The following is a 55,311-nucleotide window of genomic DNA, read 5'->3' as shown; positions in this document are numbered from 1 at the left end:
TCACGGCGCCATGATGGACGATGCTCTGATCATTGTCGGTGCCGGCCATGCAGGTGGCCGGGCGGCGCTGACCTTGCGCGAAGAAGGCTACAGCGGGCGCCTGATCCTGATCGGCGATGAACCGCACTTGCCCTACGAACGGCCGCCGCTGTCCAAGGGCGTGTTGCAGGGCACGGCAGATTTGGCAGGCTGCAGCCTGTGCGATAGCGCGCGATTGGCCGAGTTGAACATCGAGCATCTCTCGCGTAACCCCGTGACGCTGCTGGAACCGTTGCAACAGCGCCTGCAACTGGCCGACGGTCGATGGCTGGCGTATGCCGGGCTGCTCTTGGCCACCGGAGGCCGCGCGCGGCGCTTGCCCCAAGGCCCGGCGGGCGTGCTGTATTTGCGCACCCATGACGAGGCACTGGCCCTGCGCGCCGCCTTGCGCCCGGGCACCCGGCTGGTGATTGTCGGTGGCGGGTTTATCGGGTTGGAAGTCGCGGCGTCGGCGCGCAGCCTTGGCTGTGAGGTCACGGTGCTTGAAGCCGGGCCCCGGCTGGCGGGTCGCGTGTTGTCGCCGATCATATCCGAGGCATTGTTGAATCTGCATCGCCGGCAGGGCGTGGAGGTGCGTTTGAATGTGGCACTGGCATCCCTTCAGGCCGACGCCGTTGTGCTGGCTGACGGAGAACGGCTGCCGTGTGACCAGGTGGTGGTCGGCATTGGCATGCAGCCTAACCTCGAACTGGCCGCTGCGGCGGGGCTGGACGTGGGGCAGGGCATTCGCGTGGATGCGTATTTGCGCACCAGTGCGCCGAGTGTCTATGCGGCAGGTGATGTGTGCGAGTTTCGTCGGGACGGCGTGTATCAACGCCAGGAAACCTGGCGCAACGCCGAGGCCCAGGGGCGGCATGCGGCGTTGAATCTGCTGGGGCGCGAACTGCCGTTCGAGGCGGTCCCGGGTTTTTGGTCGGATCAGTACGACTGGTGTGTGAGGACAGTGGGCGTGATCACTGCGCTGATGGTCAGTCGCCCGCTCCCCGGCGGCGCTTTGCTGTTGTTCTATCTCGACGCCGATCACCGCCTTCAAGGCGCGTGCGGCTGGGCGCCCGGCAACAGCGTGGCCAAGGACATCGCGTTGTGCGAGCGCTTGATCAGCGCCGCAATCCCGTTAAGCGAAGCCAGCCTGGCCGACCCTGACTGCTCCCTCAAACACTTGCTGCGAGGCTGATATGCGCGAATTCCTGGTGTTCCAATCGCTCTGGGCCATGCAAACCGAACCGGGTCCCCTTGAAGCCCAGCTGGACCGCATCAAGGCCGCCGGTTTTGACGGCATCACCGACCATTACTGGAAACCCGCCGACGTCGCGCGCCTGCACGCTGCCGCCACGGCGAGGGGCTTGCAGATTGAAGGCCAGTTGTTCCCGCAATCGGTGGATGACCTGGCGGCGGCACTGGACGTGATCAGCCGTTATGGCTGTCACCACCTCACGTTGCAGGCCGACGTGCGACCGCGCTCCCAATCGCAAGCAGCCACACTCGTCGAAGGCTGGCAGCGCCTGGCCGAACAGGTGGACTTCCCGGTGCTGCTGGAAACCCACCGTTACCGCCTCACCAACGACCTGCTGTTCACCCTCGACCTGCTCGCGCAACTGCCGGACTTGAAGCTGCTGGCCGACCTCTCGCATTACGTCGTTGGCCGCGAGTTGCCCGAGCCTGGCGCCTGCGAGGATGACGCGCAGATACACGAAATCCTGCGTCACAGCTGGGGCTTTCACGGCCGCGTGGCCACCAGCGAGCAGGTGCAGGTCTCACTGGACTTCCCCCAGCACCAGGCCTGGGTGGAGCGCTTCACCGGCTGGTGGCGCTACGGGATCGAACACTGGCTGGCGCGCCCTGACGCGCCGCACAGCCTGTCCTTCACCTGCGAACTGGGCCCGCCGCCCTATGCAATCACCGGCGCCGATGGCCGCGAAATCAGCGACCGCTGGGCCGAGGCGTTAAAGATGCAGGCGTTGATGCGTGAGGTGTGGCGCAGCTGTCAGAAGTGATCCGCTAGTGTGGGATCAGAGGCTGCCGCATATCCTTGTGGCGAGCGGGCTTGCCCCGCGTTGGGCTGCGTAGCAGCCCCAGTAAAGAAGAATGCGGTGTGTCAGGCATTTCGAAGAGGCTGGTTTCAGGGCTGCTTCGCAGCCCAACGCGGGGCAAGCCCGCTCGCCACAACAGCCCCGCCTACTGGGGCTTGAGCGTGGTGCCGGATCAGCTCAACAGGCCCGTGCTGACCGCCACGATCAGGAAGATCCCCAGCAGCGCGCGGTAGATCACGAAGGGCCAGGTGGAGAAACGTTCCAGGAACTTCATCAGGCCCCAGATCGCAAAGAACGCCGAAATGCTCGCGACCACCAGGCCGAAGATCAAGTGCGGCCAGGCGTGGGCGGGCATGTCGACGTGCAACAGCATCCATAGCTCCTTCAGGCCGGCGAGTGCGATGGCCGGCAAGCCGAGCAGGAAGGAAAAGCGCGCGGCTTCTTCACGCTTGAAGTTCAGAAACAGCGCAGCGGTCAATGTCGAGCCCGAACGCGACACGCCCGGGATCAACGCGCCGATTTGCGCGATGCCGACGATCAACGCGTCACGCAGGCGCATTTCGCCCATTTCACGGGTGTGCCGGGCGCGCACTTCGGCCACTGCCAGCAACACCGCCATCACCACGCAGGAGATGCCGATCACCATCAGGCCGCGCAACGGCGAGTTGCAGGCATTCAAGGTCGAAGACAGGGCCAGGCCTGCAATACCAATCGGGATAGTCGCCAGCACAATCGCCACCGCCAGCTTGAACCACCGGTCGTTGTAGTCACCGCGACGCACCGCACTGATGCTGCCGGTGGTGACCTGGCGCACATCGCGCCAGAAATAACTGACCACCGCCGCCAGCGCCGCCAACTGCATCGCCGCGGAAAACGCCGAGCCCGGGTCCTGCCAGCCGAGCAGGGCGGGCACCACGCGCATGTGCGCCGTGGACGACACCGGCAGCAACTCGGTAATGCCCTGGATCACGCCCAGGATGAAGATCTGCAGATAATCCAGGGAGGCAAAGCCTACATCCAGGCCGGCGGAACAGACGTTGGTCAAAATAAGTGTCCTTGAGCAATAGGGGGGAGCTGAGAAAGTTTATTCTAAATGTTTCAGGATTTTGGGTGGGACAGGACAAATCCGCAATCGGTTCAGCAAACAGAAAGGTTATGCAATGTATTGGCCTGCGCCGGGGTTTTGTGAACAATGGCGCCCTGCGTTTTTTGACCGAGAGCCCCATGCCTGAAACCACCGTCGAACTGATCCAGACCGGCCCCGAAGAAGCTGAGTTGATCCGCAACCTTTACCAGTACTACGCCTATGAGTCCTCGGACTGGGAGCAGGAAGATGTCGAGGCGGATGGCCGCTTCTACATTCATGACGAACATCTGGCCCGTTACTGGCAAGACCCGCAGTGGAGCGCCAACTTATTGCTGGTGGATGGGTACATTGCCGGGTTCCTGCTGATCGAAAGCAGCGAACTGCCCGGCATCGATGCGCTGGAACTGGCTGATCTGTTTATCCTTAAACGCTACCGTCGCAAGGGCATTGGCCGCGCCATCGCCACCCAGGTGCTGTGCAGCGCTGAGGCCAACTGGATGGTGCGTTTCTTTGACCAGGACGAGGTGTCCCAGGCGTTCTGGCGCACGGTGCTGGACAACCTGCCGCGCCCGGTGCAGACCCTGGAACTGGACGATGACCCGCACTTGGTGAATTACCTGATTACGCGGGCGGCGCTGCATTAAACGCCTGCTGCATCGCCTGCGGCGGCTGCCCGAATGCCCGCAGAAAGGCTTGGCGCATGCGCTCGCGGTCGCCGAAGCCTGTTTCGCGGGCCACCACTTCAACCGGGTGGCGGCTGGTTTCCATCATCGCCCGTGCCGCCTCCACCCGCAGTGACTCGATGGCCTTGGCCGGGGTTTGTCCGGTTTCTTCACGAAACACCCGGCTGAACTGGCGCGGGCTGAGTCTGGCGACATCGGCCAGGGCTTCCACCGACAGGTCGTGGGTAAGGTTCTCACGGGCGTAGGCGAGCGCAAGTTGCACACGGTCCGACTTGGGGTCGAGTTCCAGCAACGCCGACAGCTGCGATTGCTCACTGCCGCGGCGCTGGGCGATGACCAATTTGCGCGCGATACGCCGCGCGAGGTCGCCGCCCAAGTCGCTCTCCACCATGGCCAGCGCCAGGTCCACACCGGCGCTCATGCCGGCACAGGTCCAGATCTGGCCGTCGACCACGAACAGCTTGTCTTCTTCCAGATGAATCGCCGGGTAGCGCTTGCGAAACGCTGGCGCGTGAATCCAGTGGGTGGTCGTGCGCTTGCCTTCGAGCAGCCCGGCCTCGGCCAGCACGAAAATGCCCATGCACAACGAGGCCACGCGCCGCGATTGCGCGGCGCCAGCCTTGACCAGCTCCAGCAGGCTGGCCTCGGGCAGGCGAAAATCCATATAGCCGCTGACGATCAAGGTGTCATAGCCCTGCGCTCGAATGGGCGTGGTGTTCACCGAGAACCCCTGTGAAGTCGAGACCGCGCCGCCGTTCTGCGACACCAGGTGAAATTCGTAGGCCGGCTCGCCCCGCAGCAGGTTCGCGCACTCGAACACCGACCCTGTGCTGAGGCTCAGGCACTCGAAATTGGGGTAAACCAGCAGCGCAACGCTGTGCATCGTGTTTCTCCAGGGGCGTTCAGTGGGGCGATTGTCGGCGTGTGCCGGGTAAACGGCAACCGGCGGTGCGCCGTGTCCGGAATCCTTGCGGATATGACATTGTTGAGGATTGGCCCGACGCCTAACATCCCCTCAACGAACTAGACGACTGGTCTAATCGGACGGGGTAAGCGATGAACGATTCAACTAAAGGTGCGCGGCAGACCATTCTGGAAACGGCGCAAGTGATTGTCGGCCGTAAGGGTTTTTCTGCGGTGGGCTTGAACGAAATACTGCAAGCCGCTGATGTACCCAAGGGTTCGTTTTATCACTACTTCAACTCCAAGGATGCGTTCGGCGTGGTCTTGCTCGACAACTACTTCGATCACTACCTGCTGGGCGTGCAGCAACTCTTTCGCCAGCCGGGTGTGTCCTGGCATGCCAAGTTGATGGGGTACTGGCACCTCTGGATCGACAACCAGACCGGCTGCACCGATGCGGGCAAATGCCTTGCCGTCAAACTGGGTGCCGAGGTGTCAGACCTTTCGGAGCCGATGCGTCTGGCCTTGCAACGCGGCACTGCGCGCACCATTGCACTGCTGGCCGAGGCCTTGCGCCAAGGGGTTGAAGAGGGCTCGGTGATAACTGCGCACTTCCCCGAAAACCTGGCTCAGCGCCTGTATGCGTTGTGGCTGGGGACCAGCGTGATGAACAAGATTACCCGTACAACCGCGCCTTTTGACGAGGCGCTGCTGCTGACCCGACAGCTGCTGGGCGGCCCTGAACACACTGACATCCACATCGATCGAGGCACTGGAAAATGAAAGTATTAATGGTACTGACCTCTCACGACCGGCTTGGCGACACCGGCCGCAAGACCGGCTTCTGGCTCGAAGAATTTGCGGCACCTTACTACGCATTCAAGGACGCCGGCGCCGACGTGGTGCTGGCATCCCCGGCCGGCGGCCAGCCGCCGCTGGACCCGGTCAGCGACCTGCCGGACTTCCAGACCGAACAGACCCACCGCTTCGCCGCCGACCCGGCTGCGCAGCAGGCCCTGGCTACCACGGTAAAACTGGAAACCGTTAACGCCGCCGATTTCGACACTGTTTTCTACCCAGGTGGCCACGGGCCGCTGTGGGACTTGGCCGAGTCGGCGACCTCGATTGCCCTGATCGAAGCCTTCGAACGTGCCGGCAAGCCCATCGGCTTTGTCTGCCACGCACCGGGCGCGCTGCGTCACGTCAAGGCGGTCAACGGTGAGCCGTTGATCAAGGGCCGACGCGTGACGGGCTTCTCCAACTCGGAAGAGGCAGCGGTCGAACTGACTGATGTGGTGCCGTTCCTGATTGAGGATGAGTTCAAGAAACTCGGCGGCAAGTATGAGAAGGGCGCCGATTGGCAATCCTTTGTCATTGAAGATGGTTTGCTGGTCACCGGGCAAAACCCTGGAAGTTCCAGCGACGTCGCAAAAGCACTGCTGAAACTCACCGCCTAAGTTACTTAACCCTTTTAATTCATTGGCGGCTCTCAAGAGCCGCTGATGTTTCTGCTCGCCCGGAATTTGGAAAACCTTACATGGCTAACAGTATTCTCAGTACCCCCGTAACACTGGGTCATCACACGTTAAACAACCGTGTTGTGTTGCCGCCGTTGACCCGTCAACGCAGCGCACAGCCTGGCGATATCGCCACAGGCTTGATGGCCGAGTATTACCGCCAGCGTGCCAGTGCCGGGTTTATGGTCAGCGAAGGCACGCAGATCGAGCCGCGTGGTCAGGGTTACGCCTGGACGCCGGGGATCTACAGCCCGGCGCAGATCGATGGCTGGCGCACCGTCACCGACGCGGTACACGCCGAGGGCGGAGTGATCTTTGCTCAGTTGTGGCATGTCGGGCGCGTGTCCCACCACGGCCTGCAACCCGACGGTGCGGCGCCGGTGGCACCGTCTGCGATCCAGCCGACGCAAGTCAAAGCCTTCATCGAAACCGCGCCGGGTGCCGGTGAGTTGGTGCAACCGCCGGTCCCCCGTGCGTTGACGACTGCCGAAGTCAAAGCGCTGGTCGGGCAATATGCGCAGGCTGCACGCAATGCAGTGGATGCCGGGTTTGACGGGGTGGAAATTCACTCGGCCAATGGTTACCTGGTCAATCAGTTCATCTCGGCCCATGCCAATCAACGTGACGACGAATACGGTGGCTCGTTGCACAACCGGCTGCGTTTTCTGCGCGAAATCGTCGAGGCTGTGAGTGCTGTCGTCGGGCCGCAACGCCTGGGTGTGCGCTTTTCACCGCTGTTCAGCGGCACCGACCAGGACCGCGTATACATCGGCCTGGTGGAAGAAAACCCGCATGAGACCTACCTCGAAGCGGTCAAGGTGCTGCAGGCTGCGGGGGTCGCCTATGTTTCCATTGCCGAAGCCGATTGGGACAATGCGCCTGAACTGCCGGAAACATTCCGCCGCGCGGTGCGCGACACCTTCCGCGGGCGGATTATCTACGCGGGCCGTTATACCGCTGAGCGCGGCGAAAAGCTGCTGGACGCCGGGCTGGCGGATTTGATTGCGTTCGGGCGGCCGTTTATCGCCAACCCGGACCTGCCGCAACGGCTTTTCAACGGCTGGCCATTGAACCCGCTGCGGGCTGAGGGGATGTATGGTGGTGGTGAGGCGGGGTATATCGATTACCCGGCGTACGCCGAATAGCTCACTGTGGTGGGCGGGCTTGTTGTGATGAGCGGGCCCCTGTGGCGAGCGGGCTTGCCTCAACAAGCGGGCTCAATACAACAAGCCCGCTCGCCACAGAATCAGTCAGTCAAACGACCCGCAACACAATCTTGCCGATATGATCGCCGCCTTCCATCCGTGCATGGGCCTGATCCGCTTGGGTGTAATCAAACACCTGGTCGATCATCGGCAAGCAACGCCCCGCCGACAATACGGGCCACACGTGTTCGCGCAATTGCTCGGCGATGGCGGCTTTCTCGTCCTTGGTGCGCGCCCTCAGCAATGAGCCGGTAATGATTGCGCGTTTGGCCATGATCGACATCAGGTCGACGTCATTGGCCTTGGCGCCGCCCAGGAAGCCCAGCATCACCAGGCGCCCGTCCATGGCCAAGGCCTTGAGGTTATTGTTGAGGTAGGAGCCGCCCATGATGTCCAGAATCACATTCACGCCTTTGCCGCCGGTTTTCTCGGCAATGACCTCGGCGAAATCCTGCTCGCGGTAGTTGATCGCCTCGGCGCCGAGGGCGCGGATGGCGGCGCATTTATCGTCGCTGCCGGCCGTGGCAAAGGCCTCGATACCGAACTCACGGCAGAGCATCAGGGCGGTGGTGCCGATGCCGCTGGTGCCGCCGTGGATCAGCACGCGCTGGCCTTTATGCGCGCCGCCGAGGCCGAACAGGTTGGCCCACACGGTGAAAAAGGTTTCCGGGATCGCCGCGGCCTGAATCCATTCCATCCCTTCAGGCACCGGCAGCGCCTGGCTGGCGGGCACCACGCAATACTGCGCGTAGCCGCCGCCGTTGGTCAGCGCGCAGACCTTGTCGCCCACGCGGTATTGGGTCACGCCATCGCCCAGCGCCACTACTTCACCGGCCACCTCCAACCCGGGAATCGGACTCATGCCGGGTTTCATCGGGTACTTGCCGGCGCGTTGCAGGGCGTCGGGGCGATTGACCCCGGCGGCGTGCACCTGGATCAGAATCTCGCCGGCCGCCGGGGAGGGCAGGTCTGCCTGGCGCGGTTTCAACACCTCGGGGCCGCCAGGGGTGGTGATTTCAATCAGGGTCATGTCGTGGGGAAGGGGCATTTGAGCGTTCCTTTAGCGATGAGCGTACGAGGTGGGACCGCGCTGAGTTGGCGACGGTTCTGAGTAATTTTTGCTGACGAGCAGCATACCCAGAAGCGCTGATGCAATAATGCTGCGATTACACTGCAAAGCGATGCAAAAACGCATCAGGAGAGCAACGATGAACTGGGACGATGCACGGGTGTTCCTGGCGGTGTGCCGCGAGTCGACGCTACGCGGCGCAGCGCGCGTGCTGGGGGTGGACCAGGCCACGGTCGGTCGGCGCGTCAACGCCCTGGAAAAGTCTCTCAGCGCGACGTTGTTTTTACGCACCTCCGAAGGCTACGTGCTCACCGCCGTCGGTGAAGCCGCCTTGCTCTCGGTGGAAAAAATGGAGCGTTCAGCGCTGGACCTGGAGCGCCAGATTCAAGGCCTGGATGATCGCCTGACCGGCACGGTGCGGGTCAGCACCACCGATTCAATGGCCATCGACTTCCTGATCCCGGCCATTGCCAGCCTGCACGACAAGCACCCCGATGTGCGCGTGCAACTGGACGCTTCCACGCAGTTGATCAGCCTGGCCAAGCGCGAAGCCGATGTTGCCGTACGCAACTCCCGCCCCGACAACCCGGACCTGATCGCCCGCCGCATCGCCCGCTGGCCGGTGGGGTTGTTTGCCTCCCAACGTTATATCGACCGCCATGGCGTGCCGCAGCCCGGCAGCCTGTTTGAAGGGCATGATCTGGTGGTTTACCAACCGCACCTGCAACACCAGAAAGACATGACCCTGGTCTGCGAACCCTTGGGCCATGGGCGTATTGTGGCAGCGCTGAGTTCCAGCCTGCTGGTGCGCCGCTCCATTGCCGCCGGCCTTGGCATTGGTGAAATCCCGGTGCACAGCGGCGAGCGTGACGGGTTGGTGCGGCTGTGGCCGGAACGCACCCGGCCTTTGCCTTACGACGTCTGGCTGGTGACCCACGCCGACCTGCGCCACACCGCCCGGGTGCGGGTGGTGATCGATGAAATCGTCGCGGCGTTTGCCGGCACGGGCGACTAAACCCTAGCGGTTCAGGAAGGCCAGCAGGTCTTCGTTCAACTGCTGGGTGTGGGTGGCGGCAAAGCCGTGCGGCGCGTCCTTGTACACCTTGAGTTCGGCACCCTTGATCATCTCGGCCGCCACTTTGCCAGTGGTTTCGAACGGCACAATCTGGTCGCCGTCGCCGTGGATGACCAGGGTCGGCACGTCGATTTTGGCCATGTCCGGACGGAAATCCGTTTCGGAGAACACCGTAACGCAATCCACGGTGGATTTGAGCGACGCTTGCAGCGCAATCTGCAGGGTCTGGGTCAGCACGCCATTGGAGACGGTCTGGCCCTTGTTAATCCCGAAAAACGGCGTGTTGAAGTCGGCGATGAACTGCGCGCGGTCCTTCAGCAGCCCGGCCTTGATGCCATCGAACACGGCAGTCGGCACGCCTTGCGGGTAGTCGGGTTTCTGGCCGAACAACGGCGTTACCGCACCGAGCAGCACCAAACCGGCTACACGCGCGGTGCCATGGCGGGCGATATAGCGTGCCACGTCGCCGCCGCCCATGGAGAAGCCCACCAGCGTCACCTCTTTAAGGTCCAGGTGTTCGATCAACTGTGCGATATCGTCGGCGAAGGTGTCGTAGTCGTTGCCGGTCCACGGCTGGTCCGAGCGGCCAAAACCCCGGCGGTCAAACGCAAGGGTGCGAAAGCCACGGCTGCTCAGGTATTCCATCTGGTATTCCCACATGTCGGCATCCAGCGGCCAGCCGTGGCTGAACAGCACGGGCTTGCCGCTGCCCCAGTCCTTGAAATAGATCTGCGTACCGTCTTTGGCAACGAATGTGCTCATGGAAAACTCCTGGGTTGAGGGGCTAAAACGCTCAGCCTCACTATTGCCCCAAACCCGACGAAGGGCTTGTACGGATGTGCTTGGTTGTCGCTCGGAGCATTCAACCTGATCTTCAAGCTGGCTTTGTGTGGGAGCTGGCTTGCCTGCGATAGCCATAGGTATCTACACAACATTTACAGGCTGTCGAATCTTCCTGTGGCGAGCGGGCTTGCCCGCGTTGGGCTGCGCAGCAGCCCCAGTAAGAGGAATGCGGTGTACCAGATATTCCGCAGAGTTTGGTTTTGGGGCTGCTTCGCAACCCAACGCGGGCAAGCCCGCTCGCCACAACAGCTTTATCTCCTGCGGTTTAAGCGTTAGCTGAAGTTTGCAGATACCTATGCCCATCGCGGGCAAGCCCGGCTCCCACATGAAGCTGTTCAATATCGGCGGCTGAGGTTTTTCAGATACCTCTACAAAATCGTCAAGCAACCTGTTCCGCCGCTTGGCGCTCACGCTCCGCGACGAGCGCGCGGGTCAGCGGGATCAGGCGTTTGCCATAGTCGATGGCGTCATTGAGCGGGTCAAAGCCACGAATCAGGAAGGTGGTAATGCCCAGGTCGTAGTAGTCCAGCAGTGCGTCGGCGACTTGCTCGGCGGTACCGACCAGTGAGGTGGAGTTGCCTTGCGCACCGAGCAGCCCGGCGATGCCGGTCCACAGGCGTTTGTCCAGTCGCGAGCCCTGTGCTGCCGCTGCGAGCAAACGGCGTGAGCCTTCATTGGGCGGTTCGCGTCGCACAAAGCCGTTTTTCTCAGCCAACGCGGTGGCCTGCTGCAAGATGCTGTCGGCGCGCGCCCAAGCCAGTTCTTCGGTTTCGGCCAGAATCGGGCGAAGTGACAAACTGAAGCGAATCGTACGCCCGTGCCTCGCCGCTTCAGCGCGCACCTGGGTCACGATTTCGCGCACTTGCTCATAGGTTTCACCCCACAACGCATACACGTCTGCATGTTTGCCCGCCACGGCAATCGCGGCGGCCGAGGAGCCGCCGAAGTACAACGGAATATGCGGCTGCTGCGGCGACTTCACCGTCGAATGCGCGCCTTCGACCTGGTAGTAGGTGCCGGCGAAATCGAAGGGCGTTTCACTGGTCCATTCCTGGCGCACCACGCTGAGGTATTCGTCAGTGCGCGCGTAGCGTTCGTCCTTGCCGATGTAACTACCGTCGGCGCGCAGCTCGCGGTCATCGCCGCCGGTGATGATGTGCACGGCCGTACGGCCGCCGTTGAACACGTCCAGCGTAGTGAATTGCCGCGCTGCCAGGGTTGGCTGGGCAAAGCCTGGGCGATGGGCGATCAGAAACTGCAACTTTTGGGTGACGCTGGCGGCGTGGGAGGCGATCAGGGTGCTATCCGGGCTGTTGGAGTGAAAGGCCACCAGCGCGCGGTCGAAGCCGGCTTCCTCATGGGCGCGGGCCACGGTTTCCACATACTCGGGTTGCAACACCGGGCCGCTGCGCGGGTGAATTTCGGAAGCCTGGTGGCCGCCGATGTAGCCGATGAATTCAATGCTCATGGTCAGTTCCTTTGCGTGGGGTGGGGGTTAGAAGTCGTAAGCCAGTTTGCTGTACCAGAAGCCGCCGCCCGGGTAGAACGGCGGGTTGCCGTACAGGTTCAGGCCCACGGCCGAGGGCACGGCGTGTTTGTCGGGGCGGATGTCGAAAATGTTGGTGCCGCCGATGCTCAAGGTGATGTTCTCGAGCAGGGTGTAGGAAATATCCAGGTCGGTGATCCACTTGGCGCCGAAGCTGCGGTCGCCGCTTTCCAGTTGTTGCAGGGTCTTGACCTTGCCGTAGCGGGTGGTTTGCAGGTTTACCGCCAAGTCGTGCAGGCGCCAGTTGCCACCGAGGATCCACTTGGTGCGCGGCTGCGCGTCGGTCAGGTCGCCCTGGCGCGCGCGGCCAACCCAGGTCAGGCTGCCGCCGGTGTTATTGCCCAGGCCCTGGAGTGCGGCGGGCGGCTGCTTGAGGCTGGTGATCACGGTGTCGTTGTAGTTGAAGGCGGCGTTCCAGCGCACCTCGCCAAATGCGCCAAAATCGGTGAAGTGGTCGGCCACCACGTCCACGCCACGGGTGCGCGTGTCGAAGGCGTTGGCGTAGTAGGACGTCCAGGTCGAGGGGTCAATGCCCAGCCCGGTGAGGGTCGGCGTGAGCGCCGGGCCGTAAAGGCTTTCGGTGCGGGCGATGCGGTCGGCGATTTCGATCCAGTAGGCGTCCACGGTCAGGCTGGTGCGCTTGTCCGGTTGCCAGGTCACGCCCAGCCCGTAGTTGCGCGATTTTTCCGGGTCCAGGCTGCTGGCGCCGAGCGCCTTGGCCAAGGGTGAATTGACCGGGGCGATGCGCGTGACGGCGGGCACGATGGTGCCGTCGGGTGCGGCGCCGACACGGTTGTCGGTGATGCTGTAGCCGATCTGCGTCAGCGACGGCGCGCGAAAACCACTGCCCACGGTGCCGCGCACGGCCACGGTGTCGGTCAGTTCATAACGCGAGTTGACCTTGGCGCTGACGGTGTTGCCCGAGTCGTCGTCAAAGTGCTCGGCCCGCGCCGCCAGGTCGACAAACAGACGCTCCACCGGCGTGATGCCAAAGTCCACGTAAGCCGCGTAGTTATTGCGTTTGATGCTGGTTTCATCCTGCGGCGCGATGGTGGCTGCTGCCTGGGCGGCAATCGCCGCGAGTTGCCCGGCCAGTGGGTTGCGTTGGCCATTGGGCAGCGTCGCCGGGAAGCGATAACCGCCCACCGCGTAGGCCTGTGGGTCGCCAGCGAATGTACTGAAACGCTCCCAACGATGCTCAAGGCCCGCCGACACTTGCAGCGGGAAACCGAACAGCCCGTCGAAGGCGCGGGTGATGTCTAGGTTGTTCACCCACTGGTCGAAGCGATACGTGGCCAGGTCATCAAACGAGGTGGGCGAGGCTGGGCCGAGTGACGGGTTGATGGTCAGGTCGCTGAACTGGTGGTTGGTGTTGCGCCCGTAAGTGGTGCTCAAGTCCCAATCCCAGCCTGCTGCCTGGCCTTTGCCACCCAACAGAAACTGATAGTCCTTGTCGTTGAGGTTGTTCAGCGGGTAGTAGCCGTCGGGGAACAGTTCGGGGATGTTGGCGTTGCCGTTGGGGTAGCGGAAGTAGTTGTTGATCACCGCCTTGCGCTCGCCGTAGGTGGCGTAGGAATACAGTTTGGTTTGCTCGTCCAGCGGCAGTTCGGCGTTGTAGCCAAGGTTGAACGCCTTGATCTGCGGGTCGCCGTTCTTCACGCCGACGCGGTCCCAGGTGGCGTTGCGCGGGTCACCGGGAAAGTAGGCCTGGTTGGTGGCCTTGTCATTCCAGCTGGCATCGCCACGTTTGCGCGCATCGCCAGACAGGTGCAGAAACCCGCCATCACCCAAAGCAAAGCCCACATCGCCCTCGGTTTTGGTCACATCGCCTTCGCCGTTGTAGAGCTGGCCGTAGCTCACGCCGAGGTGGCCGCCTTCAGGGCTGGACTTGAGGATCACGTTGATCACCCCGGCTATCGCGTCGGAGCCGTACTGTGCGGCGGCGCTGTCCTTGAGCACCTCGATGCGTTCCACCGCGCTGATGGGGATCATGTCGATGTCCACCGAGTTCGCACCGCTGCTGTCGGTGGAACCGTTGGCGGGCAAGGCGCTGTTGTGCCGGCGTTTGCCGTTGACCAACACCAGCGTGTAGGCCGGTGCCAGGCTGCGGTTGGACAGAGGCCGGATGGTGGAGTTGTAGCCGGCGATATTGGTCCCGTAGTTAAACGACGGCAGCAACTTGGCAATGGCTTCGGTGAGGTCGGCGCGTCCGGTTTTCAGCAGTTGTTCGCCGGTCACCACATCAATCGGTGCCGGGCTTTCGGCCACGGTGCGCTGTGTGCCGCGCACGCCGGTGGAGATCACCGTGACCTTATCCAAGCGTGTGTCTTCGGCGGTGTCGGCAAAGGTCGCCGGGCTGCTCAGGGCCATGCCGCACGCGGCCAGGCTGACTAACAGGGGGGAGCGTTTGAAAGGGGTTGCAAGCATCGAGACGACTTCCGTTTTCAGGCGATAGAGAGGCGTGAGTCAAGCCTCCGCCTGGTATCGGGGTCGGTCTGTGGGAGTCGAAAGTAGGGGCAGGGCGCGGCGCTGTAAAATGCCGTTTTGTTCTAACCTAATTATTAAAATATAGAATCATTGTTTTGATTAAATATCAGCAATGTGCATTTTAAGTTTATTAGGTTATTCCTAGAAAGACTTTCACGGCGGTTTTTTATGCGATTAGCATGACCTCGCAACGGCGCTCCTGGCCGTGTCTTTTGAGGAAGGAAGCCGATGACCGAGAAGTCCTTGAACGCCAGCTCGTTCTCCATCAACAAGGTCGAGACGCAGCCGGGCGTGGCCGCACGGTTGCTGCCGGGGTGGCTGCGCAACTGGCGCACCCCCGACGTGTTATTGCGCCTGATCAGCCCCGTCGTGCTGTTGCTGCTGTGGGAGCTGGCCTCGGAGCTGGGCTGGATACCGCCGCGCATCATCGCCGCGCCTTCGCAGATCGGCGGCACCTTGTGGGCCATGATCGTGTCCGGAGAATTGGGCAGGCACTTGCTGGTGTCGCTGCAACGCGCGCTGTTCGGCTTGAGTATCGGCGTCAGCATTGGCGTGGTGGCGGCGCTGATTACCGGGCTGTCCAAGCGTGGTGAAGTGATCCTCGACTCGCCGATGCAGATGCTGCGCACCATCCCGTCGCTGGCGCTGGTGCCGCTGTTTATCCTGTGGTTCGGCATTGGCGAGTTCACCAAGATCGCGCTGATCGTCACCGGCACCACTTTTCCGGTGTACCTCAACCTGTTCGCCGGTATCCGCAATATCGACCCCAAACTGATCGAGGCTGCCAACACCCTCGGGCTGAACCGCCGCGAGCTGATCTGGCACGTGATTCTGCCGGGTTCGTTGCCGTCGTTTTTTGTCGGCCTGCGCTATTCCCTCGGCATCTCGTGGCTGGCGCTGGTGTTTGTCGAACAGATCAACACCACCGCCGGTATTGGCTACCTGGCCAGTGATGCGCGGGACTTTATGCGCACCGACGTCATCGTTATCTGCCTGCTGATCTACAGCGTGCTCGGCCTGCTGATCGACGGCCTGATCCGCACCCTCGAACGTTTCGCGCTGGCCTGGCGCCCATCCTTTGTGAGGAACTGATATGTCGACACTTGAAGCGCCGGTGCAACTGCGAAACGTGGTGCGCCAATTCGGCGAGCAACGGGTCATCGACGGCCTGGACCTGGACATTGCGCCCGGTGAATTCGTGGCGTTGCTCGGCGCCAGCGGCTCGGGCAAAACCACCTTGCTGCGCAGCCTGGCCGGGCTCGACAGCATCGACAGCGGCCAGTTGTTGGTGCCCAAGGCGCGGGCGGCGGTGTTTCAGGAACCACGCCTGATGCCGTGGAAGCGCGCGTGGAAAAACGTGATCCTCGGCCTGCGCATTCCCGACGCCAAGGCGCGCGCGGTGCAAGCCCTGACCGAAGTGGGGCTGGCGCATCGGCTCGACGCTTACCCGGCGACCCTTTCCGGTGGCGAAGCCCAGCGTGTTGCGTTGGCCCGAGGTTTGGTGCGCGAGCCCAAGTTGCTGCTGCTCGACGAACCCTTCGCCGCGCTGGACGCCCTGACACGCATCAAGATGCATCGGCTGATCATCGAACTGTGGCGCAAACACACGCCAGCGGTGCTGTTGGTGACCCACGACGTGGACGAAGCGATCCTGCTGGCCGACCGCGTAATTGTGCTGGCCGACGGCAAGATTGCCGAGCAACTGACCATCGATTTGCCCCGTGCTCGCGACACGGGTCAGGACGGTTTTCAGGCGATTCGCGCACGGCTGTTGGGCCTGCTCGGCGTTGAGGTGGATGCGCTGGCGGCGCGAGCGGTCAGCGATAACGTAAGGCGGTTCGCTCATGGTTGATTTGAAAATCGTTGCGCTGTTGGGCGCTGCGCTGTTGCTCGGTGGCTGCGATAAGGCCGTTGAGGCGCCGAAGTCATCCTCGGATTTATCCGGCGTCACCTTGATTCTGGGCGACCAGGCCAAAGGCTTGCGCACGGTGGTCGAAGCCGCCCACGCCTTGGATGGCATCGACTACAAAGTCGAATGGGCCAACTTCCAGGGCGCCGCACCGCTGTTTGAAGCCCTGCGCGCAGGCGCTGTGGACCTCGGTCCGGCAGGCGATACGCCAGTTCTGGCCGCTGCCACTGGCGGCACGCCGTTGCGCATTGTTGCGGTGCGTCGCAGCCAATCGCGCGGTATTGCGATTCTGGTGCCGCCCGACTCGCCGATCCGCAGCGTGGCGGATCTGAAAGGGCGCAATGTGGTGGTGTCGTCGGCACGCGGCAGCATTTCCCAATACCTGCTGATTCGCGCACTGGCCGATGCGGGTGTTGCCGAGCAGGACGTCAAGGTCGGCTTCGTGCTGCCCACCGATGCGTTGCCTGCATTCAATGCCGGCAAGATCGAAGCCTGGGCCACTTTTGGCGTGTATCAGGCCTTCGCGGAGGAGCAGGGCGCGCGCGTACTGATCACGGGCGAGGGCATCAACACGGGCCTGACGTTTATCACCGCCTCTGACGAAGTGCTCACCGACCCGCTCAAGCGCAAGGCCCTGAGCGACATGTTGCAACGCTTTGCCAAGGCCTTCGACTGGGCGCAGAAGAACCCGGACGAATACGCGCGGGTGTTTGCCAAGGCCAACGACATTCCGCTGGGCGTATCGAAGTTGCTGCGCAAATGGGGCGATGAGACCTTGCAGCCGGTGGAAGCGCGGGATGTGCAGGCGTTGCAGCAGGTGGACGATTTGTTCGTCGAGAAGAAGATCTTTCCGCATCGTGTCGATGTGGCAAAGATCACCGACGCCGCTGCGTTCCCGACGCCTTAATCCATGGCAATGCCGGGCAGCCCGGCATTGTCGTTCGAGCCCATGCGGTCCGCCAGGTAACGCGCCGGGGGTTGCCCCACGGCTTTACGGAACATGGTGATGAAGCCGCTGGCGTTCTCATAACCGAGGTCCAGCGCCACACGCTGCACACTTTCCCCCTTGGCCAGGCGTTGCAGTGACAGGATCACATGCAACTGCCGGCGCCAGCGCCCGAAACTCAAGCCCAATTCCTCCAACAGCAACCGCGTCATGCTGCGCTCGCTCATGCCGATACGCACGGCCCATTGGCCCAGGGTGGACTTGTCGCCCGGGTTGGCGAGCAGGCTGTCCGCCAGGCGGCGCAGCCGTGCGTCCTGGGGCATGGGCAGGTGCAGGTCTTCGATCGGCGCTTGCGCCAGCTCATCCAGCAGCGTGTCTATCAAACGGCCTTGGGCGCCTTCAACGTCATACAGTTGCGGGAAGCTCACGGCTTTGGTGATCAACTCGTGCAACAACCCTGAAACGCCCAACGTGCAACATTGCCGGGGCAGCGTGTCCGAAGCGTCCGGGTCAACCAGCAGGCAATAGACGTGCGCCTCGCCGGAACCACGCGCCGCATGAGACATGCCGCCAGGAATCCACAGTGCGCACTGCGGCGGCACGATCCAGATACCCGCTTCGATTTCGCAATGAATCACCCCGCGCAGGGTGTACATCAGCTGTGCCTTGCGATGGGAATGCTGTTCATGCTCCCAGCTTTCGGCCGTGCTCGTAGCGCCCACGGCAACCACGGCGCGGGGTATCAGGTCGGCGTCTTTGGACATTTGCGGGTCGCGCAGGTCGAGGCGGTGGCGTTTCATGGCGAATTCACAGCTTGGCTGAATTGCGAAACATTCTGGCTATTCTGTGCAATGCCGTCCAGTGGCGTGATCACTATAGTGAGATCCACTCTCATTCAGGAGCTCTGCCATGCGACTCGACAGCACAACCTTCCCTGTGGTCAAAATCGTCTTCGATGCACCCAACGAAGGCGGCCCAGACGATACTTTCCTCACCTTCGCAGGCCTGCTCGCGCGGCAGCAACCCTTCCTGCTGCTGCACGAAAAAGCCGTGGATGAAAGTAACCACGAACACTCCCACGAAGAGCGTAAACAGGCAGCCATCTGGATGAAGAAGAACAAACCGGCGCTGCGCACGTTCGTCAAAGGCATGATCCAGGTGGAACCCAGCGCAGCCAAACGCCTGGCGCTCAAACCCTTTGCCGTGACGTTCGGCAAGGCCTGGGGCTACCCGCTGCTGGTGGTGGAATCCAAAGACCGCGCCTGGGCACTGGCGCGGGATGTGCTGGATGAGCAGGTGTCGGATGTGGCGTATTTTTGAGGTGAATTGCCGGCACTGCAATTCTCTGTGGGAGCTGGCTTGCCTGCGAAGGCGGCGGCATGGCTAAAAGAGATGCCGCCTGACCCACCGCCATCGCAGGCAAGCCAGCTCCCACATTGAACCGAGGTGTGGCTCAGTCCACGCAAATCGCCCGGCCAAGCTGGCCTTTTTCTACAGTCGCCGAGCAGCCGAAATGGCTGTTATCAACCTGGCACGCGCCTGTCACTGGGCCTTTGCCCGATTGCGTGGTCACGCTGGTTTGGCACTCACCCTCACACTGGCTTGAATCGGTGCAGGCCTTGCCGGCGTCCTTGTACGGCGTGATGCATTGCCAGCGCTGCAACTTGCCGACCTGCTTCATCGTGCCACCGCCCGCCAGGCAAGCGGAGGCAGTGGCGTCCAGTGCGGGAGTGTGCGAGTTGCTTGAGCAGGCCGAAACCAGCAGCAGGGCGGCCAAGCCAATCATCAATTTCATGCAAAAGTCCTCGTGGAGTAAGCGCAGCGGTGCAGTGTACGGGCTATTGGGCTACTTTGACTGACGAGTGATCCCTACCCGGAACTGACCCATGCATACGTTATGGAAGCGCTACCTGAACCTGCTGGAAAACGACCTGAGCACGCAGATCTTCGACAATGTGAAGAACCTGCTGGTGTGCGCGCTGCTGTTTGCTGCGGGGACCAACACCTTGCTCGGCCAGCGTGAATTATTCATCGGTGTGTTCGCCTCCAGCGTGGCGGGCTGGGGCTTGATCATCCTGTCCACGGTGCTGATGTTGTTGAACGTCAGCGACGGCATTCGCCGGCTGGCCAAACTGCGCTATCACCTCGCGCTACAGGGGGTGCTGATCCTGGTTTATCTGGTGATTGCCGAGCGGGTGGTAGAGATAGTGTGGGGCTTTCGAGCGCATTGAGTTGCTCCCGTTATGCCTGGATATCGCAGGGTTTGCGCTAGAATCGCCCCTGCGCTGACGGGGGATGCACACTATGCAGATGCTTTATTGCTACGTCGATGGATCTGATAATCACACGATCGAACCGCTGCTGATCGACGCTTTCAGCGCGTTGGTTGCCAATTGGGCACCGTATCGCGCCGTGCTGGTGAATGACCAGCAAGCACATACACTTCAGATGGGACACGATGACCTGAGTGATTGGTTTATCGGTCTCAATCTTCCCTTGAATCAGGTTGGCCCACTTCAAATCACGCAGTTGATCGCTTGCGCAAAGGGCTTGGCTGGCGCTACGGGGCGTGATTTTGTGGTGGGTATCACGTTGAAGTCGGGGCTTTCTGAAGATCTTTTATTTCTCGATGAAAACGCCTGCGAGGCTGATGGGCAACGCCTTCTCACGATGTTGGAGGGCGAAGGGCATGGGGCTTGATATTCATCTTGAAGCGGACAAGCGGTTGTCCAGGGCTCAATTGGCGGATGCTGTGCAGGCCGTTGGTGTTACTGAGATGTATCTGAGTGAATGGCCTATGTACGCCCGATTTCATTCTGGCCTTTACCTGACCGCGAGCGATGAAGTGGATGACCCCGATATTCGCGCGGAGGGTAATCATGGTTTGGCGTTTCCAGTGAGCACTCGTATTTATCTACGAATAAAAGGTTCTGCACCAGAAGACGCCGATCCCTTCGCTGAGATCAGAGCCTTGGTAGAGCAGCTGACGGCCCGCTCCGTCGCTTTTTTTGTGGTGTCATTTCAATTCGAGTCGCTGATGTACTACCGGGATCAGGACGGGCTTCACGTGCGCTAGCGCCCCACCGCACACCCTTGTGTTTCAGGTATCCTCCGCGCCCCGCTTATCACCGATTCAAAGACAGATGACAGGACAAGACATGCAGGCGTTGCTGGAGTCGATTCTCGACGAAGTGCGCCCACTGATCGGCCTCGGCAAAGTCGCCGACTACATCCCTGCGCTGGCCGATGTGCCGGCCAACCAGCTTGGCATCGCCGTGTACGGCAACGACGGCGCGGCCTACTGCGCAGGCGACGCCGACACGTTGTTCTCGGTGCAGAGCATTTCCAAGGTGTTCAGCCTGGTGCAGGCCATCGACCACGGCGGCGAAACCATCTGGGAGCGCCTGGGCCACGAGCCGTCCGGGCAACCGTTCAACTCCATGGTGCAGCTGGAATTCGAACGCGGCCGCCCGCGTAATCCGTTCATCAACGCGGGTGCGCTGGTGATCTGCGACATCAACCAGTCACGTTTTGCCGTGCCGATCCTGTCGATGCGCGACTTCGTGCGTCGCCTGTCGGGCAACCCGCAGATTTTGGTCAACAGCGTCGTCGCCGACTCCGAAGCCCAGCACGGCGCACGCAACGCGGCCATGGCCTACCTGATGAAGTCGTTCGGCAACTTCCACAATGACGTGGACGCGGTGCTGCACAGTTACTTCAACTACTGCGCGCTGCAGATGAGCTGCCTGGACCTGGCCCGAGCCTTCAGCTTTCTTGCCAATGAAGGCGTGAGCGCCCACAGCGGTGAGCAGATCCTGACCGCGCGCCAGACCAAGCAAGTCAACTCGATCATGGCCACCAGCGGGCTGTATGACGAAGCGGGGAATTTCGCGTATCGCGTGGGGTTGCCGGGCAAGAGCGGGGTTGGCGGCGGGATTGTTGCGGTGGTGCCGGGGCAGTTTACGGTGTGCGTGTGGTCGCCGGAGCTGAATGCGGCGGGGAATTCGCTGGCGGGGATGAAGGCGCTGGAGCTGTTGAGTGAGCGGATTGGGTGGTCGGTGTTCTAAGGTGTGCTGGCGCTGACCTGCTGGAATGCGATCTACCCACACCACCATTCCCCCGTGGGAGCGGGCTTGCCCGCGAAGGCGATGGATCAGCGATGCATTACGTGACTGACACTCCGCCATCTCAAGGTACGCCTGATAGTTCCCACGCTCTGCGTGGGAATGCATCCCGTGACGCTCCGCGTCACCTTACGCAGAGCAGGACGCGGAGCGTCCGGGGCGGCATTCCCACGCAGAGCGTGGGAACGATCTGTTTCAAGTCGTTGGGTGCGCGACGTTCAGCGCCTTGTCTACCAGCAACTGCACACCTTCCAGCATGCGGCAGATGCCCAGCGCGACATTGCGTTGGGAACCCTCGATTTCAAAGGCCATGTGGTTGGCAATATCGCAGAGGGACGCCAGGTCTTGGGACGCGTTGACCAGCAGCGTTTCCGTGCCTAGATCTGCGCGCACGGTGAAGAGGCCTTCGCTGGATTCGGGGATGGGTTTGCCGGGGTTTAGGTAGTGATTGATTGCGCGGTAGGCCACCTCGTGCAGGGTGCTGGTGTCGAAGTCTGGGTGGCCTGGGGGATTTGGACTGTCTTTAATCATGGTATGGCTCCTTTATAAATGGAGCTGCCACGATTCGCGGTCAAACGAAATAGGGTGGCAGCTATACGCGGGTTGACCGACCGGCCAAGGAGCAAAACCGGCATACCCGAAGGTATCCCGCGTACAGCTGCCGCGACACGATACATCAGGCGTAAAAAAAACGCCCAAGATCGGTGTTGGCGCACTTGCTCTTTGAAGTCGGACGGTCAAATCCGATCGCTGATTTGGCAGCGACGGCGGAGAGGTTAGTCAGCACCTTTCCGAGCCACAACCTGAATCCCTTGTCGGAAATTTCCGAGAGTCGCAAACCCGGCGCACCATTTATCGCCACCCTGAATTATTCGATTTTCGTACTCATCTGCTTATTCAGCGACGAGGATAAAGACCGCGAGCCATGCGCGAAACGCGGTCGATAAGCCGGGCAAAAAACCTGTGGCGAGGGAGCTTGCTCCCGCTGGGGCGCGAAGCGGCCCCTCTGTCAGCCTCTCGGTGTATCAGGCGCACTGTGCTTGCAGGTGGTGGGGCCGCTGCGCAGCCCAGCGGGAGCAAGCTCCCTCGCCACAGAGGGCCGGTTCCAATCAGGGGCGGTGGGTTAGTTGATATTGAGTCGATCCAGCAGGCTGTACCACGCCACGCCCGCGCCGATGTAAAACCGCTGCAAGCCGTGCATGGGCAAGCGCTGCAACGGTGTCACCGGGTAGGCAAAGTCGGCCTGGCTGTCACACAAACGCCCAGCTAATTGCTGGCCCAGGCTGGTACACAGTGCGATGCCACGGCCGTTGCAGCCCAACGCCAACGTCAGCCCCGGTGCGGGTTCATGTACGTGGGGCATGAAGTCCCGTGTGATCGCTATGCGTCCGGCCCAGCGATACTCAAACTCCAGCGGCCCCAACTGCGGAAACAGCAACGCCAACGAACGCTCCAGGTGCGCGAAATCTGCCGGCGCGGTGGGGTCGTTGAACAGGCCACGCCCACCCATCAGCAAGCGCCCATGACTGTCCTTGCGAAAATACAGCAGCAAGCGCTGCGCGGTCGAAACGGTTTCCTGACCCGGCAAAATGCGCTCTGCCGCGCGCCCACTCAACGGCTTGGTGGCGACGATAAAACTGTTCGCCGCCAGAATGCTCTGCGCCATCCCCGGCCACAAATTGCCGCTGTAGCCATTGGTGGCCAGCACCACTTGATCGGTGTTGACCTGCGCGCCGCCAGCCGTATGCAGTTGCCAGCCAGACCCGATTCGCTGCATTCCTGTCACGGCGCTGTTCCCGTGAATCTGTACGCCGGCCGCCAATGCGGCGCCGACCAGCCCACGGGCATACGCCAACGGTTGAATCGCTCCAGCGCGACCGTCCCACCAGCCTCCGGCAAACGCTTCACTGCCCATGCGCGAAGCGACCGCTGTGGCATCCAGCGTCTGCACGGGCACACCTCGGCGGGCCCATTGTTCCGCGCGCGCATGCAACCCGGCCACGCCTTTTTCAGTGTACGAAACCTGCATCCAGCCCTTGCGCACCGGTGCGCAATCGATGCCGTGGCGCTCAATCAACCTGAACACCAGATCCGCCGAATTCGACACCGTCGAAATCAACGGCTCAGCCCGTTCCGGCCCATACATCTGCACCAGTTGCTGCGGGTCATATTTAAGTGTGGGGTTGACCTGCCCACCATTACGCCCTGATGCGCCCCAGCCCGGTTCATTGGCCTCCAGCACGCACACACTGACGCCACGCTCGGCCAAATGCAGCGCCGTGGACAACCCGGTATACCCCGCGCCGACAATCGCCACATCCACCTTCACCGACTCACTCAACGCAGGCGTTGAAACCACCGACGGGGCTGTCGCCGACCACAATGACTTCATGACAGGCTCCGCGTATCGCCAGTGGGGTGCAGCACGCGCCGCAGAAAGTCCTGGGTGCGCGGATGCTGCGGGTTACCCAGCACCTGCTCGGCCGCGCCGCTTTCGACGATGTAGCCGCCATGCAGGAAGCACACGCGGTCGGCCACTTCGCGGGCGAAGCCCATTTCATGGGTGACCACGATCATCGTCATGCCTTCATCGGCGAGGGTGCGCATCACTGCCAGCACGTCGCCCACCAGTTCGGGGTCCAGCGCCGAGGTGGGTTCGTCGAACAGCATGGCTTCGGGTTTCATCGCCAGGGCGCGGGCGATGGCGACGCGCTGTTGCTGGCCGCCGGAGAGTTGTTCCGGGTAAGCATCGGCCTTGGCACTCAGGCCGACCTTTTCCAGCAGCACCAAGGCTTCTTCACGCGCTTGTTTCGGTGGCTCGCCTTTGACATACACCGGGCCTTCCATCACGTTTTCCAGCACGGTGCGATGGGGGAACAGGTTGAAGCGCTGAAACACCATGCCCATGCGGCTGCGCAACGCGTGCACGGTTTTGCTGGCGCGTTGCACGGTTTCACCGAACACGTTGATGGTGCCGCCGTCATACGCTTCCAGCGCGTTGATGCAGCGCAGCAGGGTGGATTTGCCCGAGCCCGACGGGCCGATCAGGCACACCACTTCGCCCTTGGCCACGTCCAGGTCCACGCCGTGCAGCACGCGGTGGCTGCCGTAATGTTTTTGCAGTTGGCGTATCTCGATCATGCTTTTTTCCTCCGGCTCAGGTGCTGTTCCATGCGGCGCAGGCCATACACCAGCGGCAGGCTCATCAGCAGGTAGAGCAGGGCGACCAAGGTGTAGACGGTCATGTTCTGGAAGGTCGAGGAGGCGATGAGTTGGCCCTGGCGGGTCATCTCCGCAACGGTGATGGTGGACACCAGTGAGGAGTCCTTGAGCATCATCACCAGCGTGTTGCCGTAGGGCGGCAGGGCGATGCGAAACGCTTGCGGCAGGATCACTCGGCGCATCATCAACGCCGAGCGCATGCCCAGCGCTTCGGCGGCTTCGCGCTGGCCCTGTTCGACGGCGATGATGCCGGTGCGAAAGTTCTCCGCTTGATACGCCGAGTAAGCGATGCCCATGCCGATCACGCCCGCATAAAACGCGGTGAGGTGCACGCCCATGTCCGGCAGTACGAAGTAGATGTAAAACAGCTGCACGATGATCGGCAGCCCCCGGATCACGTTGATCACGGTGCTGGCCGACCACGACAGCGCGCGGATCGGCGACAGTTTAAGCAGCGCCAGCACCAGCCCGATGGCGCTGCTGAGCAGGAACGACAGCACGGTAATCTGGATCGTCACCAGGGCGCCTTGCAGCAAAATCGGCAGGAAGTCCTGGGCGTTTTGCAGAAACTCATTCATGGGTATCAAGCCCCCACTTCTTGAGGATGGCGGCGAGCGTGCCGTCGGCCTTGATGCCAGCGATGGCGGTGTTCAGGCGGTTGAGGGTTTCGGCATCGCCCTTGCGCACCACCAGGCACACTTCGCCAACGTTGGTCGGCTTGTAGTCAGGGGCGAGTTTCACGCCTTTGAACAGCTTCTGGCGGATCTGGTAGGCCACCACTGGCTGGTCGCCGACAGCGGCTTTGATACGGCCCAGGGACAGGTCGCGGACCATCTCGCCGATGGAGTCGTAGGTGCGGATTTCCTTGAAGATGCCGAGCTTGTTCAGTTGGTCGTAGAACACGGTGCCGACCTGCACGCCGACGATCTGGTCCTTGAGCGGCATCAGGTCCGGGTAGGCGGTGGTGTCGTCGGCGCTGACGATCAGGCCTTCACCGTAGGCGTACACCGGGGCGCTGAAATCGACGACCTTGGTGCGCTCTTCGGTCTTGAGCATGCCGGCGGCGATGAAGTCGAGTTTGCCGGAGGTGAGGGAGGGGATCAGCGCGGCAAAGTTGGTCTGCTCAATCTGACTGGTGAAGCCACCGGCCTTGCCCACCGCGTTAGCCACATCGACCATCACGCCCTGAATGCTGTTGCTCTTGATATCGAGGAAGGTAAACGGCGAGCCGCTGGCGGTTGCACCGACTTTGTACGAGGACGCACTTTCTGCGTGCACTGCTGTTACGCAAAGCGTGGCGCACAGACCAAAGGCGAAGCGGCGAAACAAGGGCGAAAGACTGTTCATCGGGTTACTCCAGAAGGAAAACGGAAAGTCAGTACCGCGAGCGGCTGCCAATGAAATCGCAAGCTCTGTGCCATTTCGATTGATATAAATCGTATGTCGCTACAGAAAACAGACTAAATGAACCATTCGTATCGATATGCGATATTTAGTGGTCTATTTTTGTAATTTAGGGTAGAAATATCGCCATCCGGATCGACCTGACCACGAGTTCGCCATGCCTGAAGAACGCAGCAGCTTGCATAACCAATCCCTGGAAAAAGGCCTGTCGGTGCTCAAGGCATTCAGCGCCCAGCGCCGCAGCATGAGCCTCGCAGAGGTGGCCGAGGCCGCCGGCATGACCAAAAGCTCGGCCCAGCGCATGGTGTTTACGCTTGAAAGCCTGGGTTACCTTCGGAAACACTCGCGCACACGGCATTACCAACTCACACCGCGGGTGCTGGAGTTGGGGTTCAGCTATCTGGATGCGCATTCGTTGATCGAGGTGGCCAACCCGTTTCTGTCGGAGTTGACGCGTTTGACCGGCGAAACCTCGTGCCTGACCGAGCCTGCGGGCTGCGACATGACCTACATCGCGCGGTTTGTCAGCTCGGGCTTTGTGCCGGTGCACATGCCGATCGGGTCGCGAGTGCCGATGTATTGCACGGCGTCGGGAAGGGCGTATTTGAGCGCGTTGCCGCATGACGAGGCGCTGGTGTTGATCGAGAACAGCCAGCGCATTGCTCATACCAGCCAGACGTTGACTGAAGTTGACCAGATTCTGGAGTCGTTGCAGCTAGTGCGCGAGCAGGGCTACGCGGTGAATGGCCAGGAGCTGTTCCTCGGCGACATGACCATCGGCGCGCCCGTTCTGGGTGCGAATGGTCGGCCAGTGGCTGCGGTGCATGTGGTGGCGCCGACCAGTCGGTGGAGCAGGGCGGATGCGGAGAAGCAGCTGGCGCCGGCACTGTTGCAGTGTTCGAGGGCGTTGAGCAATTCTGCGCGCAATCTTGAATAGCCCCATTCTCAAGAACACAGCAAATTTAATGTGGGAGCGGGCTTGCTCGCGAGAGCGATGTATCAGTCGCCAGGTGCAGTGACTGGCACACCGCATTCGCGAGCAAGCCCGCTCCCACATTTTGATCTTCAGTATTCTTTGAAATTTATGGGTGCCTGTAGGAAAGCAAACATCTATGTCAGTTAAATCTTAATAAGGGTAGGGGTCCTTCACATTCTCAAGGCATTGCTCGACAATGCGCCCACTGTTCCGGAGTAGTTCAGCGGTAGAACACTCGGCTCTTAACCGGGTGGGCGCTGGTTCGAATCCAGCCTCCGGACCCATCCATTACACAGCAGTCTGGACATACTTCCAGATCACATGGAGTGACTAGCATGGATGCAGGTTATGCAGTCTTCCAGTTGTCCAGGGCACTGCTTGCGCACGATCAAACTTGTAGCCCTCTCGCCCGTTTTAATGCCCGCAGACGCATCTCGCGCTGGAAACAGGTTATTGCGCGCATTCTGCAAAGCACCGCAGAGTATGGCTCTCGTACCCCGATTGCTGAGGTTCCCGCCTGGGTTACGCTGGAAGTAACTACAGGGGGGTTCGCTACCGGTAATCTGTTGGCAGGTGGCGAATTGACCGACTATGAGCGTGAACTGGCCGCCTCCCTCCCGGGGATTCGTCGAGGGTTTGAGCGGTTGGATATCAATGCCTGGCATCTCACAGATGACGGTCTTGATGCGCTGCATCAGCTTCTGGCCAGTTGTGACTATCGAGTAGATGTCCCGGAAGAGGCAGCGTTACTGACCGTGGCTTGGTTGTCAGGCCAGCGGCGTACTGACGAGGCGCGTGCCCTCATAGAGGCCATTGTTCCTTTTTTTGACCGATTGCGTTTCTTTCCGTCTATCTCTACGCAGCTTCCGATCTGCGCCACGCAGGTACATGTCGTTGACGCGGGTGAGGTGAAGCAGTCTCTTATAACCTTGCCTGCTCAGACTCAGATCGCTGTGCAGAAACAGGCGATCACAAGACGGATACCCCTTTATGATTCAGCCATCGCACATTTCCTCCTGACTTATCAGGCTGGCTGGCCTTGCCGTCATTACCCACCTCAGTGGCACGAGCAGGCGGCCGAACTGGAGGAAAATTATAAAAAACTTGGCATCGACAGGTGCTCCCCTGACCGCTTGGCGGAACTGTTTTCTTTACTGGAGCAATGCTCCCGCAATGCTGAATCGCTCACAGGGCGTCAGGTAGGTCGTATACGACGAATTGTCGATGACTTCGTGCGCAAACATGGCACTCCGGACTCTGCCTCTCACTTAGCGTTCCGCGCGAACCAGCTTCGCCAGGTGGCGGGGCCAGAGCATCATCTAATTGCGCGTGTCGTGGCAAAGCGTCTGTCCAAGTATCCAGCGCAAAGTGGCATTTCGGATTTTGTCGATTTGGCCGCGCCGCTCACTGCTGCGGAGGCATCGGAATGTGCACAGGCCGAGGGTGTCGCGATACCAACGGCGATCCTGCGCCGTATTCAACGCTGTCGCAGCGGGACTATTAGCGAACTGATCAAGCATGGGCTGATCACTTCGGGTGACACAGTCGCACGGGTGCTGCCCGCGATGACCGCTCAGCTTAGTAGCTCGGGGTTGCGGGACGAAGCGTTGAGGATGGTCTACGCCTCGACCTACCGGGCGTTCCGTCGGCGGCGTTCATTATTGCTGTTGAATCTTGAGCGTCAGGTTGGCCTGAGTGAGTTGCCCTGGATTGCTGCAATTGAGCGCGACCGTCAGTCAGGCATTGGTGCAGCCAGTGTCGCCAGACAATCCCTCGTTGAGTCAGCGGCATTAACGCTTCATGCCTTCCCTTACGCTATCCTTCCTAACAAGCTTCTCAAGGAGTATGGAGCACTGGCGGACACTGCGGAACTAGATCTTCCCTTCGTGGAAGAGGTCGCTGCAGATATCTTCATGGGGCAGTTTTCCAGTAAGTTCGCTGACGCTGCCAGGCGAGCGGGGCCGGTGATAGCAGGGTCACTTTATATACGTTACTACGCCATTGATACCGACGAGCTGGCCGGCCTCGTCACCCGAGGGCGGCGACAAGCGCGAGTGGCGAGCGATGCGTTCGCGGCCTTGTGCGCGAGGCGTGCGGGAGCTGAGTTAGGCGCTTGGCATCCGGCAACCAATGGCACCATTCTTGAGCAGCAGCAGATTTTAACCACGCAGAACCTTGCGGTATTGTTTGAATCGCTTGGGTTGAAGGTTTTGCTACGGTCTAAATTAGGCAGCATGGTGCAGGCGTGTTTTGAGTGGATATGTAGACGGCATCAGGTGAAGATCGAGCATTATCATGCTCGGTTGATAATGCTAAAAAATACCGCCTATGCCTGGCGCCAGATGGTGTTCTACCTGGCGATGCTCGATGAAGATGATCGCAGAGATGCTTTGGCGTCTATTGAGGCTTATTTCGCTATTCAGCCAGTGGCTTTTCGAGAAAGATTCCTGCCGCTGATGAGCGGCTTGCGCAAGGCTTGTGCTGGCGAAGTATTGCCTCAGCGCGCTCCAACTGAGGACGGTGCGAGAGTTTTTCTGGGATGGACAACGACGCGGCATTGGTTACTACCCCCGCAGGAAGTTACTTCAATCCGAGCTGTTGAGCAGTAGTGACGCTAAAGATTCAAGTGTGGGAGCGGGCTTGCTCGCGAAAGCGCTGGGTCAGTACCGAATGGGTTGACTGGCACACCGCATTCGCGAGCAAGCCCGCTCCCACATTTGGATCTTCATTGGGTTTGAGAATTGTGCGAGCCCAAACAAAAAATGCGCCCCTGAGGGCGCATTTTTTTGTTCAGTCAGCTATCGCCTGTCAGGCAATCGCATCCCAAGCCCGATCACCGTTCTCGTCTTTGATCCGAGTCGGCAACCCCATCACGTCCAGCGCTTTGAGGAACGGCTCAGCCGGCAGTTCCTCGACGTTGGCCATGTGCTTCACATCCCACTCGCCACGCGCAACCAGCAGCGCAGCGGCTACCGGCGGCACGCCGGCGGTGTAGGAGATGCCCTGGCTGTCGGTTTCGGCGAAGGCTTCTTCGTGGCAGGCCACGTTGTAGATGAAGACTTCGCGCGGCTTGCCGTCCTTGGTGCCTTTGACCAGATCGCCAATGCAGGTTTTGCCGGTGTAGCCGGGGGCGAGCGAAGACGGATCGGGCAGCACGGCCTTGACCAGTTTCAACGGCACGACTTCCAGGCCTTCAGCGGTGGTGACCGGTTTTTCGGAGAGCAGGCCGAGCTTGTTCAGCACGGTGAACACATTGATGTAGTGTTCGCCAAAGCTCATCCAGAAACGCACGTTGGGCACGTCGAGGTTTTTCGACAGCGAGTGCACTTCATCGTGGCCGGTCAGGTACAGGTTCTGCGAACCGACAACCGGCAGGTCGTCGGTGCGTTTGACTTCGAACATGGTGTTGCTGGTCCACTGGCTGTTCTGCCAGCTCCACACCTGCCCGGTGAACTCGCGGAAGTTGATTTCCGGGTCGAAGTTGGTGGCGAAGTATTTGCCGTGGGAACCGGCATTGACGTCGAGAATGTCGATCGAATCAATGCGGTCAAAATGTTGTTGTGCTGCCAGCGCTGCATAAGCGTTGACCACACCCGGGTCGAAGCCCACGCCCAGAATGGCGGTGATGTTCTTCTGTTTGCACTCTTCCAGGTGGTTCCACTCGTAGTTGCCGTACCACGGCGGGGTCTCGCAGACCTTGCCCGGCTCTTCGTGGATAGCGGTGTCGAGGTAAGCCACGCCCGTGTCGATGCAGGCACGCAGTACCGACATGTTGAGGAACGAGGAACCGACGTTGATGACGATCTGCGATTCAGTCTCGCGGATCAGGGCCTTGGTCGCTTCCACGTCCAGGGCGTTCAGCGCGAAGGCTTGGATGTCCGCAGGTACCTTGAGGCTACCCTTGGCCTTGACGCTGTCGATGATGGCCTGGCATTTGGAGATGTTGCGCGACGCGATAGCAATACGACCGAGTTCGTCGTTGTGCTGCGCGCACTTGTGGGCCACCACCTTGGCGACACCTCCTGCACCAATGATAAGAACGTTCTTTTTCAATTGCTTTATCTCTCCTTTATCCGCCAGCTTACGAAAGGCTGGACAGGTAGTCGTCGTAACCAAATTCACGAACCACTTCGACTGTACCGTCGAGTTGTTTCACTACGATGGACGGCATTTTCAGGCCGTTGAACCAGTTTTTCTTGACCATGGTGTAGCCCGCGGTGTCGATGAACGACAGCCGATCGCCGATGGTCAGCGGACGATCAAATTGATACTCGCCGAAGATGTCCCCGGCCAGGCAGGATTTGCCGCACACCATATAGGTGTGTTCACCATCGCTCGGCGCCAGCTTGGCGTTCAGGCGATAGATCAGCAGGTCCAGCAGGTGGGCTTCGATGGAGCTGTCTACTACGGCGAGGTTTTTGCCGTTGTAGAGGGTGTCGAGTACGGTCACTTCCAGCGAAGCGCTGTTGGTGATTGCCGCTTCGCCCGGTTCCAGATAAACCTGCACGTCGTACTTCTGCGAGAACGCCTTGAGGCGCTGGCAGAAGGCGTCGATGGCGTAGCCTTCACCGGTAAAGTGGATGCCGCCGCCGAGGCTGACCCAGTTGACCTTGTGCAGCAGCGCGCCGAAGCGTTCTTCGATGGTGTTCAGCATCTGGTCGAACAGGTTGAAGTCACCGTTCTCGCAGTTGTTGTGGAACATGAAGCCCGAAATCTGCTCGATCACGCCTTCGATCTTCACCGGGTCCCATTCGCCCAAACGGCTGAACGGGCGCGCTGGGTCGGCCAGCAGGTAGTCGGAGCTGCTCACCTGCGGGTTCACACGCAGGCCACGGGTTTTGCCCTCGGACCGCTCGGCAAAACGCTGCAGCTGGCTGATCGAGTTGAAGATGATCTTGTCGCAGTTCTGCAGCATCTCTTCGATTTCATCGTCGGCCCAGGCCACGCTGTAGGCGTGTGCTTCACCTTCGAACTTCTGGCGGCCGAGCTTCAACTCATACAGCGACGACGACGTGGTGCCGTCCATGTATTCCTGCATCAGGTCGAACACCGACCAGGTCGCAAAGCACTTGAGCGCCAGCAGAGCCTTGGCGCCGGACTGTTCGCGCACGTAAGCAATCTTCTGCATGTTGACCAGAAGCTTCTGTTTATCGATGAGGTAGTACGGCGTTTTGATCATTTTTGAGAGCCTGCGGCGGTGCCTGCCAAAAAAGGACACGCATTGTGCCCGCACTTGGATCGAATCGAAAGGTTAGCGGGCGGAAAATGCTGCCCTTGGTTTTCAAGCGTAGCGGCTAAGTATGACCATCTATAGCCATGCCCCCGTTCAATGTGGGAGCTGGCTTGCCTGCGATAGCGGTCTTTCAGTGCCGGCTATATTGGCCGATCCACCGCTATCGCAGGCAAGCCAGCTCCCACACTGGATCTCCTCCAGACAGAAGAGGGCGCCGCTACTAGCTGCCATCAAACTGTCATCTCCTCACCTCCGAATTGCCACATTCCCCCGCTACTGTCCTCGCCAATGAGATCGATCTCAAGCGAGACACAATGACTGACCTGAAAGACGTCGCCCGACTGGCAGGCGTATCCCGCGCCACCGCCGCGCGCACCTTTGCTTCACCTGATCAAGTGCGGCCAACCACCCGCGAGCAGGTGTTTTCCGCCGCCCGTGAGCTGGGTTTTCGGCCCAACTTGCTCGGCCGCCAACTGCGCCTGCAAACCACCCAACTGATCGGCGTGGTAGTCCCCAACCTGCTCAACCCGGTGTTCGCCGAGCAATTCCAGGCCATGGAGCGCGCCGCGCGATTGCGGGGCTATAGCCTGCTGCTAGCCACCACCGACTACAGCAGCGAGCGTGAGTGCATCGTGGTCGAAGAACTGCTGCGCCAGCGCGTCGATGGCCTGGTGCTGACTGTGACCGATGCCGAAAGCAACAGCGTGCTCAGCAGCCTGAACACCGAAAAAACCCCGTTCGTGCTGGCCTATCACCAACCGGGCAACCCCAATTACAGCGCCGTGTCGGTGGACAACCGCGCCGGTATGGCGATGGCCACGCGTTACCTGCTGGAGGCCGGGCACCGGCGCATCAGCATGGTGGCGGGGCCGGCGTTGCAGTCCGACCGTGCGCGCCTGCGTTATGCCGGTTATTGCGATGCGATGAACGAATACGGCCTCGACAGCCGCCCGGTGATCGAAATGCCGGCGCATACCAGCGCCGAATTCGCCGCCATCGCGCCCTGCCTGCAAGGTCCAGAAGCGCCCACCGCACTGGTCTGCTCCAACGACTTCCTGGCCATCAGCCTCATCGCCGAACTGCGCCGCAATGCCTGGAACGTCCCCGAGCAACTCTCGGTGATGGGCTTCGACGGCATCGCCCTCGGCACCCAGATGCACCCGACCCTGTGCAGCGTGGTGCAGCCCATCGCGCTGCTTGCCAGCACGGTGATTGACCAACTGCTGGCGCAAATTGCCGGCGAAGCTCCGATTTCCCATTGCCTGCCTTGCCATATCCGGCCCGGCGAAAGCACTCAACCCCATGAGGAGACGCTTGATGCGCGCGTTCAGTAAAACCCTGGCAGCCGTGCTGCTGTGCGGCGTGGCCAGCCTGGCCCAGGCCGCCGAGACTGCGATTTGCTACAACTGCCCGCCAGACTGGGCCGACTGGGGCACCCAACTCAAAGCCATCGCCGCCAGCACCGGGGTGCAAGTGCCGCTGGACAACAAGAACTCCGGCCAATCCCTGGCCCAGTTGGTGGCCGAGAAGGCTGCGCCGGTGGCCGACGTGGTGTATTACGGCGTGACCTTCGGCTTGCAGGCGCAAAAAGCCGAGGTGGTCGATACCTACAAACCCAAAGGCTGGGAGCAAATCCCGGCCGGCCTCAAAGACCCGGCCGGCCACTGGTTCGCGATTCACTCCGGCACCTTGGGCATCATGGTCAACGTCGATGCGCTGGGCGGGCTGCCGGTACCGCAAAGCTGGGCCGACCTGCTCAAGCCGGAATACAAAGGCATGGTCGGCTACCTCGACCCGTCCAGCGCGTTCGTCGGCTACGTCTCGGCAGTCGCGATCAACCGCGCGTTTGGCGGCGACCTCGACAACTTCGCGCCGGCCATCGACTACTTCCAGAAGCTGGCGAAAAACGCGCCGATCGTGCCCAAACAAACTGCTTATGCGCGGGTGCTGTCCGGTGAACTGCCGATTCTGGTGGACTACGACTTCAACGCCTACCGCGCCCACTACAAAGACAACGCCAACGTCGCCTTCGTGATTCCCAAAGAAGGCAGCATCAGCGTGCCCTACGTGATGAGCCTGGTGGTCAACGCGCCGCACCGCGCAAATGCCGAAAAGGTTCTCGATTTTGTGCTGTCCGATGAGGGCCAGGCACTTTGGGCCAAAGCCTACCTACGCCCGGTGCGTCCGATGAAAATGCCGGCCGAGGTTGCCGCGCAGTTCCTGCCCGACAGCGATTACGCCCGCGCCGGTGTAGTGGACTACGAGAAAATGGCCGCCGTGCAGGAAGCCTTCGCCGCCCGTTACTTGAACGAGGTCAAGTAAGTGGCCAAACACGCAGGCTGGGCACTGGCCCCCGCGTTCGCCGTGCTGCTCGCGTTCTGGCTGTTGCCGTTGGCGCATCTGATCGTGCTTGGCACCGAGACCCGCGACAGCAACGGCAGCGGCTACTGGCAGGTGCTGAGCAGCGCGCAATATCTGGGTAGCTTGGGGCAAACGCTGGTGCTGGCCGTGGTGGTGACGCTGGTCGCTTTAGTGATTGGCGGCATCAGCGGCGTGTTCCTCGCCCGCCAACAGTTCTTCGGGCGCTCGGCGCTGGTGGCGTTGCTGACATTCCCGCTGGCGTTTCCCGGCGTGGTGGTGGGCTTTCTGGTGATCCTGTTGGCCGGGCGCCAGGGTTTGTTTGCTTCACTCGGCCTGCAGTTGGTGGGTGAACGTTGGATTTTCGCCTACTCGCTGGCAGGCCTGTTCGTGGGCTATCTGTACTTCTCGATTCCTCGCGTGATCCTCACCGTCATGGCCGCCTGCGAAAGCCTCGACCGCAGCCTCGAAGAAGCCGCCCATTCACTCGGGGCAGGGCATTGGCGCGTGGTGTGTGACGTGATCGTGCCCGGGCTCGCGCCTGCGTTGGCGTCGTGCGGGGCGATCTGTTTCGCCACATCCATGGGCGCCTTTGGCACCGCGTTTACGCTCGGCACGCGGCTCAACGTCACCCCGGTGGCGATCTATAACGTGTTCACCAACTACGCCAACTTTGCCGTCGCCGCCGCGCTGTCGGTGGTGCTCGGCGCCGTGACGTGGGCGGTGTTGCTGCTCACGCGCCGGCTGGTGAAAAACGCGGGGACGGTCCTGTGAAGCGCTCATCGCTGTTCGTGATTCAACTGCTGTTCACCCTGTTGGTGTGCGCCTTCATGTTGGTGCCCGTGGTGATGTCGCTGCTGGCCGGTGTGACCCGAAACTTCTTCGTCGGCCTGTCCAGCGGCCTGACCTTCGACTGGTTGATCCAGGTGTGGCAGGCCTATTCGCCCACCGTGTGGCTGTCGTTGCAACTGGCGTTGGCCTGCGCGGTGTGTGTCTGTGTCATCGGCGTGCCGGCGGCTTACGCCTTGGTGCGGATGAACAACCGCTTCAGTCGCGCCTTCGAGGAACTGATGGTGCTGCCGGTCGCGATGCCGGGGTTGGCGAGTGCCTTGGCCTTGCTGTTGACCTACGGCCAGTTCGGCAGCTTTCGCAGCAGTTGGCTGTTCATCCTCGTCGGCCATGTGTTGTTCACCTTGCCGTTTCTGGTGCGGCCGGTGATGGCGGTGATGCAACGCCAGCAACTGCCGGTGCTGGAAGAGGCGGCGGCCAGCCTCGGTGCCGGCCCGATCAAGCGCTTTTTCAGCGTGGTGGTGCCCAATTGCCGCGCAGGGATTCTGGCGGGCGTGCTGATGGTGGTGACCTTGTCCCTGGGTGAATTCAACCTGACCTGGATGCTGCACACGCCGCTGACCAAAACCTTGCCCGTGGGCCTGGCCGACAGCTACGCCTCGGCGCGCCTGGAAATCGCTAGTGCCTACACCCTTATCTTTTTGCTGATGATCGTGCCGCTGCTGATCGCGCTGCAGGCCATCAGCGCCCGTTTGTCCCGTGGAGAGCGTCGATGACCGCTATCACTATCCGCCTGCAAGGTTGTCGCAAGGCGTTCGCCGACGGCACCGTGGCCGTGCATGACCTGAACCTGACCGTCGAAGGCGGCGAAACCCTCGCGATTCTCGGCCCGTCAGGCTGCGGCAAAACCACGACGTTGCGCCTGATTGCTGGTCTGGAGCGCCCGGATGTAGGCCAGGTGTTTTTCGGGAATCAGGACGTGACGCGCCTGCCCATCGAGCGCCGCGACGTGGGCATGGTGTTCCAGAATTACGCGCTGTTTCCCAACCTCGATGTGGCCGGGAATATCGTTTACGGCTTGAAGGTTCGCGGCGTGCCTGCGCCCGAGCGCAACAAGCGCTGCGAAGAGTTGCTGGAATTGGTGGGGTTGGAAAACCACGGCAAACGCAGCATCCATGAATTGTCCGGCGGGCAGCGTCAACGTGTGGCACTGGCCCGTGCCTTGGCGCCACGGCCCAAGGTGTTGCTGCTGGACGAACCGTTGGCCGCCCTCGATGCGCAATTGCGTGAGCGCCTGCGCAGCGAGCTGGACCAATTGCTGCGCGGCCTGGGCATTACCTCGGTATTCGTCACCCATGATCAGGGCGAAGCCATGGCCCTGGGCGACCGCATCCTCGTGATGGAGCAAGGGCGTGTCGCGCAACTGGCCAGCCCACGGGAAATCTACCAGCAACCGGCGAATGCATTTGTCGCAGGCTTCGTTGGCAACCTGAATGCCTTCACGGTGATCGAGCATTCAGCCCATGGCCTGAAAGTCTGCGGCGGCGAATTGCCGTGGCATGACGCTGATGTGCCAAACACCGTGTACTGCCGCCCCGAACACCTGCGGGTGATGGAGAGCGAAGGGCACCTGCACGGCCATCTGGTTGCGCAATTTTTCCAGGGCGCGCAAAACCGTCTGCTGGTGGACGTCGGCGGCCCGCAACCGTTGCTGGTGGACAGCAGCGACAACCAGTTGCACCGCGTCGGTGCGCCGATTGCCCTGGCCATTGCGCCGCACATGCTGTTCACCCTGAATGCGTGAGAACTTATGTTGAATCGTCCCTTTCTGGTCGCGCAGATCAGCGACCTGCACCTCAAAGCCGGCCAGCGCCTGACCTATGGCGTGGTCGACACCCTGAGCGCGCTACGTCGCGCCGTCGACCACCTGAACGCCAGCCACCCACGGCCCGATATCGTGGTGATCAGCGGCGACCTGGTGGATTTTGGCCGTGCCGATGAATACGCCGTGCTGCACCCCGAACTCGCGGGGCTGCACATGCCGTGCTATTTGGTGCCCGGCAACCACGACGCGCGCGGGCCGTTGCTCGACGCGTTTCGCGACCACCGCTACTTGCCGGCATCCGCCGATGCGCCACTGGACTGGGTGGTAGATGAACATCCGCTGCGCCTGATCGGCCTGGACTCGACCATTCCCGGCAGCCACGGCGGGCAGTTGCTCGACAGCCAATTGCAGTGGCTTGATGAGCAGTTGGCGCTGCGGCCTGACGTGCCGACGTTGCTGATTCTGCATCACCCGCCGTTTATCAGCGGCATTGGCCATATGGACCGCGAACCCTTCATCAATGCCGCGAGCTTTGAACGCGTCGTCGCCCGTCATCCGCAAGTCGAGCGCCTGCTGTGCGGGCATTTGCACCGGCCGATGCAGCGGCGCTTCGGCGGCAGTGTGAGCTGCGTGTGCCCTGGCACCTCCCACCAGATCGTGCTCGACCTGCAAGAAGCCGCGCCGGCGCATTTCAACCTGGAGCCGGCGGGGTACCTGCTGCATCGTTGGGACGGGCAAGGGTTGGTCAGTCATAACGGCGTATTCGGCGATTACCCGGGACCGTATCCGTTTTACGACGCGAATGGATTGATTGACTAAGGCCTGCCTGTGGCGAGCGGGCTTGCCCGCGTTGGGCTGCGAAGCGGCCCCAAAACCATGCCCCCTGATATGTCTGGCACACCGCGTTGAGCCTGAATGGGGCTGCTGCGCAGCCCAACGCGGGGCAAGCCCGCTCGCCACAAGTGATCGGCTGGAAAATCAGGTGGCCCAGGCACGCGAGCAAAAGTGCCAGGCTAACAATCCCGAGCAGGCTGAGGCCTAGCGCACATCCCCTGTGGCGAGCGGGCTTGCCCGCGTTGGGCTGCGAAGCGGCCCCAAAACCATGCCCCCTGATATGTCTGGCACACCGCGTTGATCCTGAATGGGGCTGCTGCGCAGCCCAACGCGGGGCAAGCCCGCTCGCCACAAGAAGCCTGCTGGCCACAGGTGGGCGGTTAGAAAATCAGGTGGCCGAAGTACGCCAGCAACAGCGCCAGGCTACCCATGCAGAGCAGGGTGAAGACGAGCGCAGTCGCGTGTGCCAGTAGAACGGGCAGCGGTTGCATGAATGGGCTTCCTGGGGATTCGGGAAGCGCCATTATGGAAAGCGGCGGGGTGCTGATACAGGCGCGGGTGGATATTTCAGTGATAAGCAAATCGCTAGGTTTACGCCACCTGATTTCGGCCCGCCGCCTTGGCTTCATACAAGCGCATGTCCGCGCGCTTGAGCAGTGCCGATGAATCTCGATCCGACGGCTCGGCCACGCCAACCCCGATACTCACGGTCACCTGGCCCACGCTCGGAAAGCGAGCGGCTGCGACGGCAACCCGGATTTTTTCGGCGACCACCTCCGGGGTGTCCGGCTCTTTGACTTCCGGCAGCAGCACCGCGAACTCTTCACCGCCGTAACGCGCCACAAAATCCGTGGCGCGGGTGGTGGTTTCGATCAGCGCCGCCAGTTGGCACAGCACGTCATCACCGACTGCGTGGCCGTAGGTGTCGTTGACGCGTTTGAAGTAGTCGGCGTCGATCAACAGCAAGGCGAAGGTGCGGCCGGTGCGCTGGAACAGCAGGCTGTTTTCGGCGAGTTTCTCGTCGAAGCGGCGGCGGTTGTAAACGCCGGTCAGCGCATCGTGGGTGGCCAGTTTGAGCAGGTCGGCATTGGCCTGGGTGAGGTCGGCGGTGCGCTGCAGCACGGTGGCTTCCAGGGACGCGTTGGCTTCTTGCAGCTCGCGTTCCTTACTCAGCAGTGACTGGGTCATGCTGCTAATGGACTGGCCCAGCTGGGCGATTTCCAGCACCGAATGCTCCTGGGCAAATACCGCGCCTGGCTTTTGCTCCTGCACCTGCTTGGCCGAGCGGGCCAGCCGCTCAATCGGTTTGCTCAACGTCAGCGACAGGTAGTAAGCCACCACGGTAATCAGGATGGCGGCCAGCACGCCAAGGATCAGCAATTTATACAGCAGCACCCGCGCCGGTTGCAGCGCGATGTCCAGCGGCTGGCGCACCACGATGTACCAGGGCAGGCTGGCGTTGGACGGGCTCGGCACGGCGACCGAGGCCGTGACGTAACCGTTGCCGGTGGTCCAGCCGGAAGGCGAGTCCAGGCTGCCTTTGAGCATTTGCTGGCCGGCGAGAATCTCGGGGTAGAGCACCTTGCCGTCGAAATCGATGATCAGCGCTTGAATGTCGGGGGCGGCGTCTTTTTGCATCACCGCCGAATCAACAATCTGCGTCACCCAGCTCCAGTGTGCGTGGGCGCCGAGCACGCCAATCGTCTCGCCGTTGGCGTTGCGGATCGGCGCGGCGAAGTCGATAAAGCGCAACGGCTCGCCATTCGCTGAGCCAGGCAGCAACTTGGCGAGCAGTACCGCTTCATGGGGATCACCGGTGTACTCGCCGCGCAGGCCGGCCTGGAACCACGGGCGCTGTGCAACCGACTGATTGACCAGCAAGCCATTCACTGCCTGGCGCACACGGCCTTCGGCGTCGGCCACGCCCATCCACGCGTACTCGGCGCGCGACTGGGTGCGGAGTTCCATCAGCGTCATCACGTCGGGCGCGTCCAGGTCACCCCGACGAAACAGCGGCGCCTTGCTCAGCAGCGACACTTCCAGCTGACGCTCGCGCAACTGCACGGCCAGCAGCGCGGCACTCGAGCGCGCGGTGCTGAGCAGGGCATTACCGCTGGCCTGCTTGACCTGTTCGGTGGCGATATGCCCGACGTAGAAGCCTACGATGAGCAGGATGAGTAAGGATAAACCGGCAAACCACAAGGTCAGGTGAGTACGCAGACTGGCTTTGAGCATGGGTCACTGTCTAAGGCGGCAAGTCATTACATGGTAGGCGTAATCTCAGGGGCGGTGCCAGCGGTGGTGACCACAAACGTACAAGATTCAGCGCAAACCCCTCAGTAGACTCGCCGGACCTTCTTCTACTGCGGGTTGCTTCATGGACATCTTTCTCTACGCCTTCAGCGTCATGTACAGCCCCGGCCCGGTGAACTTCATGGGGCTCAATGCCGGGCTCACCGGCAAGTTTCGCCGCTCCACCGGGTTCTTTATCGGCGTGGGCTGCGCGATGCTGTTGCTGTTCGTGCTGTTTGGCTACACCGGTGAGGCCGTCATCTCCCAGGCGGCACTGCCATACATTTCCCTGGCGGGCGGGCTGTACACCTTGTACCTCGCGTGGCAGGTGTTCACCGCACGGCCGGTGGTTGAAGAACCTTCACACGCGCCCGCCAAAGCCCTCACGTTCTGGAATGGCCTGGTGATCCAGTTGCTCAACCCCAAGGGCATCGTGGCGGTGCTGCCGATTACAAGTGTGATGCTGCCGGCGGCGCATATTACCGGGGCTTCGATCGCCGGGGTGTCGGTGCTTCTGGGCCTGGGTGCCGTCGGTGCGCCGTGGGTGTATGCGTTGCTCGGCGCGGTGTTGGGCCGCAGGATCACCGGCGCGTCGGCGTTCGTGGTGTTTAACCGCTGCATGGGGCTGGCACTGGCTGCGTGCGCCTGTTTCATGTTCCACGCGTTCTATTTGCATGCCGTCTCAACATGAGGAGATTTTGTGATCATCTATAATTAAATGAGTTTGTCTCACGATGGCCGTCTGTCGACAATGGGTCCCATAAACGTACCTATTGGAGTTGTAAGTCATGGCAGTCGCTCATTCCCTTGGATTTCCGCGCATTGGACGCGATCGTGAACTGAAAAAAGCGCAGGAAGCGTTCTGGAAGGGCGAACTCGACGAAGCCGGCCTGCGCGCCGTGGGCCGTGACCTGCGCAAGGCCCATTGGGCGCTGCAACAACAAGCCGGTATCGAGTTGCTGCCCGCCGGGGATTTCGCCTGGTACGACCAGGTGCTGACCCACTCGCTGATGTTCGGCGTGATCCCCGAGCGTTTCCGCCCGGCGGACGGCCACGCCACCTTGCAGACCCTCTTCGGCATGGCCCGTGGCGTCAGCGACAGCTGCTGCGGCGGTGCGTACGCCCAGGAAATGACCAAGTGGTTCGACACCAACTACCACTACCTCGTCCCCGAGTTCAGCGCAGACCAGCAGTTCCACCTCGGCTGGGATCAGTTGTTCGAGGAAGTGCAGGAAGCCCGCGACCTCGGCCACAACGTCAAGCCGGTGGTGATCGGCCCGCTGACTTATCTATGGCTGGGCAAGGCCAAGGGCGGCGACTTCGACAAGCTCGACCTGCTCGACCGCCTGCTGCCGCTGTATGGCCAGATCTTTCAGCGCCTGGCCGAGCTGGGCGTGGAATGGGTGCAGATCGACGAGCCGATCCTCGTTCTGGATCTGCCTCAGGAGTGGAAAAACGCCTTTGAACGCGCCTACAACCAGATCCAGCGTGACCCGCTGAAAAAGCTCGTGGCCACCTACTTTGGCGGCCTGGAAGAGAACCTCGGCCTGGCCGCCAACCTGCCGGTGGATGGCCTGCACATCGACCTGGTGCGTGCGCCGGACCAATACCCGACCATCCTCGACCGCTTGCCTGCATATAAAGTCTTGTCCCTGGGCGTCGTGAATGGCCGTAACGTCTGGCGCTGCGATCTGGAAAACGCTCTGGCCACCTTGCAACACGCCCATGAAAAGTTGGGTGATCGCCTGTGGGTTGCGCCGTCCTGCTCGCTGCTGCACAGCCCGGTGGACCTGGGCCGTGAAGACGCGCTGGATGCCGAGCTGAAAAGCTGGCTGGCGTTTGCCGTGCAAAAGTGCGCCGAAGTGGCGGTACTGGCTCAGGCGGTGAATGAACCAGAAGCGCCCAATGTGCTGGCTGCTCTGGCTGAAAGCCGCGCCGTGCAAGCTGCCCGTGCTGCCTCGCCGCGTATTCACAAACCGGCCGTGCAAGCCCGTGTGGCGGCGATCACTGCCAAGGACAGCCAACGCCAGTCGCTGTTTGCCCAACGCATCGAGAAGCAACGCGCCGGCCTGAACCTGCCGCTGTTCCCGACCACCACCATCGGTTCGTTCCCGCAAACCGCCTCCATCCGCCTGGCGCGCCAGTCCTACAAGACCGGCAAATTGAGCGAAGCCGAATACGTCGAAGCCATGCACAGCGAGATCAGGCACGCCGTAGAAGTGCAGGAAAACCTCGGCCTGGACGTGCTGGTACACGGTGAAGCCGAACGCAACGACATGGTCGAATATTTCGCCGAGCAACTCGACGGCTATGTGTTCACCCGCTTTGGCTGGGTGCAGAGCTACGGTTCGCGCTGCGTGAAACCGGCGGTGATCTTTGGCGACTTGAGCCGCCCGAACGCCATGACGGTGGAGTGGATCCGCTACGCCCAGGGCCTCACCCACAAGGTGATGAAGGGCATGCTGACCGGCCCGGTGACCATGCTGATGTGGTCGTTCCCGCGTGAAGACGTGAGCCGCGAGGTGCAAGCGCGTCAACTGGCGCTGGCCATTCGCGACGAAGTGGTCGACCTCGAAGCCGCCGGCATCAAGATTGTGCAGATCGACGAAGCTGCGTTCCGTGAAGGTTTGCCGTTGCGCCAGGCGCAGTGGCAGCACTACCTGGACTGGGCCACCGAAGTGTTCCGCCTGTGCGCTTGCGGCGTGCGTGACGAGACCCAGATCCACACGCACATGTGCTACAGCGAATTCAACGATGTGATCGAGTCCATCGCGGCGATGGACGCCGACGTCATCACCATCGAAACGTCACGCTCGGACATGGAGCTGCTCGACGCGTTCGAAGCCTTCGCTTACCCGAACGACATTGGGCCGGGCGTCTACGACATCCACTCGCCACGCGTGCCACAGGCGTCGGAAATGGCCAACCTGCTGCGCAAGGCGGCCCAGCGGATTCCGGCCGAACGGTTGTGGGTCAACCCGGACTGCGGCCTGAAAACCCGTGGCTGGCCGGAGACGGAAGCGGCGTTGGTTCACATGGTCACTGCGGCCCGGCAACTGCGCGCCGAACTGGCCTGACACCACCCCCCGATCGTTCCTACGCTCCGCGTGGGAACGCCTCTTGGGACGCTCCGCGTCCCGTCAGTCGCGTACATTCTTGAATGTGTGCACTGTGTGACGCGGAGCGTCACTGGCTGCTTTCCCACGCGGAGCGTGGGAACGATCACGTGCGGGTGACCTCAATCCGGTCAAACCCGCGCAGCCTGTACAACAACACCGACGCCGCCCAACTGGCGACAAAAATGCCGATGATGATGTACCCCAGCATGCCGAAGCTGTCGTTCAGGCTGCCGATAAACCCCCAGAATCCGCCCTTCAAATCCAGTTGATCGGCGATCAGCCCCAGCGCCTCGATGCTGCCGATGATTACCGCGACCACCACCGAGACCAGGGTGATGCTCATGTTGTAGTAAATCTTGCGGATCGGCTTCATATACGCCCAGCCATACGCGCCAAGCATCAAGTGCCCGTCGAGCGTATCCACCAGCGACATGCCGGCGCTGAACAGCAGCGGGAACACCATGATCGACCACGGCGACAAGCCTTGCGCGGCTTGGGTGGCGGAGATGCCCAGCAGGGCGATTTCAGTGGCCGTGTCAAACCCCAGGCCAAACAGAAAACCCAGCGGATACAGGTGCCAGCTGCGGCTGATCAGGCGAAACAGCGGGCGGAAGATCCGCGCCATAAAACCCCGGTCGGCCAGCAGCAGGTCGAAATCGTCTTCCTTGTAGGCACCGCCCTGACACACATGGCGCCAGGCTTTGTAGATCGAACGCAGGATCACCAGGTTCATCAGCGCGATCACCAGCAAAAACAGCGCCGAGACTGACGTGCCGATCACGCCGCCGATGGCCTTGAAGCCGTCAAAATGTTCCTTCATGGTCGCAGCGGCAAACGCCACGCCAATCGATGCCAGCACCACCACCGACGAATGCCCCAGCGAGAAGAAGAACCCCACTGCCACCGGGCGTTTTTTCTCTTGCATCAGCTTGCGGGTGGCGTTGTCGATGGCGGCGATATGGTCGGCGTCCACCGCATGGCGCAGGCCGAAGCTGTAGGCGAGCAGGGCGGTGCCCAGCAGAATCGGGTGGTCATGGAACGCTACCAGCGCCCAGAGCCAGGCGCCGACGTTGATGGCGATCAACACCCCATAAATGCCAAACAACTTGCTGCGCACTTCACGGTTGGAATCACTGAAAACCTGGGCGAGACGGTGGATCATCAGGTAAACCCTTTGTTGAATTGCGGCACATCGAGGAAACTTAATGGATTCCGTCGGCGTCGATGATGAAATCTGCGGGTTTAACCAGAGGAATAAACATGAGCATGAAGGAACAGCCGGCCGAGGCGGTGATCGCGTTCTGGAAACAGGCAGGGCCTAAACGCTGGTTTGCCAAGGACGATGGTTTTGACCAAGCCTTTCGCGACACCTTTTACGCCACCCATATGCAGGCGGCCCGGCGTGAGCTGGAAGGCTGGCTGGACTCGGCGCAGAGCGCGCTGGCCCTGCTGATTTTGCTCGATCAATTCCCGCGCAACGCCTTTCGCGATACGGCGCACATGTTTGCTACTGACCCGCTGGCGCGTGTGTATGCCCAGCGCATGGTGGATGCCGGGCTTGATCAGTTGATAGAGCCCGAGCTGCGCGCGTTCTGTTATTTGCCGTTTGAGCACTCGGAGGATGCGGCGGATCAGCAGCGTTCAGTAGTGTTGAATCAACGTTTGGATGCCAACACCTATCACTGGGCCAAGGAGCATGCGGTGATCATTGAGCGGTTTGGGCGGTTTCCTCATCGTAATGCGGTGTTGGCCAGGACCAGTACCGAACAGGAGCTGGAATTTCTCCAGTCCGGCGGCTTCGCCGGCTAAGCTCCGTAGCTTTAGGCTGAACACGGTCAAAAATGTGGGAGCGGGCTTGCTCGCGAAAGCGGTGTGTCACCTACTACATCTGGTACTGACACACCGCCTTCGCGAGCAAGCCCGCTCCCACAGTTTGAACCTAATTCACTCTAGGCCTCGGCAGGCACAAAGGTTTCTCTGGCACCCACCGGGCGAAAACGCCGCAACCCCTTGAGGTCCACCGCCCAGCGCAAGGCTTCTGTTGCTGAAGGCCGCGGGCCGTGGCTGATGGCCTGTTCATCCCGGCCGAGTGAACCCAGATACCCCTGCGCGCCGCCGCGCTCGCTCCAGTAGTGGGTGTGGCTGAGCCAGGACTTGGCGAGCCAGCCTTTCCATTTGTCTACCGTCACAGGCAAATCCAGCACGCCATTGCCCATCACTGGCTTGACCGGGCCGCCCACCAGGTCGCCGAACAGGCCGTACGGCGCCGGGAAGTACAGGTTGGTCCAGCGCGTGACGGCAAAGGCTGCCGCGTGGTGCAGGTACTGCGGGGTGAAGGCTTTCTGGCCGAGCATCACCGGTTGGCGGGCGTTGTAGCCATACCCCTTGGTGTCTTCGGTGGGCGGGCAGGCCGGGGCTTCGCGGCGTTCCATGCGCTGTTTGAAGTCGCTGACGCTGCGGCCCAGCAACAGGCTGGCGTGGGCCATCGGGCTGCCGACGGTCACAAGGTCAGTGATGCGCCACGGGTTGCCCAGGTCGCGCTGTTCGATAAACGCTTGGGTCTGCAGTTCGCGAAACTTCAAGGTGCTGCTCAAACTGCCGTCGAGGGCTTCGCCAGCCTTGTGCAGTGCGTCCTTGATCACCGGCTGCAGCGGCTCGCCCTTGGCGTACCGCGCTGCCAGTTCAAGGTTGCTGGGGATGACTTTGGTCAACTGGTCGTGATGCTCATGCCACAGGTAACCGACGATATCGTAGGCAATCACGCTGCCCAGGCTGTGGCCCACCACGATGATGCGGTCGTAGGCCGCCTTGTTGTGCAAGGCGCGCAGCAACGCCACGCCATCGGCGCGAATTTGCTCACGCACCACCACATTCTGCGGGTTGGGGCTGAGGTAGCGGGCGGCGTCGCCCAGGTAAGACAGCGCGGAATAACGCAGCCCCAGGCCGATGGCGCCCAGCAACAACGGCACGAACGCGAAGGGGTTGGTGTCGTGATTGAAAGCGCCCCACGCCGTGGCGAGGGTGCCGGTGGCGATCAGCAGCAACAGCACCATCACCGTCCAGCGCGTGGTGCGCCAGATCGGCACGATGGCGTCGGGAATGTCGCGGCGCGGACGTTTGAAGATGTCCCACAGCCAGCCCAGCAAGTGGCCAACCTTGGTGCCCTGCATCTTGTGCGCCCAGTAGTACTCGTAGAAATCCGTGCTGGTGCGGCCTGATGACTTCAATACGCGCAGGTCAAAATTGCGTGAAAGGCGGTCCGGCTTGCTCCAGTAAAACGGCGTGCCGTCGGGGGTGTCTGCCGGGATCATTGCTTCGACGAAGCCGCGCAGGGTGTCCATCGGGCGCTGTTCGCCGATGCCGTGGATGACGACAACTGCTTGTTTCATGAGGTGATCATTCCTTGAAAACGACAAAAGGCGGGAGGCTGCCGCAGGGTAGCTAATCGCTATGATATTGCCATTACTGTCGCCATTCCCGCCAGGAATGCCCCCATAAAAACCGCGCATTGTCATTCCGGCCGCAGATCTCGTAGCGTGGGCTTCTACCCAAGGAGCCCCGCCATGAACCGCCCCCAATTGCGCCTGTACGTCGATGCCCAGTTCACCAGCCCCTACGCGATGTCGGTGTTTATCACCCTGCGCGAGAAAGGCCTGGCGTTCGACACGCTGACCGTGGACCTGGACACCGCACAAAATCGAGAGCCTGACTTCGCCCGGTTGTCCCTGACCCAGCGCGTGCCGACCTTGGTCGACGGTGACTTTGCTCTGTCGGAATCTTCCGCGATCAGCGAATACCTGGACGAGGCTTTTCCCGACACGGCGGTGTACCCGGCCGACCCGAAACAGCGGGCGAGGGCGCGGCAGGTGCAGGCGTGGCTGCGCAGCGATTTGCTGCCGATTCGTCAGGAGCGCTCGACGCTGGTGGTGTTTTACGGGCAAAAGATGCCGCCGCTGACGCCTGTGGCCGAGGCTGCCGCGCACAAGCTGATCAGTGCGGCGCAAGTGCTGTTGGCGGGCGATCCGCCGAACCTGTTTGGCGAGTGGTGCATTGCCGATGTGGACCTGGCCGTGATGCTCAATCGCCTGGTTCTCAATGGCGACAGCGTGCCCGCAGAGCTGGTGGCCTACGCGCAGCGCCAGTGGCAACGGCCATCGGTGCAGGAGTGGGTACGCCAACAACGCCCTGTGCTGTAACCCGACCATTCATCATCCGTGAGCGGTGGCACCCTTGACAGGTGTCACCCAGCGGGCAAATACTCACGCCATATTCATATAGATGACTAAATAACAAAGTGAATGTGGCCCGATGAATACCTTGTCCAGTGATGCCCGTCTGCCGCTCTATCAACGCCTGCGTGACCACCTGGTTGAGCAGATCGCCAACAATCGCTGGCGCCCCGGTGAACCGATCCCGACCGAAGCGGTGTTGTCCGCCGAGTACGCGTTGTCTACCGGCACGGTGCGCAAGGCCGTGGACGCGCTGGTCAGCGAGGGCATCCTTGAGCGTCAGCAAGGCCGTGGCACTTTCGTGCGGCGCCCGCAGTTTCAATCTTCGCTGTTTCGGTTCTTTCGTTTTCAAGGCCCGTCGGGCGAGCGTCAGGTGCCGGAAAGCCGGATTCTGTCGGTTGAATCCGTGCCCGCACCGTCGGCGGTGAGTGAAGCTCTGGGGCTGGCGCCAAGCGCTCAGGTGATACGCATTGTGCGTACCCGTTTGCTCGACGTGCAGCCTCTGCTGGCCGAAGAAATCTGGCTGCCACGCACACGGTTTCAGGCGTTGCTTGAAGTCGACCTGGCTGAGCAGGGGCCGTTGCTCTACCCGGTCTATGAAAGCGTGTGCGGGCAGGTGGTGGCCTCGGCCGAGGAAACCCTCACCGCCGAAGCCGTCAACGAGGTGTACGCGCGCCTGTTGCAGGTGCCGGTCAATAGCCCGGTGGTGGTGATCGAACGGCTGGCCCGTGATTACGCCGGGCAACCCCTGGAGTGGCGACGCTCCCGTGGGCATGCCGAGCATTTCCGTTACCGCGTGGACATTCGCTGACACCAGGGGCCAGAACCTTCTGGCCCCACACCCAGGCTGTTTGCCACACCTGGCCCGGCAACGGCGCGGTTCGCGTTCGGCTGCCTTGCGTTTCACCTATAAGGATAAGAAATCATGTTCAGTTGGTATCGCCACGTCACTCCTCGGGAGCGCAAAACATTCTGGGCCTGCTTCGGCGGCTGGTCCCTTGATGCACTGGAAGTACAGATGTTTGGGCTGGCGATCCCGGCGCTGATCGCCGCGTTCGCCCTCACCAAGGGCGATGCGGGCCTTATCAGCGGGGTTACGCTGGTCACCTCAGCCATCGGCGGCTGGGTCGGCGGCACGCTCTCCGACCGCTACGGCCGTGTGCGTACGCTGCAGTGGATGATTGTGTGGTTTTCGTTCTTCACCTTTTTGTCGGCGTTTGTCACCGGCTTCAACCAGTTGCTGATCGTCAAGGCGCTGCAAGGCTTCGGCATCGGCGGTGAGTGGGCAGCGGGCGCGGTGCTGATGGCCGAAACCATCAACCCCAAGTATCGCGGCAAAGTCATGGGCACCGTGCAAAGCGCCTGGGCGGTAGGCTGGGGCGTGGCGGTGGGGGTGTTTGCGCTGATCTATTCGTTCGTGCCCCAGGACATGGCCTGGCGCGTGATGTTCGTCGTGGGCCTGCTGCCGTCGTTCCTGATTATTTGGGTGCGGCGCAATGTCGAGGAGCCCGACAGCTTCCAGCGCCTGCAAAAAGAACAGGCGATTCCCCAGAGTTTTTTCAAGTCGCTGGCCGGTATTTTTCGCCCCGAGCTGATTCGCGTCACGCTGTTTGGCGGGCTGTTGGGCCTGGGCGCCCACGGCGGATATCACGCGGTGATGACGTGGCTGCCGACCTTTCTCAAGACCGAACGCAACCTGTCGGTACTTAACTCCGGTGGCTACCTGGCGGTGATCATCTTCGCCTTTTGGTGTGGCTGCGTGGTCAGCGGGTTTCTGATCGACCGCATTGGCCGCCGCAAGAATATCGTGCTGTTCGCCCTGTGCTGCGTGGTGACCGTGCAGGCCTATGTGTTCCTGCCACTGACCAACACGCAGATGTTATTCCTCGGCTTCCCGCTGGGCTTTTTCGCTGCCGGTATTCCGGCCAGTCTGGGAGCGTTGTTTAACGAGCTCTACCCGGCGGACGTGCGCGGTGCCGGCGTGGGTTTTTGCTACAACTTCGGGCGCGTGTTGTCGGCGGTGTTCCCGTTTCTGGTAGGGCACATGAGTGCCTCCATGTCCCTGGGCTCGGCGATTGGCATTGATGCCGGGATTGCCTACGGCGTTGCAGTGATCGCCGCACTGTGCCTGCCGGAAACCCGTGGTCGCGTCCTCGAAGCAACGCCTGCGGCCGATGCTCCTGCTGGCCAGCGCGTCCAGGCTTGAACCCCATTCACCGTGAAAGATAAAACCATGCTTGATAACGGCTCCCCACCCATCACCGGCATTGACGGCCACGCCCATGTATTCAGCCAAGCGCTGACCCTTGCCGGCGAACGCCGCTATACCCCCGGCTACGATGCCACTCTGGCCGACTACCTGCAGCACCTGCACACCAGTGGTTTGAGCCACGGCGTGCTGGTGCAGCCGAGCTTTCTGGGCACCGACAACAGCTATCTGCTGGCCGCCCTGACGCAGGCGCCGGAGCAGCTGCGCGGTGTGGTGGTGGTTGAGCGGCAGGTGAGTGTCGACACCTTGCAGGCCATGGCCCGGCTCGGTGTGGTGGGTGTGCGATTGAATCTGGTCGGGCAACCGTTGCCGGACTTTACCGAGCCCGGTTGGCGCGTGTTTTTCCAGCGCATCGCTGAGCTGGGCTGGCACGTGGAGCTGCACCGCGACATTGACGACCTGCCGCAGTTGGTGCGCCAGTTGATGGCGTTCGACGTCAAACTGGTGATTGACCACTTCGGGCGCCCCGATGCACGGCGCGGCGTGGATCAACCCGCGTTTGCCGAATTGCTGACGTTGGGAGCAAGCGGGCAGGTGTGGCTGAAAGTCTCCGGTATCTACCGCTTGGGCGGCACCCCGGCGCAGAACCTGGCGTTTGCCCGCCAGGCCATGCCCCTGCTGGCGCAGAGCTTTGGCCCTGAGCGCCTGGTGTGGGGCAGTGACTGGCCGCACACGCAGCACGAAACCAGGATCGACTACGCCAGCGTAGTGCTGCAACGCCAGGCGCTGCGGCTCTCGGCGCAAACGGAGCAGGCGCTGCTGATCGACACCCCCAGCCGGTTATTCGGCTTCCAGCACCTGTAGCCATTCCTGAGCCACGCGCCGGTCGAGGTCTTCCCAATCGGCCATGCCCAACACCCGCGTGGTGTTCAAACCGCGCAGGTAGCCGCGCAGTTGCTGGGCGCTGGCGTAACGTTGATCGGCGCCGGCGGCCTCATCCTGCAGCACGTTTTCATAGTCGACCAGGTAATCGGCGACGCGCTCGCGAAACTCCGGTAATACGGCTTCGCGGATGCGGTCGAAGGTTTTCTGGTGGGGCTTCATGGCGTGGTCCTTATCGATTTTATGTGAGCACTATCGGTTCAGATAATAGTCACCATCACGAATCGCAAGTTCTGTTTTTTCGCCAACAGCGCAAAATTGCAGCATCACGACGCTGCTCAAGGAAATGCGCGATGAGGACGATAATTCAGCTGGGTTTAATGATTCTGATGTTCGGCACAGCGGTGCTGACCAACCCGGCGATTGCCGATGATCTGCGTACAGGCCATTTGCTGCCTCTCGTCGGTAGCGTAGACTCCCTGGCGCGCGCGCAGTCGGTGGGGGTGTTGTACAGCGAAAACACCCGCGACAACCTCAGCTACCTTGAGCGCTACCATGCCATGGCCTTGAACGGCGCCAAGAATGACCTCGACGGGCGCATCCGTGAGGCGTTCGTCGACAGCTCCGATCCGGAACTGGCCATAGACTGGTTAATGAATTCGTTGCAGGGCACTTTTTTATCGGTGACGGTCTATAGCAGCCTGGATGAGCTAGTGCAGGCGCATCCGGACGTGGTGGTGATGCTCGATACCCATAACCAGTTGCTGACCCAGCGTAACGATGTGGTCGAAGCCAGGTTTACCGCGCGGTTCTATGACGCGGACCTGCAATACATCGCCAAGGCTGAAGGCTCGATGCACAAGCAGGTGGCCTCGGTGTGGGTGCATGACAAGGCGGCGCCCGAGATTGCCGCGCAGATTGAACAACAGCGTGATGTACAGCTTGATGCCTTGAAGCAGTTCGATGCCTCGCTCAAGGCTCTGGTCCGCGAGGGATGACACGCGGATTGATGTGAACCCTATTTGCTCTATTCAGGAATGTTTATGCGCTCTATTTTCGTCCCGGCCCTGGCGGCGGCTTCGTTGTTGCTGACCGGTTGTATCACTGCTCCCAACGCTCCGACCCTGACCCTGCAAACCGACAAGACGCCCGAAGCCTATCTGCAGTGCGTAGTGCCCAAGCTTGAAAAACACGGCATTTCCTCCACCGTCACGCAAAACTCGCGTCACGCCAAGGTGGTGTTGACCAGCAAGATTGCCGCCGATGATGTGCTGGAGGCCTACAAGTCTCAGGACGGCACCAAAGTGTTCTTGTATGAGCGCAAGCCGCTGGCATCGGCGATCAAGCCGTCGCGGCTGGAGATGTCGGCTCAGGATTGCAAGTAACCCCGAGCCGCACACAAAGCAAAAATGTGGGAGCGGGCTTGCTCGCGAAAGCGGTGGATCAGTCAGTAACGTATCGACTGAAACTCCGCCTTCGCGAGCAAGCCCGCTCCCACATTTGGATTTTCGTAGGGCTTTAAGGTTTTGCTTCGTTGCTGAAGCTGTTCACGGTGTGGACCAAGCCTTTGGCCGCCAACGCCACCAACTCACCGCCTTTTTCCACTGTCGCCAGCGCCGGGTCTGAGCCCATGCGGCCGTCGGGGAAGCGTGCGCGGAAGTCCAGTGCTTCGCGGATCGGGCCGGTGTTGGCGATTTGCGGCGAATAATCGGCTGACTTGATCGAGTCCGGGTACGCCCACTGCGTCACTGCAATCTCCGACGGCGTGGCGTGGCTGCCGTGGCCGACCGGGAATTGGCGGTGAGCCAGGTCGGTCACACCTTCCAGGTCCCACCAGTTCACCAGTTTCAACGCAAAACCCGCCGGGCGACGGGCAAAACTCGCCTCGGCGTACAGCTCGGAAAACGCCGCTTCAATGGTCGCGATATTGCCGCCATGGCCGTTCAGAAACAGGATTTTCTCGAAACCATGCCCGGCCAGCGAACGCACCCAGTCGCCAATCGCGGCGATAAAGGTGGAAGGGCGCAGCGAAATGGTGCCGGGAAAGCCCAGGTGGTGCTGGGCCATGCCGATGTTGAAGGTCGGGCCGATCAGGATGTCGGCGTTCTTCTGCGCCTCATGGGCGATGATTTCCGGGCACATCCAGTCCGTGCCCAGCAGGCCGGTGGGGCCGTGTTGTTCGTTGGAACCGATGGGGATCACTACCGTGCGGCTGCGCTCCAGAAACTGCCCAATTTCGATCCAGGTGGACGTGTGTAGAAGCATGCGTGGCTCTCTTTTATCGGTGGGGACAGGCTAACCACCACGGAGTGTACGACTACTTGCCACCTGTTGGGGTTTGCAATTGAGGTAAGTCGAGGACTTCAACCAGCGCTGGTCCGGGTACCAGGAAAACATGAATTGCCCGTCCTTGAGCTTGTCCACCACCTGGCGCGCCACCTGCGGGCGCACGGCGGGGCAGCCCTGGCTGCGGCCGATGCGGCCTTCGCGCTTGCTCCAGGCCGGGTTGACGTAGTCGGCGGCGTGGATCACCAGCGCGCGGTCGCGGGCCTGATCATTGAAACCGGGTTCGAGGCCGTCCATGCGCAGCGAGTAGCCGTGGGCGCCCAGGTAACTTTCCTGAGTACGGAACAGGCCCAGGCTGGATTGGTGGCTGCCTTCAAGGTTGGAGAACTGGGTGGCGAAGTTTTCCCCGGATTTGGCGCCGTGGGCCACCAAGTCGCGTAGCACCAGAGTCTTTTTGCGCAAATCGAAGATCCACAGCCGACGGGCGGTCGAAGGCTGCGAGTAGTCAATCACAGCCAGGCGGTCCGAGCGTTCTTCACCATTATTGACGGCGCACTGCACGGCGCTCAGGGCGCTTTTCAAGACCATTGGATTGAGTTCTGGAGCCGAGCGCGCCAGGCTGCTATACAAGTTAGGAGGCGTCTGATTGGCGGCGAGCGCAAAATTGCTCAGCGTAGCCAGGCTTACGGCAAACAAGCCGAGCAGGTATTTAAAAGTCAGCATCTACAGTACATCCCCCCACTGTGGATTGGAGCGTAGTCAATTGTTCAAAAAACACGCATGTTACTTGAGCCTTTGCCTGCTCGTTGCACCACTGGTCGCGACGGCTGATGAGCTGCCGGCCGAGCCTGTGCCGCTGATAGCCGCCAGCCCGGTGCAGCAGGCCCTCGCGCAACTGCCCGGCGTATGCCCCGGCCTGGCCCCGCACATCGACCCCGCCGCTCAAGCGCGCTTGCAAGCGTTCTACCAGCAGCAGGGCGATGTGCCCCTCTGGTCCGACGATCAGCGCCGTCAAGCCTTGCACTCCCAGTTGCAGCTATTGGCCGACGACGGCCTGGACCCCGCTCACTATAGTCTGCCTGCGCCAGACGCCATGGCGAACGTGCTGTGCAGCGATATCGACGTGAGCCGCCAGTACCTCCAGGCCCTGCAGGATTTGCACTTCGGGCGCCTGCAGCAATCGCGCTTCGAGCCGCTGTGGCATTCCCAGCCGCCTACCCGCGACCCGAATACCGAGGTGCTGGCCTTCGCCGCCGCCGGCCTGCAAGACATGGCCCAAGCGTTCGACCAGGCGCGCCCCAGCGCCGACCTTTACCGCAGCCTGCGCAATGCCTATTCCACGGTGCGCCAGCAACCGTTGCCGCATTGGGACCCGGTCGCCACCGGCCCATTGTTGCGCCCCGGCATGGAAGACCCGCGCGTGCCGGAGCTGGCAAGGCGTCTGGTCAGCGGCGGCTACCTGGCCAAGGCCACCAGCGGCAAGCAATACCGCGATGAGCTGGTCAAGGCGGTCAAGGCCTTCCAGCTCAGCCATTCGCTGCAAGCCGACGGTGTGATCGGCGCCGGTACCGTGGCCGAACTCAATATCAGCCCGGCGGTACGCCGTGAACAGTTGCGCATCAACCTCGAACGCTTCCGCTGGCTGGCCCAGGACCTGGAGCCCGAAGGCGTGCTGGTCAACGTCGCCGCTGCACAGCTCAGCGTTTATCAAAGCGGCATTCCGGTGTGGCAAACCCGCCTGCAAGTCGGCCGCGCCGAGCGCCAGACGCCGCTGCTCAAATCACGCATCACCCGGCTGACCCTCAACCCGACCTGGACCATCCCGCCGACCATCATGCGCGAGGACAAACTCCCGGCCATCCGCCTCAACCCCGAGTACCTGCGCCAGCAAAACCTGCAAGTGCTCGACCCCGAAGGCCGCCCGCTGGCCCCCGAGCAAATCGACTGGGCGCGCCCCGGCAACATCCTCCTGCGCCAGGACGCCGGCCCGCGTAACCCGCTGGGCAAGATCGTGATGCGCTTCCCCAACCCGTACTCGGTGTACCTGCACGACACGCCGAGCCAGCCGCTGTTTACCAAAGGGCCACGGGCGTTCAGTTCCGGGTGTGTGAGGGTTGAACAGCCGCTGTTGCTGCGCGATCTGCTGGTGACCCCGGCCGAGCGCACCCGCACCGATGAGTTGCTCGCCAC

General features: G+C 61.4%; 55 protein-coding genes and 1 tRNA gene (1 of these 56 only partly in view). 35 read left to right on the top strand and 21 right to left on the bottom strand.

Features of this window, described 5'->3' with window-relative positions; all coding sequences use genetic code 11:
- The 3 genes in view from BFW87_RS29025 to BFW87_RS29015 are tightly spaced (at most 1 nt apart) and all read left to right on the top strand, a layout consistent with a single transcriptional unit that may run on beyond the window.
- Positions 1-14: the final stretch of a MocE family 2Fe-2S type ferredoxin gene (locus tag BFW87_RS29025; protein WP_078743151.1), read on the top strand. It extends 310 nt beyond the left edge of the window; the window shows 14 of its 324 coding nt (coding positions 311-324); the start codon falls outside the window, past its left edge; its stop codon occupies positions 12-14.
- The gene (locus tag BFW87_RS29020) at positions 14-1,213 is read left to right on the top strand and encodes an NAD(P)/FAD-dependent oxidoreductase (RefSeq protein WP_078743150.1); all 1,200 of its coding nucleotides are present in this window, start codon (positions 14-16) and stop codon (positions 1,211-1,213) included. Before BFW87_RS29025 ends, BFW87_RS29020 begins: the two co-directional genes overlap by 1 nt.
- Position 1,214: 1 nt before the next feature.
- The gene (locus BFW87_RS29015) at positions 1,215-2,033 is read left to right on the top strand and encodes a sugar phosphate isomerase/epimerase family protein (RefSeq protein ID WP_078743149.1); all 819 of its coding nucleotides are present in this window, start codon (positions 1,215-1,217) and stop codon (positions 2,031-2,033) included.
- Between the two features lie 208 nt (positions 2,034-2,241).
- Here the strand turns inward: BFW87_RS29015 and BFW87_RS29010 are convergent, their stop codons facing one another.
- A complete protein-coding gene (locus BFW87_RS29010; RefSeq protein WP_078743148.1) occupies positions 2,242-3,114 on the bottom strand; it encodes an undecaprenyl-diphosphate phosphatase in 873 nt (290 codons plus the stop codon).
- 179 nt (positions 3,115-3,293) lie between these two features.
- Between BFW87_RS29010 and BFW87_RS29005 the strand changes: the two genes are divergently transcribed.
- Complete coding sequence (locus BFW87_RS29005) at positions 3,294-3,800, top strand: GNAT family N-acetyltransferase (RefSeq protein WP_078743216.1); 507 nt, start codon at positions 3,294-3,296, stop codon at positions 3,798-3,800.
- On the opposite strand, the gene BFW87_RS29000 is transcribed toward BFW87_RS29005, so the two are convergent.
- Positions 3,778-4,722 carry a GlxA family transcriptional regulator gene (locus BFW87_RS29000; protein ID WP_078743147.1) on the bottom strand — a complete coding sequence of 315 codons (945 nt, stop codon included), beginning with the start codon at positions 4,720-4,722 and terminating at the stop codon, positions 3,778-3,780. The genes BFW87_RS29005 and BFW87_RS29000 overlap by 23 nt on opposite strands.
- A 173-nt stretch (positions 4,723-4,895) precedes the next feature.
- Here BFW87_RS29000 and BFW87_RS28995 point away from each other — a divergent pair, with 173 nt between their 5' ends.
- From BFW87_RS28995 to BFW87_RS28985, 3 genes are all read left to right on the top strand, one after another.
- Complete coding sequence (locus BFW87_RS28995) at positions 4,896-5,525, top strand: TetR/AcrR family transcriptional regulator (RefSeq protein WP_078743146.1); 630 nt, start codon at positions 4,896-4,898, stop codon at positions 5,523-5,525.
- A complete protein-coding gene (locus BFW87_RS28990; protein ID WP_078743145.1) occupies positions 5,522-6,199 on the top strand; it encodes a type 1 glutamine amidotransferase domain-containing protein in 678 nt (225 codons plus the stop codon). Before BFW87_RS28995 ends, BFW87_RS28990 begins: the two co-directional genes overlap by 4 nt.
- Before the next feature lie 80 nt (positions 6,200-6,279).
- Positions 6,280-7,404: an alkene reductase gene (locus BFW87_RS28985; RefSeq protein WP_078743144.1), complete on the top strand. Its 1,125-nt coding sequence runs from the start codon at positions 6,280-6,282 to the stop codon at positions 7,402-7,404.
- A 109-nt stretch (positions 7,405-7,513) separates the two neighbouring features.
- Here the strand turns inward: BFW87_RS28985 and BFW87_RS28980 are convergent, their stop codons facing one another.
- Positions 7,514-8,512, bottom strand: coding sequence for an NAD(P)H-quinone oxidoreductase (locus BFW87_RS28980; protein WP_078743143.1), 999 nt, complete (start codon positions 8,510-8,512; stop codon positions 7,514-7,516).
- Positions 8,513-8,672: 160 nt separating this feature from the next.
- Here BFW87_RS28980 and BFW87_RS28975 point away from each other — a divergent pair, with 160 nt between their 5' ends.
- Positions 8,673-9,548, top strand: a complete 876-nt coding sequence (locus BFW87_RS28975) for a LysR family transcriptional regulator (RefSeq protein WP_078743142.1) — start codon at positions 8,673-8,675, stop codon at positions 9,546-9,548.
- 3 nt (positions 9,549-9,551) lie between these two features.
- Here the strand turns inward: BFW87_RS28975 and BFW87_RS28970 are convergent, their stop codons facing one another.
- The 3 genes from BFW87_RS28970 to BFW87_RS28955 form a co-directional block, all read right to left on the bottom strand.
- Complete coding sequence (locus BFW87_RS28970; protein ID WP_078743141.1) at positions 9,552-10,370, bottom strand: alpha/beta fold hydrolase; 819 nt, start codon at positions 10,368-10,370, stop codon at positions 9,552-9,554.
- Between the two features lie 460 nt (positions 10,371-10,830).
- Entirely contained in the window at positions 10,831-11,919 is a 1,089-nt protein-coding gene (locus BFW87_RS28960) for an LLM class flavin-dependent oxidoreductase (RefSeq protein ID WP_078743139.1), read from the bottom strand.
- A gap of 27 nt (positions 11,920-11,946) precedes the next feature.
- Entirely contained in the window at positions 11,947-14,367 is a 2,421-nt protein-coding gene (locus BFW87_RS28955) for a TonB-dependent receptor plug domain-containing protein (protein WP_439848405.1), read from the bottom strand.
- Between the two features lie 345 nt (positions 14,368-14,712).
- Between BFW87_RS28955 and BFW87_RS28950 the strand changes: the two genes are divergently transcribed.
- Genes BFW87_RS28950 through BFW87_RS28940 form a run of 3 tightly spaced genes read left to right on the top strand, consistent with a single transcriptional unit; the run spans position 14,713 to position 17,300 of the window.
- Positions 14,713-15,576, top strand: a complete 864-nt coding sequence (locus tag BFW87_RS28950; protein ID WP_078743137.1) for an ABC transporter permease — start codon at positions 14,713-14,715, stop codon at positions 15,574-15,576.
- 1 nt (position 15,577) lies between these two features.
- Positions 15,578-16,336 (top strand): ABC transporter ATP-binding protein, encoded by a 759-nt coding sequence (locus BFW87_RS28945; protein WP_078743136.1) that lies wholly within the window; start codon positions 15,578-15,580, stop codon positions 16,334-16,336.
- Entirely contained in the window at positions 16,329-17,300 is a 972-nt protein-coding gene (locus tag BFW87_RS28940; protein WP_078743135.1) for an ABC transporter substrate-binding protein, read from the top strand. The genes BFW87_RS28945 and BFW87_RS28940 overlap by 8 nt, the downstream gene beginning before the upstream one ends.
- On the opposite strand, the gene BFW87_RS28935 is transcribed toward BFW87_RS28940, so the two are convergent.
- Positions 17,297-18,139, bottom strand: coding sequence for an AraC family transcriptional regulator (locus BFW87_RS28935; protein ID WP_078743134.1), 843 nt, complete (start codon positions 18,137-18,139; stop codon positions 17,297-17,299). The two genes, BFW87_RS28940 and BFW87_RS28935, sit on opposite strands and share 4 nt — an antisense overlap.
- Before the next feature lie 109 nt (positions 18,140-18,248).
- Here BFW87_RS28935 and BFW87_RS28930 point away from each other — a divergent pair, with 109 nt between their 5' ends.
- Positions 18,249-18,659, top strand: coding sequence for a hypothetical protein (locus BFW87_RS28930; RefSeq protein ID WP_078743133.1), 411 nt, complete (start codon positions 18,249-18,251; stop codon positions 18,657-18,659).
- A gap of 133 nt (positions 18,660-18,792) precedes the next feature.
- On the opposite strand, the gene BFW87_RS28925 is transcribed toward BFW87_RS28930, so the two are convergent.
- Complete coding sequence (locus BFW87_RS28925) at positions 18,793-19,134, bottom strand: hypothetical protein (protein WP_078743132.1); 342 nt, start codon at positions 19,132-19,134, stop codon at positions 18,793-18,795.
- Between the two features lie 91 nt (positions 19,135-19,225).
- On the opposite strand from BFW87_RS28925, the gene BFW87_RS28920 reads away from it, so the two are divergent.
- The 4 genes from BFW87_RS28920 to glsB all read left to right on the top strand — a co-directional run bounded on the left by BFW87_RS28920 (position 19,226) and on the right by glsB (position 21,406).
- Positions 19,226-19,570: a hypothetical protein gene (locus BFW87_RS28920; protein ID WP_078743131.1), complete on the top strand. Its 345-nt coding sequence runs from the start codon at positions 19,226-19,228 to the stop codon at positions 19,568-19,570.
- 73 nt (positions 19,571-19,643) lie between these two features.
- Positions 19,644-20,039 (top strand): hypothetical protein, encoded by a 396-nt coding sequence (locus BFW87_RS28915; protein WP_139372526.1) that lies wholly within the window; start codon positions 19,644-19,646, stop codon positions 20,037-20,039.
- A complete protein-coding gene (locus tag BFW87_RS28910; protein ID WP_078743129.1) occupies positions 20,029-20,415 on the top strand; it encodes a hypothetical protein in 387 nt (128 codons plus the stop codon). Before BFW87_RS28915 ends, BFW87_RS28910 begins: the two co-directional genes overlap by 11 nt.
- An 82-nt stretch (positions 20,416-20,497) precedes the next feature.
- Entirely contained in the window at positions 20,498-21,406 is a 909-nt protein-coding gene (glsB, locus tag BFW87_RS28905; protein ID WP_078743128.1) for a glutaminase B, read from the top strand.
- Positions 21,407-21,658: 252 nt separating this feature from the next.
- Here the strand turns inward: glsB and BFW87_RS28900 are convergent, their stop codons facing one another.
- The 5 genes from BFW87_RS28900 to BFW87_RS28875 form a co-directional block, all read right to left on the bottom strand.
- Positions 21,659-21,994, bottom strand: coding sequence for a DUF6124 family protein (locus tag BFW87_RS28900; protein WP_078743127.1), 336 nt, complete (start codon positions 21,992-21,994; stop codon positions 21,659-21,661).
- A gap of 592 nt (positions 21,995-22,586) precedes the next feature.
- Positions 22,587-23,855, bottom strand: coding sequence for an NAD(P)/FAD-dependent oxidoreductase (locus tag BFW87_RS28890; RefSeq protein WP_078743125.1), 1,269 nt, complete (start codon positions 23,853-23,855; stop codon positions 22,587-22,589).
- Positions 23,852-24,604, bottom strand: a complete 753-nt coding sequence (locus BFW87_RS28885) for an amino acid ABC transporter ATP-binding protein (protein WP_078743124.1) — start codon at positions 24,602-24,604, stop codon at positions 23,852-23,854. The genes BFW87_RS28890 and BFW87_RS28885 overlap by 4 nt, the downstream gene beginning before the upstream one ends.
- Entirely contained in the window at positions 24,601-25,263 is a 663-nt protein-coding gene (ehuD, locus tag BFW87_RS28880; protein ID WP_078743123.1) for an ectoine/hydroxyectoine ABC transporter permease subunit EhuD, read from the bottom strand. The genes BFW87_RS28885 and ehuD overlap by 4 nt, the downstream gene beginning before the upstream one ends.
- A complete protein-coding gene (locus BFW87_RS28875) occupies positions 25,256-26,032 on the bottom strand; it encodes an ABC transporter substrate-binding protein (RefSeq protein WP_078743122.1) in 777 nt (258 codons plus the stop codon). The genes ehuD and BFW87_RS28875 overlap by 8 nt, the downstream gene beginning before the upstream one ends.
- Before the next feature lie 214 nt (positions 26,033-26,246).
- Here BFW87_RS28875 and BFW87_RS28870 point away from each other — a divergent pair, with 214 nt between their 5' ends.
- From BFW87_RS28870 to BFW87_RS28860, 3 genes are all read left to right on the top strand, one after another.
- Positions 26,247-27,026: an IclR family transcriptional regulator gene (locus tag BFW87_RS28870; RefSeq protein ID WP_078743121.1), complete on the top strand. Its 780-nt coding sequence runs from the start codon at positions 26,247-26,249 to the stop codon at positions 27,024-27,026.
- A gap of 248 nt (positions 27,027-27,274) precedes the next feature.
- Positions 27,275-27,349, top strand: a tRNA-Lys gene (locus tag BFW87_RS28865).
- A gap of 51 nt (positions 27,350-27,400) precedes the next feature.
- Positions 27,401-29,674 (top strand): hypothetical protein, encoded by a 2,274-nt coding sequence (locus tag BFW87_RS28860; protein ID WP_078743120.1) that lies wholly within the window; start codon positions 27,401-27,403, stop codon positions 29,672-29,674.
- Between the two features lie 199 nt (positions 29,675-29,873).
- On the opposite strand, the gene BFW87_RS28855 is transcribed toward BFW87_RS28860, so the two are convergent.
- Positions 29,874-31,118: a saccharopine dehydrogenase family protein gene (locus BFW87_RS28855; protein WP_078743119.1), complete on the bottom strand. Its 1,245-nt coding sequence runs from the start codon at positions 31,116-31,118 to the stop codon at positions 29,874-29,876.
- 28 nt (positions 31,119-31,146) lie between these two features.
- Positions 31,147-32,244, bottom strand: coding sequence for a carboxynorspermidine decarboxylase (locus tag BFW87_RS28850; RefSeq protein WP_078743118.1), 1,098 nt, complete (start codon positions 32,242-32,244; stop codon positions 31,147-31,149).
- Positions 32,245-32,612: 368 nt separating this feature from the next.
- On the opposite strand from BFW87_RS28850, the gene BFW87_RS28845 reads away from it, so the two are divergent.
- The 6 genes from BFW87_RS28845 to BFW87_RS28820 are packed head-to-tail and all read left to right on the top strand — an operon-like array spanning position 32,613 to position 38,089.
- Positions 32,613-33,632: a LacI family DNA-binding transcriptional regulator gene (locus BFW87_RS28845; RefSeq protein ID WP_078743117.1), complete on the top strand. Its 1,020-nt coding sequence runs from the start codon at positions 32,613-32,615 to the stop codon at positions 33,630-33,632.
- A complete protein-coding gene (locus BFW87_RS28840) occupies positions 33,616-34,620 on the top strand; it encodes an ABC transporter substrate-binding protein (protein ID WP_078743116.1) in 1,005 nt (334 codons plus the stop codon). The genes BFW87_RS28845 and BFW87_RS28840 overlap by 17 nt, the downstream gene beginning before the upstream one ends.
- Positions 34,621-35,430 carry an ABC transporter permease gene (locus tag BFW87_RS28835; RefSeq protein WP_078743115.1) on the top strand — a complete coding sequence of 270 codons (810 nt, stop codon included), beginning with the start codon at positions 34,621-34,623 and terminating at the stop codon, positions 35,428-35,430.
- Positions 35,427-36,221, top strand: a complete 795-nt coding sequence (locus BFW87_RS28830; protein WP_078743114.1) for an ABC transporter permease — start codon at positions 35,427-35,429, stop codon at positions 36,219-36,221. The genes BFW87_RS28835 and BFW87_RS28830 overlap by 4 nt, the downstream gene beginning before the upstream one ends.
- Positions 36,218-37,249: an ABC transporter ATP-binding protein gene (locus tag BFW87_RS28825; RefSeq protein WP_078743113.1), complete on the top strand. Its 1,032-nt coding sequence runs from the start codon at positions 36,218-36,220 to the stop codon at positions 37,247-37,249. The genes BFW87_RS28830 and BFW87_RS28825 overlap by 4 nt, the downstream gene beginning before the upstream one ends.
- Before the next feature lie 9 nt (positions 37,250-37,258).
- Positions 37,259-38,089, top strand: a complete 831-nt coding sequence (locus tag BFW87_RS28820; RefSeq protein ID WP_078743215.1) for a phosphodiesterase — start codon at positions 37,259-37,261, stop codon at positions 38,087-38,089.
- Positions 38,090-38,695: 606 nt separating this feature from the next.
- Here the strand turns inward: BFW87_RS28820 and BFW87_RS28815 are convergent.
- Positions 38,696-40,339, bottom strand: coding sequence for a sensor domain-containing diguanylate cyclase (locus BFW87_RS28815; protein ID WP_078743112.1), 1,644 nt, complete (start codon positions 40,337-40,339; stop codon positions 38,696-38,698).
- Between the two features lie 142 nt (positions 40,340-40,481).
- Between BFW87_RS28815 and BFW87_RS28810 the strand changes: the two genes are divergently transcribed.
- Both BFW87_RS28810 and metE read left to right on the top strand, forming a co-directional pair.
- Positions 40,482-41,087: a LysE family translocator gene (locus BFW87_RS28810; protein ID WP_078743111.1), complete on the top strand. Its 606-nt coding sequence runs from the start codon at positions 40,482-40,484 to the stop codon at positions 41,085-41,087.
- A gap of 97 nt (positions 41,088-41,184) precedes the next feature.
- The gene (gene metE / locus BFW87_RS28805) at positions 41,185-43,473 is read left to right on the top strand and encodes a 5-methyltetrahydropteroyltriglutamate--homocysteine S-methyltransferase (protein ID WP_078743110.1); all 2,289 of its coding nucleotides are present in this window, start codon (positions 41,185-41,187) and stop codon (positions 43,471-43,473) included.
- Positions 43,474-43,618: 145 nt separating this feature from the next.
- Here metE and BFW87_RS28800 read toward each other — a convergent pair whose 3' ends face one another.
- Positions 43,619-44,677: a HoxN/HupN/NixA family nickel/cobalt transporter gene (locus BFW87_RS28800; protein WP_078743109.1), complete on the bottom strand. Its 1,059-nt coding sequence runs from the start codon at positions 44,675-44,677 to the stop codon at positions 43,619-43,621.
- Positions 44,678-44,781: 104 nt separating this feature from the next.
- Here BFW87_RS28800 and BFW87_RS28795 point away from each other — a divergent pair, with 104 nt between their 5' ends.
- The gene (locus BFW87_RS28795) at positions 44,782-45,324 is read left to right on the top strand and encodes a DUF924 family protein (protein ID WP_078743214.1); all 543 of its coding nucleotides are present in this window, start codon (positions 44,782-44,784) and stop codon (positions 45,322-45,324) included.
- A gap of 140 nt (positions 45,325-45,464) precedes the next feature.
- On the opposite strand, the gene BFW87_RS28790 is transcribed toward BFW87_RS28795, so the two are convergent.
- The gene (locus BFW87_RS28790; RefSeq protein ID WP_078743108.1) at positions 45,465-46,904 is read right to left on the bottom strand and encodes a hypothetical protein; all 1,440 of its coding nucleotides are present in this window, start codon (positions 46,902-46,904) and stop codon (positions 45,465-45,467) included.
- A 174-nt stretch (positions 46,905-47,078) separates the two neighbouring features.
- Here BFW87_RS28790 and yfcF point away from each other — a divergent pair, with 174 nt between their 5' ends.
- The 4 genes from yfcF (at position 47,079) to BFW87_RS28770 (ending at position 50,817) form a co-directional block, all read left to right on the top strand.
- Positions 47,079-47,711 (top strand): glutathione transferase, encoded by a 633-nt coding sequence (gene yfcF, locus BFW87_RS28785; protein ID WP_078743107.1) that lies wholly within the window; start codon positions 47,079-47,081, stop codon positions 47,709-47,711.
- 112 nt (positions 47,712-47,823) lie between these two features.
- Positions 47,824-48,555, top strand: a complete 732-nt coding sequence (locus tag BFW87_RS28780) for a GntR family transcriptional regulator (RefSeq protein ID WP_078743106.1) — start codon at positions 47,824-47,826, stop codon at positions 48,553-48,555.
- Between the two features lie 114 nt (positions 48,556-48,669).
- On the top strand, positions 48,670-49,950 hold the full coding sequence (locus BFW87_RS28775) for an MFS transporter (protein WP_078743105.1): 1,281 nt from the start codon (positions 48,670-48,672) through the stop codon (positions 49,948-49,950).
- A gap of 27 nt (positions 49,951-49,977) precedes the next feature.
- Positions 49,978-50,817: an amidohydrolase family protein gene (locus BFW87_RS28770; RefSeq protein ID WP_078743104.1), complete on the top strand. Its 840-nt coding sequence runs from the start codon at positions 49,978-49,980 to the stop codon at positions 50,815-50,817.
- Here the strand turns inward: BFW87_RS28770 and BFW87_RS28765 are convergent.
- Complete coding sequence (locus BFW87_RS28765; protein ID WP_078743103.1) at positions 50,794-51,057, bottom strand: hypothetical protein; 264 nt, start codon at positions 51,055-51,057, stop codon at positions 50,794-50,796. The two genes, BFW87_RS28770 and BFW87_RS28765, sit on opposite strands and share 24 nt — an antisense overlap.
- 131 nt (positions 51,058-51,188) lie before the next feature.
- Between BFW87_RS28765 and BFW87_RS28760 the strand changes: the two genes are divergently transcribed.
- Both BFW87_RS28760 and BFW87_RS28755 read left to right on the top strand, forming a co-directional pair.
- Positions 51,189-51,833: an ATPase gene (locus BFW87_RS28760; RefSeq protein WP_078743102.1), complete on the top strand. Its 645-nt coding sequence runs from the start codon at positions 51,189-51,191 to the stop codon at positions 51,831-51,833.
- Positions 51,834-51,878: 45 nt separating this feature from the next.
- A complete protein-coding gene (locus tag BFW87_RS28755) occupies positions 51,879-52,220 on the top strand; it encodes a hypothetical protein (RefSeq protein WP_078743101.1) in 342 nt (113 codons plus the stop codon).
- Positions 52,221-52,353: 133 nt separating this feature from the next.
- On the opposite strand, the gene BFW87_RS28750 is transcribed toward BFW87_RS28755, so the two are convergent.
- Together BFW87_RS28750 and BFW87_RS28745 are read right to left on the bottom strand one after the other, a co-directional pair.
- Positions 52,354-53,100: a creatininase family protein gene (locus BFW87_RS28750; RefSeq protein WP_078743100.1), complete on the bottom strand. Its 747-nt coding sequence runs from the start codon at positions 53,098-53,100 to the stop codon at positions 52,354-52,356.
- 30 nt (positions 53,101-53,130) lie between these two features.
- The gene (locus BFW87_RS28745; protein ID WP_078743099.1) at positions 53,131-53,844 is read right to left on the bottom strand and encodes a murein L,D-transpeptidase catalytic domain family protein; all 714 of its coding nucleotides are present in this window, start codon (positions 53,842-53,844) and stop codon (positions 53,131-53,133) included.
- Positions 53,845-53,884: 40 nt separating this feature from the next.
- On the opposite strand from BFW87_RS28745, the gene BFW87_RS28740 reads away from it, so the two are divergent.
- Positions 53,885-55,311 (top strand): L,D-transpeptidase family protein (locus BFW87_RS28740; RefSeq protein WP_078743098.1); only part of this gene is annotated, 1,427 nt, incomplete at its 3' end.

This window comes from Pseudomonas fluorescens, from assembly GCF_002022275.1.
Lineage (GTDB): Bacteria > Pseudomonadota > Gammaproteobacteria > Pseudomonadales > Pseudomonadaceae > Aquipseudomonas > Aquipseudomonas fluorescens_AJ.
The sequence above is the reverse complement of the archived record's forward strand: the minus strand, read 5'-3'. Positions and strand labels throughout refer to the sequence as shown.

Bases quoted from the DNA above. Each gene is read 5' to 3' on its own strand.
- glsB (WP_078743128.1), top strand. From the start codon at position 20,498: ATGCAGGCGTTGCTGGAGTCGATTCTCGACGAAGTGCGCCCACTGATC.
- BFW87_RS28845 (WP_078743117.1), top strand. From the start codon at position 32,613: ATGACTGACCTGAAAGACGTCGCCCGACTGGCAGGCGTATCCCGCGCC.
- BFW87_RS28925 (WP_078743132.1), bottom strand. From the start codon at position 19,134: ATGAAATTGATGATTGGCTTGGCCGCCCTGCTGCTGGTTTCGGCCTGC.
- BFW87_RS28825 (WP_078743113.1), top strand. From the start codon at position 36,218: ATGACCGCTATCACTATCCGCCTGCAAGGTTGTCGCAAGGCGTTCGCC.
- BFW87_RS28915 (WP_139372526.1), top strand. From the start codon at position 19,644: ATGCAGATGCTTTATTGCTACGTCGATGGATCTGATAATCACACGATC.
- BFW87_RS28850 (WP_078743118.1), bottom strand. From the start codon at position 32,244: ATGATCAAAACGCCGTACTACCTCATCGATAAACAGAAGCTTCTGGTC.
- ehuD (WP_078743123.1), bottom strand. From the start codon at position 25,263: ATGAATGAGTTTCTGCAAAACGCCCAGGACTTCCTGCCGATTTTGCTG.
- BFW87_RS28920 (WP_078743131.1), top strand. From the start codon at position 19,226: ATGCATACGTTATGGAAGCGCTACCTGAACCTGCTGGAAAACGACCTG.
- BFW87_RS28945 (WP_078743136.1), top strand. From the start codon at position 15,578: ATGTCGACACTTGAAGCGCCGGTGCAACTGCGAAACGTGGTGCGCCAA.
- BFW87_RS28790 (WP_078743108.1), bottom strand. From the start codon at position 46,904: ATGAAACAAGCAGTTGTCGTCATCCACGGCATCGGCGAACAGCGCCCG.
- BFW87_RS28770 (WP_078743104.1), top strand. From the start codon at position 49,978: ATGCTTGATAACGGCTCCCCACCCATCACCGGCATTGACGGCCACGCC.
- BFW87_RS28800 (WP_078743109.1), bottom strand. From the start codon at position 44,677: ATGATCCACCGTCTCGCCCAGGTTTTCAGTGATTCCAACCGTGAAGTG.
- BFW87_RS28745 (WP_078743099.1), bottom strand. From the start codon at position 53,844: ATGCTGACTTTTAAATACCTGCTCGGCTTGTTTGCCGTAAGCCTGGCT.
- BFW87_RS28990 (WP_078743145.1), top strand. From the start codon at position 5,522: ATGAAAGTATTAATGGTACTGACCTCTCACGACCGGCTTGGCGACACC.
- BFW87_RS28910 (WP_078743129.1), top strand. From the start codon at position 20,029: ATGGGGCTTGATATTCATCTTGAAGCGGACAAGCGGTTGTCCAGGGCT.
- BFW87_RS29000 (WP_078743147.1), bottom strand. From the start codon at position 4,722: ATGCACAGCGTTGCGCTGCTGGTTTACCCCAATTTCGAGTGCCTGAGC.
- BFW87_RS29020 (WP_078743150.1), top strand. From the start codon at position 14: ATGGACGATGCTCTGATCATTGTCGGTGCCGGCCATGCAGGTGGCCGG.
- BFW87_RS28885 (WP_078743124.1), bottom strand. From the start codon at position 24,604: ATGATCGAGATACGCCAACTGCAAAAACATTACGGCAGCCACCGCGTG.
- BFW87_RS28755 (WP_078743101.1), top strand. From the start codon at position 51,879: ATGCGCTCTATTTTCGTCCCGGCCCTGGCGGCGGCTTCGTTGTTGCTG.
- BFW87_RS28765 (WP_078743103.1), bottom strand. From the start codon at position 51,057: ATGAAGCCCCACCAGAAAACCTTCGACCGCATCCGCGAAGCCGTATTA.
- BFW87_RS28975 (WP_078743142.1), top strand. From the start codon at position 8,673: ATGAACTGGGACGATGCACGGGTGTTCCTGGCGGTGTGCCGCGAGTCG.
- BFW87_RS28815 (WP_078743112.1), bottom strand. From the start codon at position 40,339: ATGCTCAAAGCCAGTCTGCGTACTCACCTGACCTTGTGGTTTGCCGGT.
- BFW87_RS29005 (WP_078743216.1), top strand. From the start codon at position 3,294: ATGCCTGAAACCACCGTCGAACTGATCCAGACCGGCCCCGAAGAAGCT.
- BFW87_RS28760 (WP_078743102.1), top strand. From the start codon at position 51,189: ATGAGGACGATAATTCAGCTGGGTTTAATGATTCTGATGTTCGGCACA.
- yfcF (WP_078743107.1), top strand. From the start codon at position 47,079: ATGAACCGCCCCCAATTGCGCCTGTACGTCGATGCCCAGTTCACCAGC.
- metE (WP_078743110.1), top strand. From the start codon at position 41,185: ATGGCAGTCGCTCATTCCCTTGGATTTCCGCGCATTGGACGCGATCGT.
- BFW87_RS28780 (WP_078743106.1), top strand. From the start codon at position 47,824: ATGAATACCTTGTCCAGTGATGCCCGTCTGCCGCTCTATCAACGCCTG.
- BFW87_RS28795 (WP_078743214.1), top strand. From the start codon at position 44,782: ATGAAGGAACAGCCGGCCGAGGCGGTGATCGCGTTCTGGAAACAGGCA.
- BFW87_RS28890 (WP_078743125.1), bottom strand. From the start codon at position 23,855: ATGAAGTCATTGTGGTCGGCGACAGCCCCGTCGGTGGTTTCAACGCCT.
- BFW87_RS28995 (WP_078743146.1), top strand. From the start codon at position 4,896: ATGAACGATTCAACTAAAGGTGCGCGGCAGACCATTCTGGAAACGGCG.
- BFW87_RS28960 (WP_078743139.1), bottom strand. From the start codon at position 11,919: ATGAGCATTGAATTCATCGGCTACATCGGCGGCCACCAGGCTTCCGAA.
- BFW87_RS28935 (WP_078743134.1), bottom strand. From the start codon at position 18,139: ATGAAACGCCACCGCCTCGACCTGCGCGACCCGCAAATGTCCAAAGAC.
- BFW87_RS28875 (WP_078743122.1), bottom strand. From the start codon at position 26,032: ATGAACAGTCTTTCGCCCTTGTTTCGCCGCTTCGCCTTTGGTCTGTGC.
- BFW87_RS28950 (WP_078743137.1), top strand. From the start codon at position 14,713: ATGACCGAGAAGTCCTTGAACGCCAGCTCGTTCTCCATCAACAAGGTC.
- BFW87_RS28810 (WP_078743111.1), top strand. From the start codon at position 40,482: ATGGACATCTTTCTCTACGCCTTCAGCGTCATGTACAGCCCCGGCCCG.
- BFW87_RS28750 (WP_078743100.1), bottom strand. From the start codon at position 53,100: ATGCTTCTACACACGTCCACCTGGATCGAAATTGGGCAGTTTCTGGAG.
- BFW87_RS28980 (WP_078743143.1), bottom strand. From the start codon at position 8,512: ATGCCCCTTCCCCACGACATGACCCTGATTGAAATCACCACCCCTGGC.
- BFW87_RS28940 (WP_078743135.1), top strand. From the start codon at position 16,329: ATGGTTGATTTGAAAATCGTTGCGCTGTTGGGCGCTGCGCTGTTGCTC.
- BFW87_RS28870 (WP_078743121.1), top strand. From the start codon at position 26,247: ATGCCTGAAGAACGCAGCAGCTTGCATAACCAATCCCTGGAAAAAGGC.
- BFW87_RS28840 (WP_078743116.1), top strand. From the start codon at position 33,616: ATGCGCGCGTTCAGTAAAACCCTGGCAGCCGTGCTGCTGTGCGGCGTG.
- BFW87_RS29015 (WP_078743149.1), top strand. From the start codon at position 1,215: ATGCGCGAATTCCTGGTGTTCCAATCGCTCTGGGCCATGCAAACCGAA.
- BFW87_RS28900 (WP_078743127.1), bottom strand. From the start codon at position 21,994: ATGATTAAAGACAGTCCAAATCCCCCAGGCCACCCAGACTTCGACACC.
- BFW87_RS28775 (WP_078743105.1), top strand. From the start codon at position 48,670: ATGTTCAGTTGGTATCGCCACGTCACTCCTCGGGAGCGCAAAACATTC.
- BFW87_RS28930 (WP_078743133.1), top strand. From the start codon at position 18,249: ATGCGACTCGACAGCACAACCTTCCCTGTGGTCAAAATCGTCTTCGAT.
- BFW87_RS28860 (WP_078743120.1), top strand. From the start codon at position 27,401: ATGGATGCAGGTTATGCAGTCTTCCAGTTGTCCAGGGCACTGCTTGCG.
- BFW87_RS28985 (WP_078743144.1), top strand. From the start codon at position 6,280: ATGGCTAACAGTATTCTCAGTACCCCCGTAACACTGGGTCATCACACG.
- BFW87_RS28955 (WP_439848405.1), bottom strand. From the start codon at position 14,367: ATGGCCCTGAGCAGCCCGGCGACCTTTGCCGACACCGCCGAAGACACA.
- BFW87_RS28970 (WP_078743141.1), bottom strand. From the start codon at position 10,370: ATGAGCACATTCGTTGCCAAAGACGGTACGCAGATCTATTTCAAGGAC.